57 protein-coding genes (1 of these 57 cut by a window edge) are annotated in these 57,091 nt (G+C 67.1%); 44 read left to right on the top strand and 13 right to left on the bottom strand.

Translation table 11 applies throughout. From position 1 onward, the window contains the following. From M1248_RS02820 to M1248_RS02790, 7 genes are all read left to right on the top strand, one after another. Positions 1-2,108: the 3' portion of a BTAD domain-containing putative transcriptional regulator gene (locus M1248_RS02820; protein WP_317147494.1), read on the top strand. 769 nt of this gene lie to the left of the window's left edge; only the last 2,108 of its 2,877 coding nucleotides appear in the window; the start codon falls outside the window, past its left edge; the stop codon is at positions 2,106-2,108. Positions 2,109-2,228: 120 nt separating this feature from the next. Next, positions 2,229-2,498: a hypothetical protein gene (locus M1248_RS02815; protein ID WP_163726310.1), complete on the top strand. Its 270-nt coding sequence runs from the start codon at positions 2,229-2,231 to the stop codon at positions 2,496-2,498. Between the two features lie 95 nt (positions 2,499-2,593). Then, a complete protein-coding gene (locus M1248_RS02810) occupies positions 2,594-3,430 on the top strand; it encodes a class I SAM-dependent methyltransferase (RefSeq protein ID WP_317147493.1) in 837 nt (278 codons plus the stop codon). A gap of 92 nt (positions 3,431-3,522) precedes the next feature. Continuing rightward, on the top strand, positions 3,523-4,203 hold the full coding sequence (locus tag M1248_RS02805; protein WP_410506612.1) for an energy-coupling factor ABC transporter permease: 681 nt from the start codon (positions 3,523-3,525) through the stop codon (positions 4,201-4,203). After that, positions 4,200-4,577, top strand: coding sequence for a PDGLE domain-containing protein (locus M1248_RS02800; protein ID WP_317147491.1), 378 nt, complete (start codon positions 4,200-4,202; stop codon positions 4,575-4,577). The genes M1248_RS02805 and M1248_RS02800 overlap by 4 nt, the downstream gene beginning before the upstream one ends. A gap of 3 nt (positions 4,578-4,580) precedes the next feature. After that, on the top strand, positions 4,581-5,354 hold the full coding sequence (gene cbiQ, locus M1248_RS02795; RefSeq protein WP_163726324.1) for a cobalt ECF transporter T component CbiQ: 774 nt from the start codon (positions 4,581-4,583) through the stop codon (positions 5,352-5,354). Continuing rightward, on the top strand, positions 5,339-6,085 hold the full coding sequence (locus M1248_RS02790) for an ABC transporter ATP-binding protein (RefSeq protein WP_317147490.1): 747 nt from the start codon (positions 5,339-5,341) through the stop codon (positions 6,083-6,085). The genes cbiQ and M1248_RS02790 overlap by 16 nt, the downstream gene beginning before the upstream one ends. A 33-nt stretch (positions 6,086-6,118) precedes the next feature. Here the strand turns inward: M1248_RS02790 and M1248_RS02785 are convergent, their stop codons facing one another. The 3 genes from M1248_RS02785 to M1248_RS02775 are packed head-to-tail and all read right to left on the bottom strand — an operon-like array spanning position 6,119 to position 9,390. After that, positions 6,119-6,967 (bottom strand): siderophore-interacting protein, encoded by an 849-nt coding sequence (locus M1248_RS02785; protein WP_317147489.1) that lies wholly within the window; start codon positions 6,965-6,967, stop codon positions 6,119-6,121. Further along, the gene (gene mtr, locus M1248_RS02780) at positions 6,964-8,379 is read right to left on the bottom strand and encodes a mycothione reductase (protein ID WP_317147488.1); all 1,416 of its coding nucleotides are present in this window, start codon (positions 8,377-8,379) and stop codon (positions 6,964-6,966) included. Before mtr ends, M1248_RS02785 begins: the two co-directional genes overlap by 4 nt. A gap of 15 nt (positions 8,380-8,394) precedes the next feature. Next, positions 8,395-9,390 (bottom strand): alpha/beta hydrolase, encoded by a 996-nt coding sequence (locus M1248_RS02775; protein WP_317147487.1) that lies wholly within the window; start codon positions 9,388-9,390, stop codon positions 8,395-8,397. A gap of 180 nt (positions 9,391-9,570) precedes the next feature. On the opposite strand from M1248_RS02775, the gene M1248_RS02770 reads away from it, so the two are divergent. The 7 genes from M1248_RS02770 to M1248_RS02740 all read left to right on the top strand — a co-directional run bounded on the left by M1248_RS02770 (position 9,571) and on the right by M1248_RS02740 (position 18,272). Next, entirely contained in the window at positions 9,571-10,017 is a 447-nt protein-coding gene (locus tag M1248_RS02770; RefSeq protein ID WP_163726336.1) for a GNAT family N-acetyltransferase, read from the top strand. Continuing rightward, positions 10,014-11,837 (top strand): magnesium chelatase subunit D family protein, encoded by a 1,824-nt coding sequence (locus M1248_RS02765; protein ID WP_317147486.1) that lies wholly within the window; start codon positions 10,014-10,016, stop codon positions 11,835-11,837. The genes M1248_RS02770 and M1248_RS02765 overlap by 4 nt, the downstream gene beginning before the upstream one ends. 37 nt (positions 11,838-11,874) lie before the next feature. Then, positions 11,875-12,489 carry a cob(I)yrinic acid a,c-diamide adenosyltransferase gene (gene cobO, locus M1248_RS02760; protein ID WP_163726341.1) on the top strand — a complete coding sequence of 205 codons (615 nt, stop codon included), beginning with the start codon at positions 11,875-11,877 and terminating at the stop codon, positions 12,487-12,489. Continuing rightward, positions 12,486-13,865, top strand: coding sequence for a cobyrinate a,c-diamide synthase (locus tag M1248_RS02755; RefSeq protein ID WP_317147485.1), 1,380 nt, complete (start codon positions 12,486-12,488; stop codon positions 13,863-13,865). The genes cobO and M1248_RS02755 overlap by 4 nt, the downstream gene beginning before the upstream one ends. 9 nt (positions 13,866-13,874) lie before the next feature. After that, positions 13,875-15,071, top strand: coding sequence for a uroporphyrinogen-III C-methyltransferase (gene cobA / locus M1248_RS02750; protein ID WP_317147484.1), 1,197 nt, complete (start codon positions 13,875-13,877; stop codon positions 15,069-15,071). Between the two features lie 107 nt (positions 15,072-15,178). Beyond that, on the top strand, positions 15,179-16,684 hold the full coding sequence (locus M1248_RS02745) for an MFS transporter (RefSeq protein WP_317147671.1): 1,506 nt from the start codon (positions 15,179-15,181) through the stop codon (positions 16,682-16,684). 70 nt (positions 16,685-16,754) lie between these two features. Continuing rightward, on the top strand, positions 16,755-18,272 hold the full coding sequence (locus M1248_RS02740) for an MFS transporter (RefSeq protein WP_163726350.1): 1,518 nt from the start codon (positions 16,755-16,757) through the stop codon (positions 18,270-18,272). 26 nt (positions 18,273-18,298) lie between these two features. Here M1248_RS02740 and M1248_RS02735 read toward each other — a convergent pair whose 3' ends face one another. Then, positions 18,299-20,908: a LuxR C-terminal-related transcriptional regulator gene (locus M1248_RS02735; RefSeq protein WP_317147483.1), complete on the bottom strand. Its 2,610-nt coding sequence runs from the start codon at positions 20,906-20,908 to the stop codon at positions 18,299-18,301. A 138-nt stretch (positions 20,909-21,046) separates the two neighbouring features. On the opposite strand from M1248_RS02735, the gene M1248_RS02730 reads away from it, so the two are divergent. Further along, complete coding sequence (locus M1248_RS02730) at positions 21,047-22,744, top strand: hypothetical protein (RefSeq protein WP_317147482.1); 1,698 nt, start codon at positions 21,047-21,049, stop codon at positions 22,742-22,744. A 48-nt stretch (positions 22,745-22,792) separates the two neighbouring features. Next, the gene (locus M1248_RS02725; protein WP_163726363.1) at positions 22,793-24,535 is read left to right on the top strand and encodes a proline--tRNA ligase; all 1,743 of its coding nucleotides are present in this window, start codon (positions 22,793-22,795) and stop codon (positions 24,533-24,535) included. A gap of 25 nt (positions 24,536-24,560) precedes the next feature. Here M1248_RS02725 and M1248_RS02720 read toward each other — a convergent pair whose 3' ends face one another. Beyond that, complete coding sequence (locus M1248_RS02720) at positions 24,561-25,070, bottom strand: ferritin-like domain-containing protein (RefSeq protein WP_317147481.1); 510 nt, start codon at positions 25,068-25,070, stop codon at positions 24,561-24,563. Next, the gene (locus M1248_RS02715; RefSeq protein WP_174262008.1) at positions 25,067-25,576 is read right to left on the bottom strand and encodes a hypothetical protein; all 510 of its coding nucleotides are present in this window, start codon (positions 25,574-25,576) and stop codon (positions 25,067-25,069) included. The genes M1248_RS02720 and M1248_RS02715 overlap by 4 nt, the downstream gene beginning before the upstream one ends. 147 nt (positions 25,577-25,723) lie before the next feature. On the opposite strand from M1248_RS02715, the gene rimP reads away from it, so the two are divergent. The 8 genes from rimP to M1248_RS02675 all read left to right on the top strand — a co-directional run bounded on the left by rimP (position 25,724) and on the right by M1248_RS02675 (position 33,904). Further along, positions 25,724-26,263, top strand: coding sequence for a ribosome maturation factor RimP (gene rimP / locus M1248_RS02710; RefSeq protein WP_317147480.1), 540 nt, complete (start codon positions 25,724-25,726; stop codon positions 26,261-26,263). Then, entirely contained in the window at positions 26,260-27,261 is a 1,002-nt protein-coding gene (gene nusA, locus M1248_RS02705; protein ID WP_163726375.1) for a transcription termination factor NusA, read from the top strand. Before rimP ends, nusA begins: the two co-directional genes overlap by 4 nt. A gap of 75 nt (positions 27,262-27,336) precedes the next feature. Next, complete coding sequence (locus M1248_RS02700) at positions 27,337-27,717, top strand: YlxR family protein (protein ID WP_317147479.1); 381 nt, start codon at positions 27,337-27,339, stop codon at positions 27,715-27,717. A gap of 67 nt (positions 27,718-27,784) precedes the next feature. Beyond that, complete coding sequence (gene infB / locus M1248_RS02695) at positions 27,785-30,529, top strand: translation initiation factor IF-2 (protein WP_163726381.1); 2,745 nt, start codon at positions 27,785-27,787, stop codon at positions 30,527-30,529. 34 nt (positions 30,530-30,563) lie between these two features. Next, positions 30,564-31,070, top strand: coding sequence for a 30S ribosome-binding factor RbfA (rbfA, locus tag M1248_RS02690; protein ID WP_163726385.1), 507 nt, complete (start codon positions 30,564-30,566; stop codon positions 31,068-31,070). Further along, entirely contained in the window at positions 31,045-32,043 is a 999-nt protein-coding gene (locus tag M1248_RS02685; RefSeq protein WP_163726388.1) for a DHH family phosphoesterase, read from the top strand. The genes rbfA and M1248_RS02685 overlap by 26 nt, the downstream gene beginning before the upstream one ends. A 33-nt stretch (positions 32,044-32,076) precedes the next feature. After that, positions 32,077-33,441, top strand: coding sequence for an MATE family efflux transporter (locus tag M1248_RS02680; protein ID WP_232076069.1), 1,365 nt, complete (start codon positions 32,077-32,079; stop codon positions 33,439-33,441). Positions 33,442-33,451: 10 nt separating this feature from the next. After that, positions 33,452-33,904 (top strand): hypothetical protein, encoded by a 453-nt coding sequence (locus tag M1248_RS02675; RefSeq protein ID WP_317147478.1) that lies wholly within the window; start codon positions 33,452-33,454, stop codon positions 33,902-33,904. Here the strand turns inward: M1248_RS02675 and M1248_RS02670 are convergent. Further along, positions 33,901-34,467, bottom strand: coding sequence for a class I SAM-dependent methyltransferase (locus M1248_RS02670; RefSeq protein WP_163726395.1), 567 nt, complete (start codon positions 34,465-34,467; stop codon positions 33,901-33,903). The two genes, M1248_RS02675 and M1248_RS02670, sit on opposite strands and share 4 nt — an antisense overlap. Next, the gene (locus M1248_RS02665) at positions 34,464-35,231 is read right to left on the bottom strand and encodes an enoyl-CoA hydratase (protein ID WP_163726398.1); all 768 of its coding nucleotides are present in this window, start codon (positions 35,229-35,231) and stop codon (positions 34,464-34,466) included. Before M1248_RS02665 ends, M1248_RS02670 begins: the two co-directional genes overlap by 4 nt. A gap of 22 nt (positions 35,232-35,253) precedes the next feature. Here M1248_RS02665 and M1248_RS02660 point away from each other — a divergent pair, with 22 nt between their 5' ends. The 3 genes from M1248_RS02660 to M1248_RS02650 all read left to right on the top strand — a co-directional run bounded on the left by M1248_RS02660 (position 35,254) and on the right by M1248_RS02650 (position 36,468). Then, on the top strand, positions 35,254-35,535 hold the full coding sequence (locus M1248_RS02660; protein WP_163726401.1) for a DUF2277 family protein: 282 nt from the start codon (positions 35,254-35,256) through the stop codon (positions 35,533-35,535). Further along, positions 35,532-36,095: a DUF1802 family protein gene (locus M1248_RS02655; protein ID WP_163726404.1), complete on the top strand. Its 564-nt coding sequence runs from the start codon at positions 35,532-35,534 to the stop codon at positions 36,093-36,095. The genes M1248_RS02660 and M1248_RS02655 overlap by 4 nt, the downstream gene beginning before the upstream one ends. Before the next feature lie 139 nt (positions 36,096-36,234). Next, a complete protein-coding gene (locus M1248_RS02650) occupies positions 36,235-36,468 on the top strand; it encodes a hypothetical protein (protein ID WP_278221717.1) in 234 nt (77 codons plus the stop codon). 121 nt (positions 36,469-36,589) lie between these two features. On the opposite strand, the gene M1248_RS02645 is transcribed toward M1248_RS02650, so the two are convergent. Together M1248_RS02645 and M1248_RS02640 are read right to left on the bottom strand one after the other, a co-directional pair. After that, positions 36,590-38,281 (bottom strand): CocE/NonD family hydrolase, encoded by a 1,692-nt coding sequence (locus M1248_RS02645; RefSeq protein WP_317147477.1) that lies wholly within the window; start codon positions 38,279-38,281, stop codon positions 36,590-36,592. 10 nt (positions 38,282-38,291) lie between these two features. Then, positions 38,292-38,906: a TetR/AcrR family transcriptional regulator gene (locus M1248_RS02640; protein ID WP_163726410.1), complete on the bottom strand. Its 615-nt coding sequence runs from the start codon at positions 38,904-38,906 to the stop codon at positions 38,292-38,294. A 55-nt stretch (positions 38,907-38,961) separates the two neighbouring features. Between M1248_RS02640 and M1248_RS02635 the strand changes: the two genes are divergently transcribed. Together M1248_RS02635 and M1248_RS02630 are read left to right on the top strand one after the other, a co-directional pair. Beyond that, positions 38,962-40,095 carry a sulfotransferase gene (locus M1248_RS02635; protein WP_317147476.1) on the top strand — a complete coding sequence of 378 codons (1,134 nt, stop codon included), beginning with the start codon at positions 38,962-38,964 and terminating at the stop codon, positions 40,093-40,095. After that, positions 40,085-41,146 (top strand): hypothetical protein, encoded by a 1,062-nt coding sequence (locus M1248_RS02630; RefSeq protein ID WP_163726418.1) that lies wholly within the window; start codon positions 40,085-40,087, stop codon positions 41,144-41,146. Before M1248_RS02635 ends, M1248_RS02630 begins: the two co-directional genes overlap by 11 nt. On the opposite strand, the gene M1248_RS02625 is transcribed toward M1248_RS02630, so the two are convergent. Next, the gene (locus M1248_RS02625; RefSeq protein ID WP_163726420.1) at positions 41,136-41,723 is read right to left on the bottom strand and encodes a DUF3558 domain-containing protein; all 588 of its coding nucleotides are present in this window, start codon (positions 41,721-41,723) and stop codon (positions 41,136-41,138) included. The genes M1248_RS02630 and M1248_RS02625 overlap by 11 nt on opposite strands. Positions 41,724-41,879: 156 nt before the next feature. Between M1248_RS02625 and M1248_RS02620 the strand changes: the two genes are divergently transcribed. The 3 genes from M1248_RS02620 to truB are packed head-to-tail and all read left to right on the top strand — an operon-like array spanning position 41,880 to position 44,415. Beyond that, a complete protein-coding gene (locus tag M1248_RS02620; RefSeq protein WP_163726423.1) occupies positions 41,880-42,860 on the top strand; it encodes a metallophosphoesterase family protein in 981 nt (326 codons plus the stop codon). Continuing rightward, entirely contained in the window at positions 42,857-43,537 is a 681-nt protein-coding gene (locus tag M1248_RS02615) for a 4'-phosphopantetheinyl transferase (RefSeq protein WP_317147475.1), read from the top strand. Before M1248_RS02620 ends, M1248_RS02615 begins: the two co-directional genes overlap by 4 nt. Then, positions 43,534-44,415 (top strand): tRNA pseudouridine(55) synthase TruB, encoded by an 882-nt coding sequence (truB, locus tag M1248_RS02610; protein WP_317147474.1) that lies wholly within the window; start codon positions 43,534-43,536, stop codon positions 44,413-44,415. The genes M1248_RS02615 and truB overlap by 4 nt, the downstream gene beginning before the upstream one ends. A 35-nt stretch (positions 44,416-44,450) precedes the next feature. Here the strand turns inward: truB and mntR are convergent, their stop codons facing one another. Further along, positions 44,451-45,122, bottom strand: coding sequence for a manganese-binding transcriptional regulator MntR (gene mntR, locus M1248_RS02605; protein WP_163736941.1), 672 nt, complete (start codon positions 45,120-45,122; stop codon positions 44,451-44,453). A gap of 107 nt (positions 45,123-45,229) precedes the next feature. On the opposite strand from mntR, the gene M1248_RS02600 reads away from it, so the two are divergent. The 7 genes from M1248_RS02600 to M1248_RS02570 all read left to right on the top strand — a co-directional run bounded on the left by M1248_RS02600 (position 45,230) and on the right by M1248_RS02570 (position 52,610). After that, positions 45,230-46,222 carry a bifunctional riboflavin kinase/FAD synthetase gene (locus tag M1248_RS02600; protein ID WP_163726431.1) on the top strand — a complete coding sequence of 331 codons (993 nt, stop codon included), beginning with the start codon at positions 45,230-45,232 and terminating at the stop codon, positions 46,220-46,222. A 162-nt stretch (positions 46,223-46,384) separates the two neighbouring features. After that, on the top strand, positions 46,385-46,654 hold the full coding sequence (gene rpsO / locus M1248_RS02595; RefSeq protein WP_083127559.1) for a 30S ribosomal protein S15: 270 nt from the start codon (positions 46,385-46,387) through the stop codon (positions 46,652-46,654). 10 nt (positions 46,655-46,664) lie between these two features. Further along, a complete protein-coding gene (locus M1248_RS02590) occupies positions 46,665-47,156 on the top strand; it encodes a hypothetical protein (protein WP_163726434.1) in 492 nt (163 codons plus the stop codon). 307 nt (positions 47,157-47,463) lie between these two features. Next, positions 47,464-49,719, top strand: a complete 2,256-nt coding sequence (locus M1248_RS02585) for a polyribonucleotide nucleotidyltransferase (RefSeq protein WP_163726437.1) — start codon at positions 47,464-47,466, stop codon at positions 49,717-49,719. After that, positions 49,682-51,049 (top strand): M16 family metallopeptidase, encoded by a 1,368-nt coding sequence (locus M1248_RS02580; protein ID WP_410506610.1) that lies wholly within the window; start codon positions 49,682-49,684, stop codon positions 51,047-51,049. Before M1248_RS02585 ends, M1248_RS02580 begins: the two co-directional genes overlap by 38 nt. Before the next feature lie 49 nt (positions 51,050-51,098). Continuing rightward, the gene (gene bla, locus M1248_RS02575) at positions 51,099-51,986 is read left to right on the top strand and encodes a class A beta-lactamase (protein ID WP_317147669.1); all 888 of its coding nucleotides are present in this window, start codon (positions 51,099-51,101) and stop codon (positions 51,984-51,986) included. 198 nt (positions 51,987-52,184) lie between these two features. Beyond that, complete coding sequence (locus M1248_RS02570) at positions 52,185-52,610, top strand: YchJ family protein (protein ID WP_163726441.1); 426 nt, start codon at positions 52,185-52,187, stop codon at positions 52,608-52,610. Here the strand turns inward: M1248_RS02570 and ald are convergent, their stop codons facing one another. Beyond that, positions 52,611-53,726 (bottom strand): alanine dehydrogenase, encoded by a 1,116-nt coding sequence (ald, locus tag M1248_RS02565; RefSeq protein ID WP_163726444.1) that lies wholly within the window; start codon positions 53,724-53,726, stop codon positions 52,611-52,613. A gap of 92 nt (positions 53,727-53,818) precedes the next feature. Between ald and M1248_RS02560 the strand changes: the two genes are divergently transcribed. The 5 genes from M1248_RS02560 to M1248_RS02540 all read left to right on the top strand — a co-directional run bounded on the left by M1248_RS02560 (position 53,819) and on the right by M1248_RS02540 (position 56,831). Next, positions 53,819-54,334 carry an Lrp/AsnC family transcriptional regulator gene (locus M1248_RS02560; RefSeq protein WP_163726447.1) on the top strand — a complete coding sequence of 172 codons (516 nt, stop codon included), beginning with the start codon at positions 53,819-53,821 and terminating at the stop codon, positions 54,332-54,334. Between the two features lie 21 nt (positions 54,335-54,355). Then, complete coding sequence (gene dapB / locus M1248_RS02555) at positions 54,356-55,090, top strand: 4-hydroxy-tetrahydrodipicolinate reductase (RefSeq protein WP_163726450.1); 735 nt, start codon at positions 54,356-54,358, stop codon at positions 55,088-55,090. Further along, positions 55,090-55,554: a hypothetical protein gene (locus tag M1248_RS02550; protein WP_317147473.1), complete on the top strand. Its 465-nt coding sequence runs from the start codon at positions 55,090-55,092 to the stop codon at positions 55,552-55,554. The genes dapB and M1248_RS02550 overlap by 1 nt, the downstream gene beginning before the upstream one ends. A 62-nt stretch (positions 55,555-55,616) precedes the next feature. Further along, positions 55,617-56,018, top strand: a complete 402-nt coding sequence (locus tag M1248_RS02545) for an NAD(P)H-dependent oxidoreductase (RefSeq protein ID WP_317147668.1) — start codon at positions 55,617-55,619, stop codon at positions 56,016-56,018. A 39-nt stretch (positions 56,019-56,057) separates the two neighbouring features. Next, a complete protein-coding gene (locus M1248_RS02540; protein WP_317147472.1) occupies positions 56,058-56,831 on the top strand; it encodes an SDR family NAD(P)-dependent oxidoreductase in 774 nt (257 codons plus the stop codon). Positions 56,832-57,091: the final 260 nt, after the last annotated feature.

Here is a 57,091-nt window from a genome sequence, read left to right as displayed (position 1 = left end):
GTGTGGAAACCCGTGCGCTGGCCGGGCTTCCGCGGCGGGTGACGACCTTCGTCGGACGCGAGAACGATGTGGCCGAAGTCATCGCCGCCCTGCGCGACGGCCCCCTGGTGACGCTGACCGGGGTCGGCGGTGTTGGAAAGACCCGGCTCGCACTGGAGACCGCCGAGCGCGAACGGCATCGCTTCGGCGACGGTGCTGTCGTTTGTGAACTGGCGCCGATCGAGGACGGGCCGGCCGTGACCCACGCGGTCGCAGCGGCATTGCGACTCCAGCAACAGCAGGGCCTGGGTATCGAGGAGACCGTCATCGAGTACCTCCGCACCCGTGAACTGCTGTTGGTGGTCGACAACTGCGAACACGTGCTGGAGGACTCGGCGCGGCTGCTCGAGCGGATCGCCGGATACTGCCCCCGGGTGGCGGTGCTGGCCACCAGCAGGGAAGCGCTGGGAATCGCAGGGGAGCGGGTCCTGCCCGTCAATCCGTTGCCGATTGACGACGCCACACTGCTGTTCGCGGACCGCGCGAGGGCGAGCCGGTCGGACTTCGACGTCGACCACGAGCCGGTCGGAGCGGTGGCCGAAATCTGCCGTCGGCTCGACGGGCTGCCGCTTGCCATCGAGCTCGCGGCAGCGCGCGTGCGGGTGATGGGCAGTCTCGATATCGCCCGCCGACTCGATCGACTACGACTGCTGACGGGTGGGGCGCGCGGTGCGCATCCGCGCCAACAGAGCCTGTCGGCGACCATCGACTGGTCCTATCACCTGCTCTCGGAATCGGAACAAGCCCTGTTCGCCCGGTTGTCGGTCTTCGCGGGCGGTTTCGACATCGACGCCGTGCACGGCATCTGCGGCAACGCCGATGCCGACGAGGACGATACGCTCGAACTGCTGGCCGGGCTCATTGACAAGTCGATGGTCACCACTCGTGGTGGTACGCACACCTCGCGTTACGCGGTTCTGGAAACTCTGCGTGCCTACGGCCGGGACCGATTGCGGGACAACAATCTTGACGATGCCTACGCGATGCGCCATGCCGCGTACTTCACCACACTCGCCGAGCGCGCCGCGGCGGGTACTCAGGGGATCGACGAGCGGGCGTGGGTCGAACGGATGTTGCCAGACTATGACAATCTGCGTGCGTCGTTCGAGCATCTGATGACGGCATCCGACCTGGACACCGCGCTACGGCTGGTCACGTCACTGCCCGAATTCGTCCATCTGCGAATAGGTTACGAGTCGTCCGGCTGGGCAGAACGAGTCGTCGAGTTGGCCGACAGCGACCACCCCTTGTATGTCGCAGCCGTCGGTTTCGCCGCGCGGGGGGCGTGGAACCGCGGTGACTTCACCTCAGCGGTGTCGCTGGCCTCGCTCGCGGACGGACGAGTGCCGGGGCGAGGTACCGGACGCGTCGCGTATCCGGGTGACGTGCTGGCCGACGTCGCGCTCTATCAGGGCGATGCGGCCACGGCCCTGGCGCACTACGACAGTGAGGTGTCGCGCGCCCGCCACGATGACGACCCGATTCGATTGGTGTGGACTCTGTTCTACGTGTCGATCTGCCATGCCGCGATGCGCAACCCGCATCACGGCATCGACGCCGCGGAGGAATCGCTGCGAGTGGCCGAGGAAACGGCTAATCCGACGGCGCGGTCCATGGGGCGTTACGCCCTTGGCCTGGTGCTCAAGAAATCCGATCCGGACCGGGCGCTGGTGTTGTTCGACAGCGCCGCCGAACTCGCCGCGTCGGTGCAGAACTTCTGGTGGCACGGGATCGCGCTGATGGAGGCGGCGGCTACCCGCGCGGTGCATGGCGAGCCGTCGAGCGCGGCGCAGGCTCTCATCGAGGTGCTCGACCACTGGGACCGGGTGGGCGACTGGAGTCAGCAATGGCTCAACGTCCGCTACGTCACGCGCTTCCTGGCCCGAATGGGCGCGCACGACGATGCCGTCGCGCTGCATCACGCGCTCCTCGGCGCGAAAAGGCTCTCGCCACTCGAGGAGGGCCACACCAGGGCGATCGGCGAGCAACAGCAGGGCGCCCTGAGCCCATCCGAGGCCGTGGTGCTGGCCCGCGCGAGTCTGGTTCGCTACGCCTCGCATCCGGCCTAGCCGCTTTTGACCAGGACATTTCACGATCGTCCAACGTCTGCCGAAACTCCGCACGCGACGGTGATGTCGTCACGAGCTCACCGGAAACAGCCGTTGAGCGGAAAGCAAAGGAGACACAACATGGAGAACCGCAGAATGTTCAAACGAGCGATGGCGGCGGCGCTGCTGTCGGCGACCCTCGCGACGCCGGTGACCGCCCTACTCGCCACGGGCACGGCCAACGCCAGGCCGATCGAGAGCCCCAATTGCCGTGGCATCGCCAAGGCGATCGATAGCAGCATGTACATGGCAAACGTGGCACGAGACCAAGGCGACACAAAGGCTGCGCGCGAGTACATGAGGGATGCCGCCCGCGCCAGTGCGAACTACCAAAGGCACTGCACGTCGTAAGCCGCTGAGCCAGGCGGGTCGCGATCTTCCCGCCTGGCTCAGCACACCCGTCGTACCCGACGGTTCGCGCACAAATAATCGAAGGAGAAGGAATTATGACCAGTATCGTGAAATCAGAAATCGACCGCCAGCTCAAGGCCAAGCACCGGGCGCTGTGGGCGTCGGGAGATTACGCGGCCGTCGCCGCGGAACTCATTCCCGCGCTTGGTCTCGAACTCGTCCGCGCGAGCGGCGTGAAGCAGGGTGACCATGTCCTGGACGTGGCCGCGGGCTCGGGTAACGCCGCCATACCCGCCGCCGAGGCAGGCGCGATCGTCACGGCAAGCGATCTGACGCCGGAGCTGTTCGACGCCGGCCGTAACATCGCCGCGCGCCGGGGTGTCGAGGTGGAATGGGTGGAAGCGGATGCGGAGGCTCTTCCGTTCGCCGACAACAGCTTTGACGCCGTTATCTCGTGTGTCGGTGTGATGTTCGCGCCGCACCACCAGGCGGCCGCCGACGAGTTGGTGCGGGTCACCCGTCGCGGCGGCACGATCGCCTTGCTCAGCTGGACGCCCGAAGGGTTCATCGGCAACCTGTTCAAGACGATGAAACCGTATGCCCCGCCGCCTCCGCCGGGAGCCAGCCCCGCCCCGTTGTGGGGTTCGGAGGGCCACGTCCGCGAGTTGTTCGGAGATCGCGTCAGCGATCTGACGATGTGGCGGCAGACCGTGGTGCTCGACCACTGCACCGAGCCCACGCAATTTCGGGAGTACTGGAAAAGCAACTACGGGCCGACGATCGCCGCGTACAAATTCAACGCGGACGCCCCCGACCGGATCGAGGCCCTCGACCGCGACTTCCTCGAGTTCCTCACCAGCTGGAACCGGGGCGACGACCAGCGCGCGGTTTGGGAGGCCGAATATCTGTTGGTCACCGCCACCAAGCGTTAGGACGGCTGGAACCCACACATGAACATCTGTTCAGCTAGACAGGTGTTCGGTGTGGGTTCTAGGCTCGCCTGGTGGTTGTGAATACGGTCGCCATGCATATGAGCGACGGCATCGTCAATGCGCCGACATCGGTGATCTTCGGGGTCATCGCGGTGGCCGCCATCGGGTTGTGCGCGGTGAAAGCACGCACCGAACTCGATGAACGCACGGTGCCGCTGGCCGGTCTCGTCGCGGCGTTCGTCTTCGCCGTGCAGATGGTCAATTTCCCGATCCTGCCCGGCGTCAGCGGGCACCTGCTGGGCGGTGCGCTGGCCGCGATCCTGGTCGGCCCCTTCACCGGTGCGCTGTGCATCGCGATCGTGTTGATCGTGCAGTCGCTGCTGTTCGCCGACGGCGGAATCACCGCATTGGGCACCAACATCACCAACATGGCCGTCGTCGGCGTCGCCGTGGGGTACGGGACAGCCGTCGCGCTGTATGCGATCGCGCGGCGGGGCAAAGCCGATCTGCCGGTGCCTGCGCTCGGCGTCATCGCGTTCATCGCCGCGGTGATCGGAACGGTATGCGCGGCAATGGCGTTTGTCGTCGAATACGCCATCGGGGGCGCCGGCGCCACGTCGCTCGGCACAGTGGCCGCCTACATGTTCGGCACGCACGTGCTGATCGGCGTCGGGGAAGGATTGATCACTGCCGTCACGGTGATGGCCGTGGCACGTTCGCGCCCCGACCTCGTCTATCTGATGCGCCGCGCCCGGACGGCGGTGCCGGCGTGAAGCGATGGTCGTTCTGGCTTGCGTTTGCGGCCGCCACCCTGCTGATCGCCGGGGTCGTCTCGTACTTCGCGAGTTCCAGCCCCGACGGGTTGGACTCAGCGACGCTGCGTGGCTGCCAGGTCGTCGAAACCGCGGCCGGCGACGAGCTCACCGGTGATTGCATCGCACAACACGCCGACGAGCACGCGCTGGCCACCTCGCCCCTGGCCGACTACTCGATCGGCGGACAGGACGGCACTGGCGGGATCGCGGGCATCATCGGCGTCATGGTCACAGTCGTCGTGGCGGGGTCGGCGTTCTGGCTCATTGCACGGACCCGGCGGGCTGTCGAAACCGGCCCGAGCCGACGGTCTGCCGGCGACGAGCAGTCCTAACGCATGGGTGCAGGCGCGCATCCGCTGTATCGCCACGACGAGTCGGCCGTACACCGGACACCGGCCGAGGTGAAGATCGTCTGCCTGCTGGTGTTCGTGCTCGCCGTCGTCGCCACGCCCCGGGAAATGTTCTGGCCGTTTGCGATCTATGCCGCGATCATCGTCGCGACGTGGCGTCTCGCGCGGATACCGCTGCGGTGGGTGTTGCCGCGCATGCTGATCGAGGCACCGTTTCTGGTGCTCGCCGTCCTTTTGCCGTTCGCCGAGGGTGGGCAGCGCATCGATGTTGCGGGACTGCAGCTTTCGGTAGCCGGACTGTGGGCGGCGTGGGGCATCGTCGTCAAGGGCACACTCGGTGTCGCGGCCGCGTTGACCCTCGCTGCCACCACATCCGCAACCGAGCTACCCGCCGCGCTGAGCCGGCTGGCTGTTCCCGCGGTGGTGACATCGGTGCTGGTGCTGATGATCCGTTACATCGACCTGCTCGCGGCCGAGGTGAGCCGTATGCGGATGGCCAGGATCGCGCGCGGTGACTCGCCGCGGGCACTGCACCAGGCGCGTGCGATCGCGACTGGCATCGGAGCGTTGTTCCTGCGCTCCTACGAACGCGGCGAGCGGGTGTACGCCGCGATGCTGTCACGTGGATTCGATGGTAGGGCACCGGATCTCGCGGTGATCGGTGCCCCGCCGAGGGCTATGGCGTCCCAGTGGATGGTGGCGATGCTGCCGGCTGCCGCCGCGGTCGTCGTATCGGTAGCGGCGTGGGTGACGCAGTGAGCGCGATCCGCGTCGAGGCGCTGCGCCATGTCTATCCGGACGGACATTTGGCCCTCGACGGCGTCGACCTCGAGGTGGCCGATGGCGAGCGGGTCGCGGTGCTCGGCCCCAACGGGGCGGGCAAGACGACGTTGATGTTGCATCTCAACGGTGTCCTGACCGCGACCACCGGGTCGGTGCAGATCAGCGGAATCCCGCTGAACCGCAAGAGCCTTCACGACATCCGCAGGCGCGTTGGCCTGGTCTTCCAGGATCCCGACGACCAGTTGTTCATGCCGACGGTCGCGCAGGACGTCGCATTCGGTCCGGCGAATTTCGGGCTGCGCGGTGAGGAGCTCGCCGCGCGGGTGGCGAGCGCGCTGGAGGTCGTGTCGATGACCGAAGACGCTGGCCGCAGTCCTGCCCATCTGTCGGCGGGGCAGCGGCGCAGGGCCGCATTGGCCACCGTGCTGGCCTGCCAGCCGGACATTCTCGTGCTCGACGAGCCCTCGGCGAACCTGGATCCGGTCGCGCGGCGCGAACTGGCCGAGACGCTCTCGGGGCTGAACGCCACCATGTTGATCGTCACCCATGACCTGCCCTATGCGGCTCAGCTGTGCGACCGGGCCGTGGTGATGGACGGCGGCTCCATCGTCGCGGACGGCGCGATCACCGACATTCTGTCCGATTCGGAATTGCTTGCCGCGCATCGCCTCGAGCTGCCGTGGGGCTTCTCGGTCAAAGGTCGTTGAGACCACCGAGCATGGACTCACGCAGGACGCGGCTCAAAGCCCGAGCCGCTCCAACGCATCGTCGAACTCCTCGAGCGCGACCTTCTCGCTCTTGCCTTCGGCGATCGCCCGCTCGTAGATCGAGTACATCCGGGGGCCGTGGGCTGCGAAGCGCGCCGACCACGCCTGCGCATCACGTCGCCAGTAGCCGACGACGTCCAATTGATCAGCGGTCCAACCGTACTCGTGGCGCAGCAGTTTGCGGATTTTGCGCGCCTCGGACGCCTCACCTGCGAACCAGCAGTATCCTGGGCCGATCGCCGGGCAGTTGCGCGCAACCAGGCGCGCCAAAACGCTGTCCGCCACGCCATTTCCGGTGCCGACGGAGCTGACGAGCCGCACCGTGGCGTGCTTGGGCAGGTAGTCGAGGTCGTCCTCGTCGGGCACCTCCACGATCGCGACCGTGTTGCTGTGCGCGGGCTGTTCGATCAGCCGCGCGAGCGCGGGCAACCCCGCAAGGTCGGCGACGAGGACGTGGCGATCGGCATCACGTGGGGGCCGGAACCGCGATTTGGCGTGGGCGAGTTCGACACGGTCTCCGGGCGCGGCGCCGGTCGCCCACCGCATTCCCGCCGCCGCACCACCGCGGGCGGTGCGATCACCGACGTGCAGGACGACGTCAACGGTGACGCGGCAGGCCGACGGGTCGTGCTCCCGGACGGAGTAGGTCCGGGCCGCCTGACCGTCATCATCGTTGGTGCCGAAGTAGATTCCGAGCGCGGTGTCCCCGAACCGCGGCAGCTGCAGGAGGCTCAGCTCGGGGGCATGAATGACCACTCGCTGCATATTCCGGCCCAACGGTGCCGACTGCACCACCGAGCCCGCCACCACGGGGGCGGTCAATGGCGCTTGGACGGGGGCCAGGGCGGTTCGCCGCAGAGCGCCAGCAGCGCATTCTCGATCACTTCGGGCAGCGCGGGATGGATCCAGTATTGGCCGCGCGCCATGTCCTGTGCCGCCAGGTCGAAGTTCATCGCCTGGATCAACGGCTGAATCAGCGACGACGCCTGGTGTCCCATGATGTGCGCGCCGAGTATCAGGCCGCTGTCGTCATCGACGATGATCTTGGCGATCCCCGTCGTATCCTCCATGGCCCAGCCGTACGCGACGTCGGCGTAGTCCTGGATCTTGACCCTGATATTCAAACCTTTTGCCCGCGCTTGGTTTTCAGTCAGCCCTACGCTCGCGATCTGCGGGTCGGTGAAGACAGCCGAGGGCACATTGCGATGGTCGGACGGCATGAGCGCATCGGTGTCGTCCCAGTCCTGCAGGAGATTGTGCTTCACGCGGCGCGCCTCATGATTGGCCACATGCTTGAGCTGATAGTCCGACGACACGTCGCCGAGTGCGAACACATTGCGCGCAGTGGTGCGCTGGAACTCGTCGACGACGACCTGTCCATTGGCATTGACCTTGACACCGGCCAGTTCGGCGTCGAGCCGATCACCGTTGGGAACGCGGCCAGTGGCGACGAGCAGCGCGTCGCCCCGCACCTTCGAGCCGTCTGTGCAGGTGACCTCGACACCGCCGCCGATGTTGTGCGCGTCGGCCAGCTCGTGGTGATTGCGGATCTCCCATTTCCTCGACGCGATGTCGGTGAATCGCATGGCGATGTCGTCGTCGTGGCCGCGCAGTAGGGTGCTGCCGCGGATCATCAGCGTCACGTGGCTGCCGAGCGCCGAGAAGATATGGGCGAACTCGCAGGCGATGAAACCACCGCCGATGATGATCAAGTGCTCGGGCACGTCCGCGATCCGCATGATGGTGTCGCTGGTGTGATAGCTCACCCCGCATGCCGTGACGGCGTCGGGCGCGATGGCTCTGGAGCCCGCCGCGATCACCACCTGGTCGGCGGTGAATTCGTCGCCGTCGTCGGTGCGCAAGGCGTAGCGGCCGTCGGGCTTCGTTTTCGCGAAACGCGCGTGGCTACCGAAGACCTCGACGTTCGGTGAGGACCGCCGATAGTTCTCGCCGCCGTCTGCGATCGGATCGATGCGGCCGAACACTCGGGACACGATGTCTGGCCAGCGCACCCCGTCGAGATGGGCGTCGATGCCGTAACGTGATGAATCGCTTACCTCTTGGGCGACCCCGGCGGCGTAGACGAACATCTTGGTCGGGATGCAGCCAACGTTGAGGCACGTCCCGCCGAACACACCCTGTTCGCAGATCGCCACCCGCCTGTCGTGGTACCGCTCATCGAGGATCGAGTTGCCCGAACCGGTTCCGATGATTGCGATGTCGAAGTGAGTCATCGGGTCACCCCTCGGTCAGGGTTGCGTCGTCGAACCCGCAACGTGAGCGTCGAGCCAGCGGTCCAATTCGTCGTAGGCGGCCTGGCGCGCCTCGGGAACGGACAGGAACACGTCGTGCTTGGCGTCGGTGATCGGCACGACGGTGCTCCGGTTGCCGATGCAGCCGGCCCAGCGGGCGATCTGATGGACGTCGAGCACGGCGTCACCGCGCTGGATGACGTCCGGGTCGGACACCTCGCGCACGCTGCGATCGGAGCGCAGGATCAGGTTGGGCACACCGACGTCGAGCCCGCGGTGCAGTTTGGCGTGGCCGCGCCGGATCGCGTGAATCCAGCCGAACGTCACCGGAAATCCGCCGATGGGCTTCCATCTGAGGTCGTAGTCGAATTCGCCCGAGTAGTCGCGGTGCAGCGTCGAGCCGTACCCGCCCTCGGGGACCGGCGCGCGCACCACGGTCTTCTTTCGAACTCGGGACAGCGCCGCGATTGCCGCGCCGGTGGGAGCGGCGCGCAGGAATGCCGGACCCTGCAGATCCAGCCAGGGGCTGTTCAGCACCAACCCGGCGACGCGGTTGCGCTGCGTCATTCCGTTACTGCGCAGGCGGTCCAGGAACAACGACACGATGAGCCCGCCCGCGGAGTGCCCGTAAACGAGCACATCGGCCGACGTCTCGGCGTTGATCACGCCCAACGCGCGGATCAGTTCCTTGTCGTAGCGGGCCAGGTCGGTGGTGAAGTGAGGTGTCTGGCCCTCCCGCCACGATCGCCCGCATTTGTGCAGATCCAGCGCGTAGAACGCAAACCCGCGATCGGCCAGGTGATCCGCCAGTTCGGTGTGGAAGAAATAGTCGGTGAAACCGTGTACCACCAGCACGGCATGGGTGGCCGACGGGTTGACGTCGCCGCGGCGCACCAGCGTGGCGGCCAGCAGCCCTTCTCCGTCGGGGTCGGGCCCCAACTCGAACGTCTGTTGCCGGTAGCCAGCCAGCACATCCGCCGTCCACTCGGTCACCCAGATGAGCTTAGTCGCGGCTCGCGGCCCACCTGGGGCGACGGCCAGAGATGGCCGCGGCTAACCTGAAATCCGCCAAGCAGGACCAAACCGAGCACGGAGGATGATCGATCGGGTGGCTGACCCGCAGGTAGCCGTGGACTCGGTGGTCGAGGACCATGTCGGGGCGGTGAGCGCCCGATGACGGTCGCGCTACGCCGAAGCTGGGCCAAGGATCTGGACGCCGCGACGCTCTACGAACTGTTGAAGTTGCGCGTCGAGGTCTTCGTCGTCGAACAGGCCACCCCGTACCCGGAACTGGACGGGCGCGACCTGCTCACCGAGACCCGCCACTTCTGGCTCGAAGGGGCCGACGGAGAGGTCATCTGCACACTGCGGCTGATGGAAGAACATCCCGGCGGCCAGAAGGGCTTTCGCATCGGCCGCGTCTGCACCAAGCGAGAGGCGCGCGGCCAGGGGCACACCACCCGGCTGCTGCAGGCGGCCCTCGCCGAGGTCGGCGATTACCCGTGCCGCATCAACGCGCAGACCTACCTCGAAGAGATGTACGCCCACCACGGATTCGTCCGCGACGGGGCCGAATTCCTCGACGACGGCATCCCGCACGTCCCCATGGTCAAGTCATGACGGTCTACCCGTTCAGCGCGGTCGTCGGCCACGACCGCCTGCGCCTGGCGCTGCTGCTGTGTGCGGTGCGCCCGGAGATCGGTGGCGTGCTGATCCGCGGCGAGAAAGGCACGGCGAAGTCGACTGCCGTGCGCGGCTTGGCGGCGGTGCTGGCCGCGGTCGACGGGGCCGCGCTGGTCGAATTGCCCATCGGGGCGACCGAGGACCGTGTCGTCGGCTCGATTGACCTGCAGAAGGTGCTGCGCGACGGTGAGCATGCGTTCTCGCCCGGACTGCTGGCCCGTGCGCACGGCGGAGTTCTCTACGTCGACGAGGTCAATCTGCTGCACGACCACCTCGTCGACGTGCTTCTCGACGCCGCCGCGATGGGGCGGGTGCACGTCGAGCGCGACGGCGTCTCGCACAGCCACGACGCGCGGTTCGTCCTTGTCGGGACCATGAATCCCGAAGAGGGCGAACTACGTCCCCAGTTACTCGACCGGTTCGGCCTGACCGTCGACGTGCACGCCTCCCGTGATGTCGATGTACGGGTCGAAGTCGTCCGGCAACGGATGGCTTTCGAGGCGGACCCGGCCGGGTTCGCCGAACGCTACGCCGAGGCCGACGCCGAACTAGTCGGCCGCATTGCCGCGGCGCGCGCCAGGTTGAGCTCGGTGAGCTTGCCGGACAGCGAGTTACGACGTATCGCGGCCCTCTGCGCGGCGTTCGACGTCGACGGTATGCGCGCCGATCTGGTGGTGGCCAGGACGGCGGTTGCGCACGCCGCGTGGCGCGGTGCCGACACGGTTGCCGAGGAGGACATCCGGGTAGCGGCTGAACTCGCCTTGCCGCACCGGCGGCGTCGCGACCCGTTCGACGATCCCGGTCTGGATCCCGGACAGCTCGATGAAGCGATGCAACAGGCGGGGGAGTCTGCCGACCCTGAGCCGGAGCCCGACCCGCCCGGTGGCGGCGAAACCTCGCCCAATGAGTCATCAGATCAGGCTGCGCCACAGGGAAATTCGAGCTCATCCACGCGACCCAGCGCACCGCCGTCCGCGGTGTTCCGCACGCGGACGCTCGTCGTTCCCGGCGTGGGGGACGGGGCGCCTGGACGCAGATCCCGGGCACGCAACCGGGCCGGAACCGTCATCTCGTCGACCACCCGCGCAAACGAGGGACACGGACTGCACGTGTTCGGGACGCTGCTCGCCGCGGCCGAACACCAGCGGGTGCCCGGGCGTGCGCGGCCGACGGTGGACGATGTGCGGCACGCCGTTCGGGAAGGGCGAGAAGGCAATCTGGTGATCTTCGTCGTGGACGCGTCGGGATCGATGGCCGCCCGCGACCGGATGTCGGCGGTCAGCGGCGCCGCTCTGTCGCTGTTGCGCGACGCGTATCAGCGGCGCGACAAGGTCGCCGTCATCACGTTCCGCCAGACCGATGCCCGGCTGCTGCTGCCGCCGACGTCGTCGGTGCACATCGCGAGCCGCCGGCTGGCCCGTTTCGACACCGGCGGCAAAACTCCATTGGCGCAAGGCCTACTGGCCGCGCGTGACGTGGTGGTCCGGGAGAAGGCACGCGACCGGGCACGCCGCAGTTTGGTGGTGGTGCTGACCGACGGCCGAGCCACCGGCGGTCCTGATCCGCTTGGGCGCGCACGGGAGGCGGCCGCTCGGCTGGTGGCCGAAGGTGCGACCGCCGTGGTGGTCGACTGCGAGACTTCCTATGTGCGCTTGGGTCTGGCCGAGCAACTGGCCGGTTACCTGGGTGCTCCCGCGGTGCGGCTGGCGCACCTGCGCGCGGACAACCTCACCGACCTTGTTCGCACCGCCGCCTAGTTACGGGCCCACAACGAAGTCAGGGGAGGGAGTACCCATGCCTCAGGGTCAACCGGCCACCGTTCCCGAGGACGGGCTGACCACCCGCGCCCGGCGCAACGCTCCACTGCTCGCGGTGCACACCGGTACCGGCAAGGGCAAGTCGACCGCCGCGTTCGGGATGGCATTGCGGGCATGGAATCAGGGCTTTTCCGTGGCGGTGTTCCAGTTCGTCAAGAGCGCCAAATGGAAGGTCGGCGAAGAGGCGGCCTTCGGCCAGCTGGGCCGGCTGCACGACGAGCACGGGGTCGGCGGCGCCGTCGAATGGCACAAGATGGGTGCGGGCTGGTCGTGGTCGCGTAAGCACGGCAACGAGGACGATCACGCGGCCGCCGCGGCCGACGGCTGGGCAGAGATCACCCGCCGCCTCGCCGGGGAACGCCACGACTTCTACGTCCTCGACGAGTTCACCTATCCGCTGAAATGGGGCTGGATCGACGTCGACGAGGTGATCGAGGTGCTGACGCGAAGACCCGGCACCCAGCATGTGGTCATCACCGGCCGCGACGCTCCGCAGAAACTGCTCGACGCCGCCGACCTCGTCACCGAGATGACCAAGGTCAAACATCCGATGGACGCCGGCCGCAAGGGCCAAAAGGGCATCGAATGGTGAGTACCCCCGCCGTGGTGATCGCCGCCCCGGCATCCGGCGGTGGAAAGACTACTGTGGCAACGGGTTTGATGGGCGCCCTCCGGAAAGCGGGCCACTCCGTCGCCCCGTTCAAGGTCGGGCCGGACTTCATCGACCCCGGATACCACGCACTGGCAGCACAGCGCCCTGGCCGCAACCTCGACCCGGTGCTGGTCGGCGAACATCGCATCGGCCCGCTGTATCGGCATGGCAGCGCCGCGGCCGACATCGCGGTCGTCGAGGGCGTGATGGGCCTGTTCGACGGGCGGATCGCCGACGGCTTCACGGGTATCGCCGAAGGGTCCACCGCGCACGTGGCGGCCCTGCTCGGTGCGCCGGTGATCCTGGTGGTCGACGCGCGTGGCCAGAGCCACAGCGCCGCGGCACTGCTGCACGGCTTCTCGACGTTCGACTCGACGATCCGGGTCGCCGGCGTCATCCTCAACCGTGTCGGGTCAACGCGCCACGAGGAGGTGCTGCGGCAGGCGTGCGAGCACGCCGGACTGACGGTCTTGGGCGCCATCCCCAGGGTCGACGAGTTATCCGTTCCGTCAAGACATCTCGGCCTCGTGACCGCCGTCGAGCACGGCATCCGGGCCCGTACCGCGGTGGAGGCGATGATCGGCCGTGTCGAACGTCACGTCGACCTGACGGCGATCACCGAGATCGCGGCCAGCCGAGTCGCCGACGAGCCCTGGGATCCCGCGGCAGGCGGTCCCGTCACGGAAGACGTGACGGTGGCGCTCGCCGCGGGCAAGGCGTTCAGCTTCGGTTACGCCGAGCACCGCGAACTGCTGCTGGGAACCGGCGCCGACGTCGTGGAATTCGACCCGCTGACCGAATCGCTGCCGCCGCGGACCGCCGCACTCGTCCTACCCGGCGGCTTCCCGGAACAATTCGGTACCGAACTGTCGGGCAATGAGGTTGTGCGGCAACAGATCAGGAGCCTCGCCGCATCCGGTGCACCGGTGCACGCCGAATGTGCCGGGCTGGCTTATCTGGTCAACGATCTCGACGGTCAGCCGATGTGCGGTGTGCTGTCCGGCTCGGCACGCTTCACCGACCGCCTGACGCTGGGTTACCGCAACGCCGTCGCGGTGGCCGAATCGCCGCTGTACGAAATCGGGGACCGTACTGTCGGTCACGAATTCCACCGCACTGCAGTGGAATTCACCAAAGACTATGCACCAGCCTGGGTGTTCGGCGACCGCCCCGCCACACGGACCGAGGACGGTGCGGTAGACGGCGGTGTGCACGCAAGCTACCTACATACCCATCCGGCCGCACACCCGCAAGCGGTATCGCGCTTCGTCGCCGCGGCGGAGTCGAGTTTCTACTCCAGCCACCGCAACCTCTAAACTCGGCGGGTGACCGAGAACGCCTACCTCGTCGGCCTGCGCCTTGGCGGCAGGAAGGTCGTCGTCGTCGGGGGCGGCACCGTGGCGCAACGGCGACTCCCGCTGCTGGTGGCCAACGGCGCCGACGTGCACGTCATCTCCCGCAGCGCCACCCCGGCGGTCGAGGCGATGGATGGAATCACGTTGGAACTCAGAGAGTTTCGTGACGGCGATCTGGACGGCGCTTGGTACGCGATCGCGGCGACCGACGATCCGGCCGTCAATGCCGCCGTCGTCGCCGAGGCCGAACGGAACCGGATCTTCTGTGTGCGGGCCGACGTCGCGCGCGAGGGCACCGCGGTGACCCCCGCCTCGTTCGAGTACGAGGGCCTGGCCGTCGGGGTGCTCGCAGGTGGAGACCACCGCCGGTCCGCCGCGATCCGGTCGGCTGTCCACGAGGCCTTGCAGCAGGGGCTCATCGCCGGCGAGACGCCGGGTGTGCTGCCCGGTGGGGTGGCGTTGGTCGGCGGCGGGCCCGGCGATCCCGAACTGATCACCGTGCGCGGCAGGCGCATGCTGGCCCAGGCCGACGTCGTCGTCGCCGATCGCCTGGCGCCGCCGGAACTGCTCGCCGAGCTCTCGCCGCACGTCGAGGTCATCGACGCCGCCAAGATCCCGTATGGGCGCGCCATGGCTCAGGACGCCATCAATGAGGTGCTCGTCGACCGGGCCAGGGCCGGCAAGTTCGTGGTGCGACTCAAGGGCGGCGATCCGTTCGTGTTCGCGCGGGGCTACGAAGAGGTGATCGCGTGCGCCGACGCCGGGATTCCCGTAACAGTTGTGCCGGGTGTGACAAGTGCCATAGCAGTGCCCGCGCTGGCGGGCGTTCCCGTCACACATCGAGGCGTCACACACGAGTTCGTCGTGGTCAGCGGGCATGTTGCGCCTGACCACCCCGAATCGTTAGTGAATTGGAATGCGCTGGCCCAGATGTCGGGCACGATCGTGTTGCTGATGGCGGTCGAGCGCATCGAGCAGTTCGCCAAGGTACTGCTGGACGGTGGGCGACCTGCAGAAACGCCGGTCCTGGTCGTACAACACGGCACCACGGCGGCGCAGCGGACCATGCGAGCAACCCTCGGCGACGCCGCCGAACGCATCCGCGAAGACGGCGTGCGCCCCCCGGCGATCATCGTGATCGGCCCCGTCGCGGCCTTCGGCGGTTAAAGGATTCTTAAGATTACTGTAAGGTAACCCGCATGACGGCTCTCAATGACGCCGAGCGGGCAGCCATGTTTCGCGACGCCGAAGGCGGGGCAAACCGGTCGTTACCTATGAATGTGGGCTACCCCGGCCAGGAGCGAACCGGCAGGTACCCGGCTTGGCTGCCCTCGCGGCGGTTCATCGCCGCGGTCATCGCGATCGGTGGCATGCAGCTGCTTGCCACCATGGACAGCACCGTCGCGATCGTCGCGCTTCCTAAGATCCAAGACGAGCTGAGCCTCTCCGATGCCGGGCGCAGCTGGGTCATCACCGCATACGTCCTGACGTTCGGCGGGCTGATGCTGCTCGGTGGCCGCCTCGGCGACGTCATCGGGCGCAAACGCACCTTTATCGTCGGCGTCACGCTGTTCACCATCGCCTCGGTGCTGTGCGGTCTCGCCTGGAACGAGGCGACCCTGGTCACCGCCCGGTTGCTGCAGGGTGTGGGCGCGGCGATCGCATCGCCGACCGCCCTTGCGCTGATCGCGACCACCTTCCCGAAGGGACCCGCGCGCAACGCCGCGACTGCGATCTTCGCCGCCATGACGGGCATCGGATCCGTCATGGGCCTCATCGTCGGCGGCGCGCTGACCGAGGTGTCCTGGCGCTGGGCATTCCTGATCAACATCCCCATCGGGCTGCTGATGATCCACCTGGCCCGCAAGACGCTGCGCGAAACCCACCGTGAGCGGCTGAAGCTCGACGCCACCGGCGCGATCCTGGCCACACTCGGCTGCACCGCCTCGGTGTTCGCGTTCTCGATGGGGCCCGAGCAGGGCTGGGTGTCGCCGATGACCATCGGCTCCGGTCTGGCCGCCTGCGCGTTCCTGCTGGCGTTCGTCTACGTCGAGCGCACCGCCGAGAACCCGGTGATGCCGCTGGAACTGTTCAAGGACCGCAACCGCGTTGCGACGTTCGCCGCGGTGTTCCTCGCCGGCGGTGTGATGTTCACGCTGACCGTGCTGATCGGCCTGTACGTCCAGGACGTCATGGGCTACAGCCCGCTGCGGGCAGGCGTCGGGTTCATTCCGTTCGTGGTCGCGCTCGGGATCGGCCTCGGCGTGTCGTCGCAGCTGGTGCAGAAGTTCCCGCCGCGGTGGCTGGTGATCGCCGGTGGCGTGCTGGTGCTCGGTGCGATGATCTACGGCTCCACGCTGGATGCCAACATCCCGTACTTCCCGAACCTGGTCATCCCGATCACGATCGGCGGCCTGGGCATCGGGATGATCGTGGTCCCGCTGATGCTGTCGGCGATCGCCGGCGTCGGCTTCGACCAGATCGGCCCGGTGTCGGCGATCGCGCTGATGCTGCAGAACCTCGGCGGTCCGGTCGTGCTGGCCATCATCCAGGCCGTCATCACGTCGCGCACGCTCTACCTGGGCGGTACCAACGGCCCGGTCAAGGACATGGACGCCGCGCAGTTGCACGCCCTGGATCAGGGTTATACCTACGGCCTGCTGTGGGTCGCCGCGGTCGCGATCATCGTCGGCGCCGTCGCCCTGTTCATCGGCTACACCGCGGCGCAGGTGGCGCACGCGCAGGAAGTCAAGGACGCGATCGACCAGGGAGAGCTGTGACTTCGGTGTAGTTGGTCGCGCACACCGCAACTGACTACACCCGATTCTCCGGTGGGTAGGCTGGCAAGCCATGTCTGCGGTGGGCGGTTCCTCGGCGTTCAACGAGGGCATGTCGGACCGGGCCACCACACCGCTGTCGTCATCGGTGTTGGGCCCGGCGATCATCGCGATCACCGGCATGCAGCTCATGTCGACCCTCGACGGCACCATCGTCATCGTCGCGCTGCCGCGGATGCAGGCCGATCTCGGCCTCTCCGACCCTGGCAAGAGCTGGGTCATCACCGCTTACGTCCTCGCCTTCGGTGGACTGCTGCTGCTCGGCGGGCGCATCGGCGACGCCATCGGCCACAAACGCGCGTTCCTGTCCGGTGTCGGCGTGTTCACGATCGCGTCGTTGGTGTGCGGGCTGTCCACCGACGGCGTCACGCTGATCGTCGCGCGTGCAGTGCAGGGCACCGGTGCGGCGATCGCCGCACCGACGGGCCTGGCCCTGATTGCGACGACGTACGCGGTCGGGCAGGCCCGTAATCGCGCGATGGCGGTGTCTGCCGCGATGCAGGGCATCGGTTCTGTCCTCGGGCTGGTGCTCGGCGGCGGCTTGACCGTCATCTCGTGGCGCTTGGCGTTCCTGATCAACATCCCCATCGGGATCGTGATCATCATCGTCGCCGTCCTGAAGATCAACGAGACCCATCACGAACGCCTGAAGCTCGATGTCACCGGCGCCATCCTGGCCACCCTGGGTTGCACCTCGGCGGTGCTGGTGTTCACGCAGGGCCCACCGCGCGGCTGGGTCGACCCGTGGGTCATCGGCGCAGGCGTCGCCTCGGCGATCTTTTTCCTCGCGTTCCTGATCGTCGAACGCACCGCCGACCACCCGATCGTGCCGTTCTCGGTGTTCGACAACCGCAACCGCGTGATGACGTTCATCTCGCTGTTCCTCGCGGGCGGCGTCATGTTGACGCTCAGCGTGATGGTCGGCCTGCTCGTGCAGGATGTGCTCGGCTATTCACCGCTGCGCGCGGGCGTGAGTTTCATCCCGTTTGCGGTCGCGTTCGGCATCGGCAGCATCGTCGCGGCCAAGCTCGCACCACATGTCGCGCCGCGCTGGCTGATTCTCGGCGGCGGGTTGTTCGTGCTCGCCGCCATGCTCTACGGCTCGACGCTGGACCGCGACGTCCCGTACTTTCCGGACCTGTTCGGACTCGTCATCGTCGGTGGCTTCGGCATCGGTGCGATCGCGGTGATCCTCCCGTTGTGTGCGATCGCCGGGGTGGGACCGAAGGAGATCGGCCCGGTGTCGTCGATCACGCTGATGGTGCAGAACCTCGGTGGTCCGGTGGTGCTGGTCGTGATCCAGGCGGTGCAGACCTCCCGCACGCTCTATCTCGGCGGCACGACCGGACCGGTCAAGGACATGACCCCCGCGCAGCTTGATGCGCTGGGCTACGGCTACACCTACTCGTTGCTCTGGGTGGCGGGCGTTGCGGTGATCGTCGGCGTCACGGCGTTCTGGATCGGATTCTCGGCACGCCAGATCGCGGCCGCCCAGCACACCCGCGAGGCGGTGGAGGCGGGCGAGCTCTAAGCGCGCGCCGGTCGTGGCAGCTTTCTTCAGCGCCCGTGCAGAATGGCGATCAGCTGTTCACGGCTGTTGGCCCCGACACGTTGCGAGGCGCGGAACAGGTGACCTTCGACAGACCGTCGCGACATCGTGAGGCGATCAGCGATTTCCTTATTCGAAAGCCCTTGTGCGGCAAGCGATATGATCTCGTGCTGTCGGTCGGTGAATAGTTTAGGCGTGGCTGCGGCGCGCAGAGCCGGGGTTCGGATGCCTTGGCACTGTGCGGCGAGGCGCTCGACGGTGGCGGACGCGTTCATTGCCGAACCGCGTAATCCGCTCCGCTGATAGATGACGACGGCTTGGGCCGCGGCGTCGACCGCAGCGAGTCGGTCACCGAATTCTTCATAGCGGCGGGACGCGCCGAGCAAGCCGTCACCATCCTCGGCGGCCAGAGCGGCAGCGTGGGTTGCAGCGGCGGCCGCACGAGGTCCGGCGACGTCGTTGGCCAGTTCGGCCAGCCGTGCGGCCGTGGTGCGGTCGCCGAATTGGGTCGCTGTCTGCAACAGCATCACCTCCCAGGCGGGTCGGCGCAGGCTGCGCTCGCGCTCGGCGGCGTCCCGGATGATCGAAATCGCCGTCGTGGTGGTGCCTTCGGCGGCACATACCCAGGCCTCGGCAATCGATTTCGCCGAGTCCCACTTGCGTGCGTCAGTGTCCCGATCCCACCACTCAAGCGCGGTGAACTCACGTCGCGCGTCGATTGCGTTGCCGGCCATACCCGTCACGGTGGCTAGCCATGATCGGGCGAAGGCCTTCAACATCTGGCCAAGGCCACCGCTTTCCAGGTGCGCGACCGTCTCTTGCAGCGAGAGTTGGGCCACCGGGAGATCGCCGTGACCAATCGCCGACATGGCGGTGAAAAAACTGCGCCAGGACTGCTGGAACGGAACGTCGATCGTGTCGCCTCGGATTTCCTCGATCATGTTGTCGGATTTGGTAAGTGCGCCTGCGAGCCAGTACGCGGTGACTTGGAATGTCGCTAGCGGAAGGCGCAGATGCGAGGCCTCCGCGGACGTCTCTGCCAGCCGGTATCCCGAATCCGCCGTTGGTTCGAACTCGTCGATGCGGCCGAGATCGCCCAGTCCGGAAACCACCGTCCAGATCAGAAACATCCGAGCCATACCGCTGGCGGGTGGATCGGCGAGTATTTCAGCGGCTCGCTCGGCAGCGGCGGCGGAGTGCCCGCGCACGAGGTCGATGAACGCCCGTACTGCGCTGGAAAGGGCTTGCGCCCCTTCATCGTCACCGGGCACCGCCTCAGCGAGTTCTCGTTCGGCGCTCGCGACGTCACCGAGGCTGGCGGCGAAGTTCATCGCGCGCAGAATGGCGATCTGCGCTCGGATCGGGGCCTCCGTTTCGCCGGCGAGTTCGGCCAGGATGGCCTCCGAGTCAGTCCCACGCTCCTGCCACGTGATTGCCATCGCTTCGATGAGCTTGGCTTCCAGTCCGCCGCCGACTGACACGGCCCGCTCGGCCAAGGTCTCTGCGAGCCGCAGGTCGCCGAGTTGCATGGCGGCCGACGCCGCGGCGAGAAGAACTGCGATGTCGGGCGCGAGGTTCGAGTCGATCATCAGCGCTGCGCGCCGCACCAAGTGTCTGGGGTCGACGGAGTCTTTTCGGGCGAGCTCGGTGGCGATCCGTCCGCGGAGTCGCCGCATCTGCACGGTGCCGGTGTGCGTGACGTCGCACAGCATGGGGTGAGCAAGCCGCACAGAGGTGGGACGCACGCTGGTGTCGACGCTTATCAGCCCGAGCGATTCGGCTTGGGCCAGCGCATCGGAGTCGGCGATGGTCTCCAGGATGTCGCTCTCCAAGGGCTCGGCCACGGCGAGTGCGCCGAGTACATCGCGGACCGCAACCGGCGCCTGCGCGATCCGGGCTTCGAGCAACTCGGCCAGCGTGGAGGACAGCCGAGGATGCCCGTCCCACAGCCACACCCCCGAGCGCAGCGTCATCCGGTTGGCACGCACCTCGTTGTCAAGCAGATGCCGAAGGTATAGCGCATTGCCTTGGGTGTATTGCCAAAGGCGTTGTGCGCTGAAGGAATCGACCGGACCGCCGAGCACCTGGCCCACCAGGCTGCCGATCTCTGACGGCGATAAAGGTTGTAGTTCAAGGCGTTCGAGATGATGGTCTTTCCAGATGGCGGTGATGGCATCGGGAGTCTGTTCTTTCGAGCGGATCGTCAAGATGACCGTGGCAAGACGGCGTGTGATGAGTTGGTGGACGGTGAACGCCGAAAGGTCGTCCAACAGATGCGCGTCGTCGACGCCGATGACCACGTCGCTGTGCTGGGCGTCGCCGACGACGCCGTCGATCACTTCGCGGACCCGCCGCAGCGGGTCGGGGCCGAAGTCGCTGGCGATGTCGGCAAATGCGCCAAGCGGAACGCTGCGTGCCGATGTGGTGCCGACGATCCAGTGCGAGCGCGTACCACGGCGACTGCACCTGTCCACGGCTTCGCGCGCGACCCGCGTCTTGCCGACACCCGCCGGGCCGGAGAGCACGATTCCGCGGGAGCGATCTGCCGCCGGTTCGGTGGCCTCGGCGATCACCGCGAGTTCCTCGGCGCGCCCGACCATGGGCCACTGGCGGATCACCGGCGAATTTTAACTGGGACCGCCGTCCAGCTGCGGCGGCGGCACGACGCGTACCTCATTGCGGAGACGGTGACGTGGCAAAGGTGAGGTAACCGACTACTCCAGCCGGCCCGGCGCAGCGAATTTACGCTCCCTGGCATGTCGAAGCGTGCACGGAAGTCGTCACCGACCCAGTTCCGGATGCTCACCGCGGCGTTGGCTACCGGCAGCGTGGTTGCCGCCGGCGCCGCACTGGCCGGAACCCAGCCCGAGCCAGTCGCGCCTGCCAAGCCGGCCGCGCTGGCGCGCACGGCCCCGGCCCTGGTCGGGTTGCAGATCCCGACGCCGAACACCCTGCTGACCGCCGTCACTGGAACATGGACCACCGGAGCGTCAGGTGGCGGGGTGAACTCGTCGGGGGCAGGTCTGTTCGGCGCGCTGACCGGGTTCGTGCCCTCGGCGAGCGGGCTCACGTCGGCCGCTTCGTCCACCGCGCGTACGTCATCGAATGCGTCGGTGCCCCTCGCCCTCGCCGGCGCGACGCCCACCGGCGAGCGCTTACCCAGCGCTGTGTCCGACGCGAGGGACCGCATCCCTCCGGCGTTCGCGCGGACCCAACAGCTCGCGCTCATCGGCAATACCGACCTCGTGCTCGCGCGCATCCTCGGCCTGCCGGCGCAGATTCAGGCCAACCCGCTGAACATGATCGGACCGGGAGGCTGGCTCATCGGCGACGCCGTGACGGCTGGCGCCGCCGGTGGCTTCCTCATCGGCAACGGCGCCGATGGCGTGGCGCCGGGCCAGAACGGCGGACACGGCGGCATCCTTGTCGGCAACGGCGGCAACGGCGCGAACGGTGGGCCCGGCCAGGACGGTGGCGACGGCGGATCGGCAGGCCTGCTGCGGGGTAACGGGGGCTACGGCGGTATCGGTGGCGACGCCACAGGGATCACCGGTGGGACGGCCGGCGATGGCGGCAACGGTGGTTCCGCACCAAACGGGGTGGGCGGCGACGGCGGCCACGGCGGCAACGCCGGCACGATCAGAATCATCAACGGCGAACGGGTCGAGAATACCCTTCGCGGGCCCGCGACCGGCGGCAATGGCGGCAACGGCGGCGACGGCGGGCTCGACGGCGGCGAAGGTGGCAACGGCGGCAGCGCCGCAACCACCGACGGTGACGCCACCGCCGGCAGCGGCGGCAATGGCGGCGATAGCACTTCTGGCTGGGGCGGCGACGGCGGCAACGCCGGCCTGATCGCAGCCACCACCGGCCTGGGCGCCACTGCCACCGGCGGCAGCGGTGGTGACGGTGGCGACGGCGGCATCCGCGACGGCATGGGTACCCGCGGTGGAAACGGCGGGAACGGTAGCAACAGCGTCGTCAGCTCGAGGGGCGACGCGGTCGGTGGTGACGGTGGCGACGGCGGCGACGCGGTGCGCGGCAGCGGCGGCGATGGTGGAAACGCCTCCTCGCACGGTGATTTCGCAGAAGGAGTCTTCGCGGACGGCAACGCCTCCGGCGGTGATGGCGGAGACGGCGGCACCGGCAACGGCGGCTTCGTTTCGTCGGGCGATGGTGGCGACGGCGGCCGGGCCGGGGCCGGTGGCTTCGGCGGCGGCAGTGGCGTCACCAATCCAGTAGCCACCGGCGGGGACGGCGGCCGCGGCGGCGATGGTGGTCCTGGGGTCGGGGGCGGGGACGGCGGCAACGGCGGTGACGCCACCAATCCCATCGGCCACGCGTTCGGCGGCGACGGTGGCGACGGCGGCACACCGAGTGGCGACGGCGGAACCGGCGGCACCGCCACCGGCACCGCGGGCAGCTCTGACGGCAACGACGGCGCCGACGGGTAACGCGGCCGCGGCAACCTCACCCGACAGCGCTCACTAAGGTTGTCGGCTGTGATCACCCGCATGTCGCAGCTGTTCCTGCGCACCCTGCGTGACGACCCCGCCGACGCCGAGGTTGCCAGCCACAAGTTGTTGATCAGGGCCGGCTACGTCCGCCCGATCGGCCCGGGGCTGTACAGCTGGCTGCCGCTGGGTCTGCGGGTGCTGCGCAAGATCGAGGCGGTCGTCCGCGCCGAGATGAACCGTATCGGCGGGCAGGAGATTCTGTTCCCCGCGCTGCTGCCCAAGGCGCCCTACGAGGTCACCAACCGCTGGACCGAATACGGCGACGGCGTCTTCCGGCTGCAAGACCGCAGACGCAACGACTACATGCTGGGGCCGACGCACGAAGAGTTCTTCACCACGACGGTCAAGGGGGAGTACAGCAGCTACAAGGATTTCCCGCTGCTGCTGTTCCAAATCCAGACGAAGTACCGCGACGAGGCGCGCCCGCGAGCAGGCATCCTGCGGGGCCGTGAGTTCGTCATGAAGGATTCGTATTCGTTCGACGTCGACGACGACGGACTGCGGACGCAGTATCAGGCGCATCGCGCTGCGTACCAACGCATCTTCGACACGCTGGGCGTGGAGTACGTGATCGTCTCGGCGGTGTCCGGCGCCATGGGCGGCAGTGCGTCCGAGGAGTTCCTGGCCGAAAGCGACATCGGTGAGGACACGTTCGTGCGCTGCGATGAATCCGGCTACGCCGCCAACGTGGAGGCCGTCACGACGGCGGTCCCGGATGCGCTGCCGATCGAGGGTCAGCCCGACGCCACGGTGTACGACACCCCGGACACGCCGACGATCGCGACGCTCGTCGCTTGGGCCAACTCGGTGCTGGACCGCGAGGTCACCGCCGCGGACACGCTCAAGAACGTGATGCTGAAGACCCGGGTGCCCGGTGGTGACTGGGAGCTGTTGGCCGTCGGCGTGCCCGGCGATCGCGAGGTCGACGACAAGCGATTGGGCGCCGCGCTGGAACCGGCCGAGTACGCGCTGCTCGACGACGCCGACTTCGCCAAGCACCCGTTCCTGGCCAAAGGCTATATCGGCCCGAAAGCGTTGCTGGCCAACAAAGTTCGGTTCCTGGTCGACCCCAGGGTGGTCGACGGCACGTCGTGGATCACCGGCGCCGACGAACCGGGTAAGCACGTGGTGGGCCTGGTCGCCGGACGGGACTTCGTCGCCGACGGCACGATCGAGGCGGCCGAGGTACGCGACGGTGATCCGTCACCCGACGGCGCAGGACCCCTGGTGTCGGCCCGCGGCATCGAGATCGGCCACATATTCCAGTTGGGCCGCAAGTACACCGACGCGTTCGAGGCCGACGTGCTCGGCGAGAACGGTAAGCCGGTGCGCCTGACCATGGGGTCCTACGGCATCGGGGTGTCGCGGCTGGTCGCGGTGATCGCCGAACAGCACCACGACGAGCTGGGCCTGCGCTGGCCGTCGTCGGTGTCCCCGTTCGATCTCCACGTCGTCATCGCCAACAAGGACGACGCCGCCCGCGCCGGCGCCGAGGAACTGGCCACCGCGTTGGACGCCCAAGGTCTTGAGCTGCTGCTCGATGACCGGAAAGCCTCGCCAGGAATCAAATTCAAGGACGCCGAGCTACTCGGTGTGCCGTGGATCGTGGTGGTCGGCCGCGGCTGGGCCGACGGCGTCGTGGAGTTACGCAACCGGTTCACCGGCGAAAACCGGGAAATCTCAATCGAAAACGCGGCCAACGACATTGCGACGGCACTGAGAACCTGAGCGCCGCCCTCGCGCCAGGCGGGGTTTATTCAGAGCCGCCGGGGAAGGCGACCGTGATCGGTGTCGTGCCCAGAGCGCGGGTCCATCGTGCCGCCCTGACCGCGCAATCCGTCAGCGCGCCCACCGCGAACGCGCGCTCCTTCTCGTCGGTGGCCTGTTCGACGACGGCCCGCCACGCAACCGCGGAGTCTTCTTCCATTCGCACCGCGAGATTGGCCGCGTCGGTGGGGTTGTTCACCTCCATCGGCAACTCGTACCCTGCCGCGGGCAGCGGGGCGTCCACGGAACGTGCCTGCAGCATCGCCAATGCCTCCTCGCGCTCTTTGCGGTGCGCGGCCATCGACGACGAGACGAGGTAGTTCAGGTCGGGGGCGGAATGAGCCGACACGATCCCATAGCCGTAGATCGACGCCTGCGCCGTCGCGATCGCGTCGAACAACGCGGCGTCGGCGGAGTTCTGCGGCCGCGATGGGCTGGTCGGTTCGGCGACCCGCGACGACGTCGTCGTCGAGGGTGTCGGTTCCGGGGACGTCATTGCGCGCGCCCCGGCGGAACCAATGCCACGGTGTAGGCCGCGGTGCATGCCGCGGCGATCGAGCCCAGCAGGCCGGCTCGGTAACCCGACATCTTGGTCGCCAGTTCGGTCGCGCTGGCCGCGGACTGCCTCAGCGCCGAGATCACGTCCTTCACAGTCGGGGCCGCGGCCGGCGCTGCCGTCGTGCTGGTCGGGGTGGCGGTGGGCGCATCCGTCCCGCGCATCCTGACCAGTTCGTCGGTCAGCGCCTGGGCGTGCGCCGCTCGCTCGGACGCCACGGCGTTCAAGGCTTCGACGATGTCGCCGCGCGCGGCGGCCGCCGCCTCGGTTGCCAATTGGCTGTCGGTGCGGGCCCGTTCGAGTTGGGCGGCCAGCTCGTCGACCTCGGGGGGCGGTTCCGACGAACCGCATGCGGCCACCGACGCGCCGAGCAATGCCAAGGCCGCCGTGCCGATCAGCACTCGTCGCCTGCTGACGGTCGGGTTCGGGCTCGGCACGTGCAACATCTTGCCATTGCAGCGACCGCCGACGCCCACCGCGCTTTTTGCCGGTTGCCGCGGCGGCGCTGGCGTATCGTTGGAAGACGGTTTCAGTGTCCACGTGCCAGGACACGCCGAACCTGTGTCCGAACAATTCAAGATGAGGAGCTCGCCGTGACGGAGCGGTCTGCGGGATTACCTTCGCAGCAGCAGGTCATCGAGCTGCTTGGTGGTGAATTCGCGCGCGCAGGCTACGACATCGAAGACGTCACTATTGACGCCGCCGCACGTCCGCCCCGCATCACGGTGGTGGCCGATAGCGACGACGGTCTGAATCTGGATTCGGCCGCCGCACTCTCACGATCCGCATCCGAACTGTTGGATCGCCTCGACGGCGATGCGACGCCATACGTCCTCGAGGTCACCTCGCCGGGAGTGGACCGCCCGCTGACCACCGAGAAGCACTTCCGCCGCGCGCGCGGGCGCAAGGTCGAGCTGACGCTGTCAGATGGTGCCGAATTGACTGGCAGATTGGGTGAAACCAGCGATGGCACCGTGCGATTGGTGGTACGTAAAGGGCGTGGTGCCGATCTGTCGGTCCGTGAGCTACCGATGGAAGACATCGCCAAAGCGGTTGTACAGGTTGAGTTTTCACCTCCGAACAAGCGTGAGTTGGAGCTGGCCGGTCAAGCTGGGAAGGGGGGCCCGCGGTGAACATCGACATGGCGGCGTTGCACGCCATTGAGGCTGACAAAGGAATTTCGGTCGACGTCGTCGTCGAGACCATCAAGTCAGCGTTGCTGACGGCGTACCGCCACACCGAGGGGCACGAGGCGGACGCGCGCATCGAGATCGACCGCAAGACGGGCGTCGTCCAGGTGATGGCGCGGGAGACCGACGAAGACGGCAACGTCATCTCCGAATGGGACGACACGCCAGAGGGTTTCGGCCGCATCGCCGCGACCACTGCGCGTCAGGTGATCCTGCAGCGGTTGCGCGATGCCGAGAACGAGAAGAACTACGGCGAGTTCTCTGCCCGCGAGGGTGACATCGTCGCCGGTGTCATCCAGCGCGATGCCCGAGCCAATGCGCGGGGCCTCGTCGTCGTCCGCATGGGCAGCGAGACCAAGGGTTCCGAAGGCGTCATCCCGTCGGCCGAGCAGGTGCCGGGGGAGCGTTACGAACACGGCGACCGCCTGCGCTGCTACGTCGTCGGCGTCAGCCGCGGCGCCCGCGAACCGTTGATCACGCTGTCGCGCACCCACCCCAACCTGGTGCGCAAGCTGTTCTCGCTGGAGGTCCCCGAGATCGCCGAAGGTTCGGTGGAGATCGTGGCAGTCGCCCGCGAGGCCGGCCACCGGTCGAAGATCGCGGTGACGTCGCGGGTCTCGGGGCTCAACGCCAAGGGGGCGTGCATCGGCCCGATGGGCCAGCGGGTGCGCAACGTGATGAGCGAGCTGTCCGGCGAGAAGATCGACATCATCGACTTCGACCCCGACCCGGCGAAGTTCGTAGCCAACGCGCTGTCGCCGGCCAAGGTGGTGTCGGTGAGCGTCATCGACGAGGCCGCCCGCGCCGCCCGCGTCGTCGTGCCGGATTTCCAGCTGTCGCTCGCGATCGGCAAGGAAGGGCAGAACGCCCGGCTCGCGGCCCGGCTGACGGGCTGGCGCATCGACATCCGCAGCGATGCCGAGGCTGTACCGGCTGGATGACGCGCAGTCGGTGCCGCGACTGATCGGCACGGACGGCCATTTAGGTGCATCGACCAGGTATGGCTAGACTGAACCGTGATCCAGCGCGAGACTCCAGCTTCGCCGCACAGACGACCAGAGGGACCGGTTCGTACGTGCGTCGGCTGCCGGAAGCGAGAGCTGGCCGTCGAACTGCTTCGTGTAGTGGCTGCGGACGGCGGGAATGGCGACTGTGCCGTGACCGTTGACACCGCGAGAAAGCTGCCGGGGCGGGGTGCTTGGTTGCACCTCGATCCGCAGTGTCTAGACGCAGCAATCCGGCGGCGAGCATTCGTCCGAGCGTTACGGATCACCGGTTCACCGGACACCACCGCGGTGCAAGAGCATTTGAGCGCAGTTCGAGGCGCTGAAGTGGCCGCGCACCAAGGCGACAGGACAGGTAGCGAAGAACATGAGCACACCGTGAAGTCTCGATGACCATGCGTCATAGCTAACCCGAGGCGCGGCGCCGACCACCGCTGCCGCCTCCTAGACAGGAGTTGTAGTGGCAGGTAAGGCCCGTGTACACGAGTTGGCAAAAGAGCTCGGTGTCACCAGTAAGGAAGTTCTCGCCCGACTGAGCGATCAGGGCGAATTCGTCAAATCCGCGTCCTCCACTGTGGAGGCCCCCGTTGCGCGCCGGTTGCGCGAATCCTTCGGCGGCGGCAAACCCGCCGCGGACAAGGCCCCGGCAAGCGGCAATGGTTCGCCGGCCAGCGCGCCGGCCAAGGCTGCCGCGACGGCCGCAAAGCCCGGCGCTCCCAAGCCGGCGGCGCCCGCGCCTCCGCCCGCACCCGCAGCACCCCCTGAGCCCGCGGCACCCCCGGCAGCCGCAGCGACGCCGCAACCCGCGGCACCGCCGGCCGCACCCCCGGCTCAGCCTGCGCCGACCCCGGGTGCGACGCCCGGTCCCCGGCCCGGCCCGGCGCCCAAGCCCGCCGCGCGGGCACCGCGCGTCGGCAACAATCCTTTCTCGTCCCAGACGCCGGTCGAGCGGCCGGCTCCGCGTCCGCAGGCACCCCGTCCGGGTGCCCCGCGACCGGGAGCCCCTCGCCCGGGCATGTCGCCGGGCAATATGCCTCCACGTCCGGCCGGACCCCGGCCGGGTGTCGGCGCCGGCGGCGGTCGCCCCGGCGGCCCGCGTCCCGGTCCAGGTGGCCGTGGTCCCGGCGGCGGCAGCGGAGGTGGTCGTCCAGGCGGTCCCGGCGGCGGTGGCGGCGGCGGTAACTACCGCGGCGGCGGCGCCGGCGGTGGTGGCGGCGCAGGCGGAGCGGCTGCTGGAGGCTTCCGAGGTCGTCCCGGTGGTGGCGGTCGTCCCGGCCAGCGCGGTGGCGCGGCGGGTGCGTTCGGCCGTCCCGGCGGTGCGCCCAAGCGTGGACGTAAGTCAAAGCGGGCGAAACGCGCCGAATACGAGAACATGCAGGCACCCGTCGTCGGTGGCGTGCGGTTGCCGCACGGCAATGGTGAGGTCATCCGGCTCGCCCGCGGCGCATCGCTGGTGGACTTCGCCGAGAAGATCGATGCCAACCCGGCAGCCCTGGTGCAGGCACTGTTCAATCTCGGCGAGATGGTGACCGCGACGCAGTCCGTGGGCGACGAGACGCTCGAACTGCTCGGCGGCGAGATGAACTACGTCGTGCAGGTGGTGTCCCCGGAGGACGAGGACCGCGAACTGCTGGAGTCGTTCGATCTCACCTACGGCGAAGACGAGGGCGGCGAGGACGATCTCGAGGTCCGCCCGCCGGTCGTCACCGTCATGGGTCACGTCGACCACGGCAAGACCCGACTGCTCGACACCATCCGTAACGCCAGCGTGCGTGAGGGCGAGGCCGGCGGCATCACCCAGCACATCGGCGCCTACCAGGTTGCCGTCGAACACGACGGCAGCGAACGGCCGATCACCTTCATCGACACCCCGGGCCACGAGGCGTTCACCGCCATGCGTGCGCGCGGTGCGAAGGCCACCGACATCGCGATCCTGGTGGTCGCGGCCGATGACGGCGTCATGCCGCAGACGGTGGAGGCCATCAACCACGCACAGGCGGCCGACGTGCCGATCGTGGTGGCGGTCAACAAGATCGACAAAGAGGGCGCCGACCCGTCGAAGATCCGGGCCCAGCTCACCGAGTACAACCTGGTGGCTGAGGACTTCGGTGGCGACACGATGTTCGTCGACATCTCGGCGAAGCAGGGCACCAACATCCAGGCGCTGCTCGAGGCGGTGCTGCTGACCGCAGATGCCGCACTCGACCTGCGGGCGAACCCGGATATGGAAGCCCAGGGTGTGGCCATCGAGGCGCACCTGGACCGCGGTCGCGGACCGGTTGCCACGGTGCTCATCCAGCGCGGCACCCTGCGCGTCGGTGACTCGATCGTGGCCGGCGACGCGTACGGTCGCGTCCGGCGCATGGTCGACGAACACGGCGAGGATGTCGAAGAGGCGCTGCCGTCACGCCCGGTGCAGGTTGTCGGGTTCACGTCGGTGCCCGGTGCCGGTGACAACCTGCTCGTCGTCGACGAGGACCGCATCGCCCGGCAGATCGCAGACCGGCGCAGCGCGCGCAAGCGCAACGCACTGGCCGCGCGCACGCGTAAGCGGATCAGCCTGGACGATCTCGATGCAGCGTTGAAGGAGACGTCGCAGCTGAACTTGATCCTCAAGGGTGACAACTCCGGCACCGTCGAGGCGCTGGAAGAGGCCCTGCTGGGTATCGAGATCGACGACGAGGTCGAGTTGCGTGTCATCGACCGCGGCGTCGGTGGTGTCACCGAGACCAACGTCAACCTGGCGTCGGCTTCGGATGCGATCATCATCGGCTTCAATGTCCGTGCCGAGGGCAAGGCCACCGAGCTGGCCAACCGCGAGGGCGTCGACATCCGGTACTACTCAGTGATCTACCAGGCCATCGACGAGATCCAGAGCGCGCTCAAGGGCATGCTCAAACCGGTCTACGAGGAGAAGGAACTCGGCCGCGCCGAGATCCGCGCGATCTTCCGTTCGTCGAAGGTCGGCAACATCGCCGGTTGCCTCGTCACCTCCGGTCTCATCCGCCGCAACGCCAAGGCGCGACTGCTTCGCGACAACGTCGTGGTGGCCGAGACCGTCACGATCTCCTCGTTGCGACGGGAGAAGGACGACGTCACCGAGGTGCGCGACGGATACGAGTGTGGTCTCACGCTGACGTACTCCGACATCAAGGAAGGCGACGTCATCGAGGCGTACGAGCTCGTCGAGAAGGAACGCACGTGATGAGCCGCTCAGGCGAAGAACAGAGGGCCTGAGCATGCCCGATCCGGCACGGGCACGCCGGCTGGCCAAGCGCATATCCGAGATCGTCGCCACGGCGATCGAGTACGAGATCAAGGATCCGCGACTGGCCGGCGTGACGATCACCGACGCCAAGGTGACGAACGACCTGCACGACGCCACGCTGTATTACACCGTCCTGGGCAGTTCGCTCGACGAGGAGCCGGATTACGCCGGCGCGGAGGCCGGGCTGTCGAAGGCGACGGGTGTGCTGCGCTCCAGGGTGGGAGCGGCGCTCGGCGTGCGCTTCACCCCCACCTTGGCGTTCGCGCGGGACACCGTGCCCGATGCGGCGAACCGGATGGAGGAGCTGCTGGCTCGCGCGCGCGCCGCGGATGAGGATTTGGCGAGAGTTCGTGAAGGTGCCCAGCACGCCGGGGAGGCTGACCCGTACCGTGTAGAAGGGGCGCTGGGAAGCGGTGGGGACCGAGACGACGAGTTCGACGCTGAGGACACCGGTGACCGCGATCGACAAAGCGACTGACGCACCCGCCACAGGCGACCGGGTAGACGCCCGCGGCGCGGCCGACCTGCTGGCCGCGGCACACAGTGTCAGTGTGGTGTGCCACGTGTATCCCGACGCGGACACGCTGGGCGCCGGCCTGGCTTTGGCGCTGGTACTCGACAATTCGGGCAAGACCGTTCAGGTCAGCTTCGCGGCACCGGCCGATCTGCCCGAATCGCTTCAGACACTGCCCGGCGCACACCTTCTCGTCGAGCCCGACGCGATGCTCCGGGACGCCGATCTGGTGGTGACCGTCGACATCCCCAGCGTCAATCGCCTCGGTGCACTGAGTGAGCTGGCCGACTCCGACCGCGAGGTCTTGGTCATCGACCACCACGCCTCCAACCTGATGTTCGGCACCGCCAACTTCGTCGACCCCTCCGCGGACTCCACCACCATGCTGGTGGCCGAACTCCTCGACGCCTGGGGCAAGCCGATCGATCTCGGCGTCGCGCACTGTCTGTACGCCGGGCTGACCACCGACACCGGTTCATTCCGCTGGGCCAGCGCCCGCGCGCACCGACTGGCCGCCCGGCTCGTCGAGTTGGGTGTCGACAACGCCTCGATCAGCCGTACCCTGCTCGACACGCACCCGTTCGCGTGGCTGCCGATGCTGTCGCGTGTGCTGGCCTCGGCGCAACTGCTGCCTGACGCCGCCGACGGTCGCGGCCTGGTGTATACCGTTGTGGGACACCAGGAATGGGAGAAGGCGCGGCCGGAGGAGGTCGAGAGCATCGTCGACATCGTGCGCACGACCCAACAGGCCGAGGTGGCCGCGGTCTTCAAGGAGATCGAGCCCGGGCACTGGTCGGTGTCGATGCGCTCGAAGTCCTACGACCTGGCGGCGCTCGCCAGCACCTTCGGCGGCGGTGGGCATCGACAGGCGGCCGGCTATTCGGCGAACGGGTCCGCCGACGACGTCGTCCGGGCGCTCCGCGAGGCCCTCCGCTGACCATGTCTGCGCGCGCGTCCATCAGCCGGCGCATTGACTGAACCGGCCGACGGCGCGGCGGTCCCGACTGGGCCCACGCGTCAGCCGGGGACGACCGGCCGCCGCATCGCCGCCCTGGCGCTACCGGCTCTCGGGGTGCTGGCCGCAGAGCCGATTTATCTGCTGTTCGACATCGCCATCGTCGGCCGCCTTGGCGCCCTGCCGCTGGCCGGCCTGGCCATCGGCGGACTGATCCTGGCGACTCTCAGCTCCCAGATGACGTTCCTGTCCTACGGCACCACCGCGCGCTCGGCGCGGTTCTTCGGTGCGGGCGACCGTCGGGCCGCGGTCGGCGAAGGCCTGCAGGCTACCTGGCTGGCACTGGGTCTGGGCATGGTGATCGTCATCGTGGTGCAGGCCGGCGCCGTACCGCTGGTGTCCGCATTGGCTGGGGCTTCGGAGGGCGGCGAGATCGCGGACGAGGCCCTGCCGTGGGTACGCATCGCGATTTTCGGCGTTCCGGCGATCCTCATCTCGGCGGCGGGCAACGGGTGGATGCGCGGCGTGCAGGACACCGTGCGCCCGCTGCGCTACGTCGTGACGGGGTTCGTGTTGTCGGCCCTGCTGTGCCCACTGCTGGTGTACGGCTGGCTGGGGATGCCCAGGCTCGAACTGGAGGGCTCGGCGTTGGCCAACGTCGTCGGGCAGTGGCTCGCTGCGCTCCTCTTCCTGCGCGCTCTATACGTGGAGCGGGTGTCCCTGCGGATCGACCCGGCGATCCTGCGGGCACAGGTCGTGCTGGGGCGTGATCTGCTGTTGCGCACCTTGGCCTTTCAGGCGTGCTTCGTCTCTGCGGGCGCTGTCGCCGCCAGGTTCGGCGCCGCGGCGGTCGCGGCGCACCAGGTGGTGCTTCAGCTGTGGAATTTTCTTGCCCTGGTGCTGGACTCGCTGGCGATCGCCGCACAGTCGCTGGTGGGTGCCGCGCTGGGCGCGGGTCAGCTGGCGCACGCACGATCGGTGGCGTGGCGGGTCACGATCTTCTCCACCCTCGCCTCCGCGCTGCTGGCAGGTGTGTTTGCCGTCGGCGCCTCGGTCATCCCGAGCATCTTCACCGACGACCGTTCGGTGCTCGACGCTATTCGCGTCCCGTGGTGGTTCATGGTCGCTCAATTGCCGGTCGCCGGAATCGTTTTCGCGCTCGACGGGGTGCTGCTGGGTGCCGGTGACGCCAAGTTCATGCGCAACGCCACACTGATCAGCGCACTGGTCGGGTTCCTGCCGCTGATCTGGCTGTCGCTGGGTTACGGATGGGGCCTGCTCGGTATCTGGGCCGGGCTGTCGACGTTCATGGTGCTGCGGCTCGTGTTCGTCGGCTGGCGGGCGTTCTCCGGACGCTGGCTGGTGGCGGGCACTGGTTAGGCTGACGGCCATGAAACGGTTCGCGATCGCGCTTGCCGCCGGCGCAGCGGCAAGTTTGGTCGCGGCGCCGTCGGCGGCGGCGGAGCCGACGGTCGGCACCGCGGTCTACGTGCAGATCCGCCAGTCGTTCGCACCGGTGGACGGCGACGACCAATGCGTCGGCACGTCAGCGCTCGGGGCCGTTCGCCGAGGATCTTCGGTGGTCCTCTCCGAGGGCGGCGTTGCGACCGATGGCCCCAAAGTGGCCGTCGGTCAATTCTTCCGCTCTCGCCTCAGGGACGGCGTCTGCGAGGCGCTGTACATCACGAGCGCGCCGACGAGGCCGGCCTTCAACGTCCAGTTCGCCGGCCCCGGCGGTGAGTTGAGTCCGGTGTTCGGCCCAACCGCGTCCGAGCCCGTCACGTATCAGCCGGGAATCGAGCAGGTGGTCAAGGTCGACATCGACCTGCCGCCCACCCCCTAACTAGCGACGTGTGCGATCGCCGACCAGCCGTACGGATTGGTTCGCACCTCGATGCGTTCGAAACCCGCTGCCTCCAAACGTGATTGCAGTGTCACGGGGTCGACGGGGTTGTACGTGTCGCCTTCGTGATGCGCCTCGAGCTCGGCGCTGGCCAGGCTGTCGCTGGCGACCAGCGCGGCACCGGGCCGAAGGACACGGGCGACTTCGGCGAACAGCCGGTCCTGCAACTCGATGGTAGGAACGTGATGCAGCATCGTGAAACACGCTGCACCGGTGAACCGGTCGTCCTCGTACGTCAGTGCCGTCGCATCGCCGCGCACGATCCTCACGCCGGGCTTGTCGGCGAATCGGTCGGTCAGCATCGCTGCAAGCTGCTCGTCGATCTCCACCGACGTCAGCTTCGGCACCGACTCGCTGAGCACGTCGGTGGTCGCGCCATAGCCGGGACCGACCTCCAAAACGTCGTCACCCAAATCGGTTTCGCCCAACGCCCACGGCAGGATGACCTCGCGAATCATCTGACGCCACTCGTCGCTGCCGCAGCGCTCGTGGGCCTCGTTCACCGAACCTGTGCCCTTCCGCGTTCGAACACCGCGGCGCGGTTGGCGGCGATGTCGTCTCCGCTGGCCGAGCGCATCCACGCGACCGCCGAGTCAGCCTCCAGGGCCAGACCCTCGGCGGTGCCGGCCTCGTCGATGCGATGATAGGACGCCAGCAGCGCCCGCACCGCCTTCTGGTTGTTGCCGACGATCGCCGCCGCCACCCTGCGCGCAGTGGGCATCAGCTCGTCGTGCGGCACGACCTCGGTGACCAGACCGGCCCGCAGTGCCTCGGTGGCCGAGAGGTAGTCACCGGTCATGCTCATCCGGCGCGCCATTCCGACACCGACCTTCTGCGGTAGCCGCACGGACAAACCCCAGGTCGGCAGCAGCCCGACCCGGGCGTGGGTGTCGGCGAACCGGGCGTTCTCGGAGGCGATGAGGATGTCGCAGTAGAGCGCGAGCTCCAGGCCACCCGTCACCGCCGCGCCGTTGATCGCGCCGATCACCGGCTTGGTCATCGCGGGCCACTTCGGCGAGATGTCGGGCAGCTCGGTGGTGTCGCCGAGTTCCTTGAGGTCCAGTCCCGCGCAGAACACCGGGTCGGTGCCGGTGAAGATGACGACGTCGACGTCATCGGCGCTCTCCGCATCCCGCAGCGCCTGGAAGAACTGGGTGCGAAGCGCCGAGGACAGGGCGTTGCGGGCCCGCGGGCGGTTCAGCGTCAGCGTCCGCACCCGATCCTGGGTGTCGATCAGCAGGATGTCGGTGTTGTTGGGGTCTGTCATGGCTCGAACCTATCGTGGAGCCATGTGCCGAAACATCACCGAGCTACGCGGACTCGAACCGGCAGCCACCGCGGAGGAAATCGAAGCGGCCTCACGTCAGTACGTCCGTAAGGTCAGCGGAATCACGCGGCCGTCCGGAGCGAACGCCGAAGCGTTCGAGGAGGCCGTCGCCGAGGTCACCGCGATCACCACCCGGCTGTTGGCCGGGCTGGCGCCACGACGCCAACCACCCAAGACGGTTCCACCGCTGAGGCGCCCCGAGGTGCAGGCGCGCATCGAGGCCAGAGCCGCCGGCACCGGGTGACCGCGCGGACGCCGACCCAGCCCGCGCTCAAGGAGTGGGGCGCGGCGGTGCACGGCCTGCTCGACGGCAGGCAGACGGTGCTACTGCGCAAGGGCGGCATCCACGAGAAGCGGTTCGCGCTCAGCGCATCGCGCTTCTTGTTCTTTCCCACGGTCGCCCACAGCCATACCGAGCGGGTACGGCCTGAACACCACGATCTGCTCGACGCCGCGGCCGCCGACAGTAGCGAGGCCGAGGTCGTCCTGCGGGCCGGCGCCAAGGTTGTCGCCGCCATCGAGGTCGGCCGGCCAGACAGTCTCGATGAGATCGAGGCGCTGCACATCTGGACCGCCGCATCGGTACGGGCTGATCGGCTGGACTTCCGGCCCAAGCACCGTCTCACCGTGTTGGTGGTGCAGGCCAGCCCGTTGCGGGAGCCCGTGCGTCTACCCCGCACGCCCGAGTACGCCGGCTGTAAGAGCTGGGTGCCGCTGCCCGTCGATCCGGACTGGGGACCGCCGGTCCACTCGGCTGAGGAACTCGAGAATCTGGCCGCCCAGGTCCGCCGCGCCGTCGGCTGAGAAAAGTTTGCCGCGAAAGCGGGGCGGGCCCTACTTTTTGAATTGGATATGAGGCACGCGACATGCGTGCGATCTCTCCCTAAATTGAATGTTGTGCGGAAAATGCACGGCAACAGAAAATGGATGAGGGAGAAAGATAATGAACATCAAGCCGCGTAATTTCGCAATGCTGTTGGGCGCCGGGGCCGTCGCCGCCGCCATCGCGTCGGCACCGGGCGCCGCTGCCGCAAGCGTGACGAGCACGCACGATTCGGGTGGCAGCACCACAACTCAGCGACCCGGCCACGTGTCGATCCATACGACGCCGCCGTTGGTCTCGCCGCCAAAGGTGTGGGGCTCCCACTCGTCGCCGCTTTTTGTTTTGGGTGACTGACCGTATACGAGATGGCAGGCGAAAGGGCATATAGCCATTCGCCTGCCATCTTTTGTCGTTAGGATATGCGTTTCCTATGAATCACTTGCATTTCATGAATTCTGCAATCAACGGTCGGCAATTATGTTTGCTCAGCCGCCGAAGGCGCATCAGGGCCCGCGGGCAGCACGAGCCGCGACACGCCACCCTCGCCGAGGTGCACGGTGTGTGTCGACACCATGAGCTCTCGCGCGCTGACCAGGGGCTCGTTGGTACCGAGATTGCGGACGAACCGCGGATGCGAGCCGCCGGCGACCAGCACCCGGATCCGCGAACCGGCGCGGAATCGGTGGGCGGTCGCGTCCATTTCGATGCGAACGGTGCCGGGATCACCTGAAGCCGTCGCGCTGCGGCGGTATCCGTCGCTCACATTGCGGGAGACGCCCTTGGCGTCGACTTCGCTGATCCGGACGAACACGTCGTGGTACGGGTTGTCGCAGGAATGCGCCAACTCGACCACCGGTGTCCCCACGACATACAGATCGGCAGGCAGCCGGTCGCCGGTGAAGCACAGCACGTCGGGCCGCTCGGCGAGTTTCGCGTCCTTGCGGTAGCCACCCTCGGGTGCGAGCATCCGGCCGCCGATCGTGGGGGTCGGATCCACCGGGTTGTACGTGAATCGGGTCGGGGATGCGGTGTCGGGCGGCACTGCGTCGCCGAGACGGCCGGTGGGTTGCAGGTAGAGCACTCGCTCGGGCATCGCTGGCGGCCACTCCGGCAGGTCGGTCCAGCCTTTGCCGTTCACTTCGATGCGGACCGGACTGCGCGTCGTTCCTTTGCCGCCGAGGTGTGCGTCGAACCAGTCCAGCGATTCGCGCGTCACCGTCCCCGCCGCCTTGTACATGACCTGTGTGTGCGTCCACGATCCGATGGTCGCGGCGACGTCGACCCCGCGTCGCTTCAGCGTGTCGTATTGCGTGAGTGTCTGCTCGAGAAACAGGTCTTGCCAGCCGCCGATCAGCAACACCGGAACATCGGTGCGCTGCAACGCGTCCCACGCGCTCCTGTCAGCCCAGAACGGATCGTCGGCCTCGGGATGGCAGAGCCAATCCTCCCACCACGTCGCGCCCTTGCCCAGTAGCGCTCGGCCGGCGTCTCCTGCCGGGAGCCCGCTCGTCGCCCGACTCAACGCACGCCGGGCGCGCAACTGCCGGATCGTGGAACGCAGTTTCGGATCCTCCTGGCGCGCAACCAGGTCGCTCCAGCCGAGGAAGTCGTTCAGCCCGAACGAGCCGGTGCCCCACCGCGGGCCGCTGGGATCGTGCAGGCCCACCGTGATGACGGCGGCCTTCATCTCTGGTGGTGGGTCGGCGAGCAGTGCCCACTGGGTGAAGCCGAGATACGACAGGCCTATGGTGGCGAACGAACCGGTGAACCATGGCTGGCGCCTCAGCCACTCGACGGTGTCCGCGCCGTCGGCCTTCTCGTGGACCATCGGGACGAAGTCCCCACCGGAGCCGAATGTGCCACGCACACTTTGGAACACCACGTGGTACCCACGCGCGGCGTACACGCCGGCGTACATCGAGGAGAACGGGAAGCCTCGGCCGTATGGGCAGCGCACCAGCAGCGTGCCCGCCGGATGGGCAGTCGCCGGTTCGTAGTGGTCGGCGAGCAATTCGACACCGTCGCGCATCGGCACCCGCACGGTGTGCACCGAATATTCGGTCGTCGGCGGGGGCAGGCGAAGCAGTCGGGTCAGGGTCCGGTCGCGGAATGTCCCTAATCTGCCTCGGGATGGTGTGGAGGTGGCGTTGTCGGAGACCGCGGTCATCTCACGCACGCTACGCGGGTGGCGCATCGTCGTCCTCGATAGCACCGATCACCTTGGCCATGACCCACCCGATCGCGCGCGTCGCATCGGGCCCGTCGATGCCCCATACCCCCACCAACCGCTCATAACTCGGCACGTTCCACAGCACGTCGAGCAGGGCCGCAGCCATCTGCTGCTGGGCGGCCGACCACGCGGGGGCGGCCGCCGACACCGCACGTACGAGCGCTTCGCGCCGACGGGCGTCGACGCCGACGAATGTCGGATCCTGCGGCGTGTCAACGGATTTCCGTACCGAGAAGCGTTGTAGGGACGCGAACACTCTGGCCGTCACCTCGTCGATGTTGGCCAGGTCGACATCCTCGTAGGAGATGCCCGCCTCGGACTCCAGTCGTTGCATGACCGCGTCGTGCAGATGTCGTTCGGTGGGGAAGTGCCGGTAGACGGTGCGCTCGCCGACGCCCGCCCGTTCGGCCACCGCCTTGAACGTCAGATCTCGCCAGTTCCAGGAGTCGAACGCGTGCACCAATTCGCTGCCGGCCGCGACGATGCGCTCCCGCGTCTGGGCCGCTTTCTGCTGACGCGCCCGGTTGTCGTAGGTGCGCCGCGCTATTGACGACTCGCTCATAATAGTGACAGTGTACTGTCACCAAATTGACTCTGCGCCGAAGGGGAGGTGCACCGTGCCATCGCTGGACGACCTGACCGGGGCCGCAGTGCAACGCACCGGACTCGACGACTTCGGCGACGACTCCTTCCGCGAGGGCCTCGGGATCCTCGTGCGCGCCCTGGATGAGGAAGCGCGACTGAACGCCCGAGGCGAAGCGTTCGTCTACGACCGGATCGGACTACACCTGTGCCAGCGGCTACAGGTCGAGGACTGGTATCGCCGTCATCCCGAGATCGACGACGAGCAGATCGAGGCACCGCTGTTCGGACTCGGTCTGCCCCGCACCGGGTCGACGGCGCTGTCGTTCCTGCTGGCCCGCGATCCACACATCCGCTACCTACGCAGTTGGGAGTCCACCCGGCCATGCCCGCCCCCTTCGACGGTGCAGGGTGACGATCCGAGAATCCCGCTCGAGGCGCGCCCCGTCGTCGTCGGCAGCAGGCACCACGTGCCCAACGACGTTGCGGGACCGATGGAATGCCTCGATCTGATGGCGCTCGACTTCAAATCCCAGATGTTCCAGGCGTTCGCGCAGATACCGTCGTACTCCGACTGGCTGCTGGACGGGGCCGACTTCACGTCCACCTACCACTACGAGCTTCGCGTGCTCAAGCTGCTGCAGTGGGGTGAGCCCACACGACCGTGGCGGTTGAAGTCACCCGCTCACGTGATCTCCCTCGGCTTCCTCGACCGGGTGTTCCCGGATGCCCGATTCGTGATGACCCACCGCGACCCGACCGACGTGATGCTCTCGGTCGCCGATGTATACGCCGACATCGTCTCCGGCTTCAGCGATGACGTCGACCGCCGGTATCTGGGTGAGCTCAACGTCAAACAGTGGTCGACGGGCATCGACCGCGTGCTGAAGTTCCGCTCCGGCGGCGCCGATGATCGCTTCTTCGACATCGACTTCCGAGCTATGCAGGACGACCCGATCGGCCAGGTGCGCCGACTGTACGCCTGGCTCGGAGCACCCGTTACCACTGAGTTCGAGGACGGCATGCGCGCGTGGTGGGCCGAGAACGCCGAGAACCGCGAACCACACCCGAAAACCGACGCGCAGGCATTCGGTATGGATCCCAACGCGATTCGGCCGCTGTTCGCCACCTACGTCGACGCCCACCTGGGAGGCTCGCATGGCAATTGACCTGACCGGCGGCATCGACGCGGAGCGCGAATACATGTTCGCGCAGCGACCGGACAACCCGGAGATGCGGGATTCGGTGAGTTTCTGGGTCGTCGACGACCGCGGCAGTGTGGGGTTGCCACGCATCGGTGTCGAAGCGGTCGCCGCGAACTGGGAGGCGCACGGCGTCCAGGTGAACGTCGCGTTCGCCGACGGGCGCGTGTACCGACTGCGTGACGAGGGCAAGAGCCTGTCGCCCATCGGCGCCGACGGTAAGCCGTCGGTCCTGGGCGCCGGCCCGCTCGCGTTCACGTGCGTCAGACCGTTCGACGTGTGGACCATGGCGTTCGACGGAAAGGCCAACGCGACGTCGTCGGCAGACCTGATCGAGGGTCGCAAGGACGGGCCGTCGGTCGACCTGCGATTTGAGGTCGAGGCGATCATGGCGGTGCCGCCGTGGGTGCAAGGCGCACTGCAGGCCGATGCGGAGGCGCAGCTGAAGACGTCGATCGTCGGCGATCTCATGGGAGGACCCCGCTACGAGCAGCTGTTTCGGGCGACGGGCTCAGTGCACGTGGCAGGCGAACAGCACGCGTTCGCGGGGAGCGGCCTCCGGATCCGTCGCCAGGGCGTACGCCGTCTCGAGGGGTTCTGGGGCCACTGCTGGCAGTCGGCGCTCTTTCCGGGCGGACGGGCGTTCGGCTACATCGCCTACCCGCAGCGGCCCGACGGTGAGCCCGCGTTCAACGAGGGCTATCTGTTTGACGGTGACGGTGAGCTGATCCCGGCGCGTGCCGTGCAGGCGCCGTGGCTGACCCGGCTGGAGCCAAAGGGGGAGGACGTCTCCGTCGTGCTTCAAACCGCGCGCGGCAACGTGCACATCGAGGGTGAGACCGTGGTGTCGACGCACGACATCACCGATCCCAGCGAGGTGCCCGCCGAAATGCTCGAGAAGATGGCGAATTGGACCTTTCCGGCGCTACAGCAGGCCGGTGTGCGCTACCGCTGGGACGGTGAAGAAACCATCGGAATGCTCGAACGCTCGAGCCCGATGGACAAGATCACTCGTTAGAAGGGCCCTGGAAGATGTAGTGCGGCACCAGCTCGTGGGCGCGCTGCAGGTTGGTCTGCATGCAGTCCGGTTGCGGGTTGGAGTAGATCGTCGAGAAGAAGATCGTCTGTTGGATCAGGCCGTAGTCGGTGTCGAATCCGATGGCGCAGGTGATCCACCAGCGGTTGTTCCAGTCGGTCGGCTTCATGACCCACCACTGCGCGGCACGGTGGCCGTCGATGTCGAGTTGGATGGCATCCGCCGGTAGCGCCTCTTCGAACGTCTTCCACACGAAGGCCTCGACGGTCATCTGATAGTTGCCCGCGTCGTACTTGCACCGCATCCCTTCCTCGGGGATCGGCGGTGTGAAGGTCAGGCCGAGGGACCCCATCACGTCGAGTGGGAGGTCACGGCACGGGTTGAACGGGTCCGGATCGGTGATGTCGATGACCGGATACTTGATGGTGGTTGTGACGTTGGTCATCGGAATATCCGACGCGCGCACCTGCATGGGTCCGCCGGGGTGGGACTGGCCGACCGCGATCACCGCTGCGACGAGCGCACACAGCGCTGCGAGAATGCGCAGCTTGGCGATCATTACACCCCCTGCTGTCGTGGCGGCGGGGCCGCCGGCCTCTGGACCGATCCTGCCCGGGGAGTGTAGCGGCCCGCAGTCAGGGTCCGAAGCGGAAAAGAGAACATGTTCTAGTTGGGTTGCGGGCGCGATCATCGCCCGCACGTAGGCTGGAGGGCTGTGACACGCGACGATCAGGCAGCCCCACGGGAGCCGGCTGGCCGCCGACGTCCGACACTGTGGGCGATCAGCGACCTTCACACCGGTCACACGGGCAACAAGCCCGTCACGGAGTCGCTGCACCCGTCCACCCCCGACGACTGGCTGATCGTGGCCGGCGATGTCGGTGAACGCACCGACGAGATCTACTGGGCTCTGGACTTGCTGCGAAAGCGCTTCGCCAAGGTGATCTGGGTCCCGGGCAATCACGAGCTGTGGACCACCAACCGCGACCCGATGCAGATCTTCGGCAAGGCCCGCTACGACTACCTGGTCGACATCTGCGACCAGATGGGCGTCATCACCCCCGAGCACCCGTTTCCGGTGTGGACGGAAGAGGGCGGCCCGGCGACGATCGTGCCGATGTTCCTGCTCTACGACTACACGTTTCTGCCGGAGGGGGCAGCGACCAAGGCCGAGGGGCTGGCCATTGCCCGCGAGCGCAACATCGTGGGCACCGACGAGTACCTGTTGTCGGCCGAGCCGTACGCCACCCGCGACGCATGGTGTCGCGACCGGGTCGCCTCGACCCGAAAGCGGCTCGAGGACCTCGACTGGATGACTCCCAACATCCTGGTGAACCACTTCCCGTTGGTCCGCGAACCGTGCGATGCGATGTTCTATCCGGAGTTCGCGCTGTGGTGCGGCACCACGGCGACCGCCGACTGGCACACCCGCTACAACGCGCTGTGCTCGGTGTACGGCCACCTGCACATCCCTCGCACCACGTGGTACGACGGGGTTCGCCACGAGGAAGTGTCGGTCGGATATCCGCGGGAGTGGCGGCGCCGCAAGCCATATCGCTGGCTGCGGCAGATACTTCCCGATCCTAAGTACTCGCCCGGTTATCTCAACGAATTCGGCGGGCACTTCGAGATCACGCAGGAGATGCGCGAGCACGCCCAGAAGATGCAGCAACGCATCCAGGCCAGGTACTCATGACGGGCATGGCGACCCTGCTCTCCGGCGTGCTGCCCGAGCACGGCCAGGCGCTGGCTGCGGCGGAGATGTATACCGACCCACCGGAACTCGCACCGCTGCCCGAAGAAGAGCCGCTTATCGCGAAGTCAGTCGCCAAGCGCCGCAACGAGTTCATCACCGTGCGTCACTGCGCGCGGGAGGCGCTCGGCGAGCTCGGTATTGAACCCGTACCGATCCTCAAGGGGGAGAAGGGCGAACCGTGCTGGCCCGACGGCGTCGTCGGCAGCCTCACCCACTGTGAGGGCTTCCGCGGCGCGGCTGTGGCCCGGCAGGACGCGATCCGCTCCGTCGGTATCGACGCCGAGCCGCACGACGTGCTCCCCAACGGCGTGCTCGACGCCATCAGCCTGCCAGGGGAGCGCACTGAGCTACAGGCGCTTCCAGGCGGGCTGCATTGGGACCGAATCCTGTTCTGCGCCAAGGAAGCCACCTACAAAGCGTGGTTTCCTGTCACGAACCGCTGGCTGGGATTCGAGGACGCGCACATCACGTTCGACATCGACGGCACCGGCATGGCGGGCGGATTCGAATCACGCATCCTCGTCGACCCGTCTGCACCGTCGGGGCCACCGCTGCAGACGCTGGCGGGCCGGTGGTCGGTGCGCGACGGTCTTGCGCTCACGGCGATAGTGCTGTGACCGAAGCTGGTCTTGTCGTCGTGGACAAGCCGGCGGGGATGACCAGCCACGACGTGGTGGGTCGCTGCAGGCGGATCTTCGGCACCCGAAAGGTTGGTCACGCGGGCACTCTCGACCCGATGGCTACGGGCGTGCTGGTGGTCGGTATCGAACGGGCCACTAAGATCCTCGGCATGCTGACGGCGACCGACAAGTCGTACGCCGCGACGATCCGGTTGGGTCAGACCACGTCGACCGAGGACGCCGAAGGCGAAGTGCTGCAGACGGTTTCGGCCTCCGGTGTTGGTGCGGCGCAGATCGAGACCGCGGTGGCTGCGTTGCGCGGTGAGATCGATCAGATTCCGTCGGCAGTGAGCGCCATCAAGGTCGACGGGCAGCGGGCCTACAAGCTGGCCCGCGAGGGACAAACCGTCGAGCTCGCGCCGCGCAGGGTGCGCATCGAGCGGTTCGACGTGCTATCCGTCCGGCATGAGGGCGATCTCGTCGACGTCGACGTCGACGTCGACTGCTCCAGCGGAACCTACATCCGCGCGCTGGCTCGCGACGTGGGCGCCGCGCTCGGCGTCGGTGGACATCTCACCGCACTGCGCCGGACGAGGGTCGGCACGTTCGAGCTGGATCAGGCCGCCCGTCTGGAGGACCTCGCCGAACGGCCGCGCCTTTCGTACACGCTCGACGAGGCGTGCCTGCTGGCGTTCCCGCGTCGCGACCTGACTGCTGAGGAAACCGAGGACACCCGTCATGGGCGGCCGCTGAAAGTCGCTGGCATCGAAGGTGTTTACGCGGCAACCGCAGTCGACGGGCGGGTCATCGCGCTGCTGAGAGACGACGCGATCCGCACCAAGTCGGTGGTCGTGCTGCGGCCGGCCACCCTCTAGCGGTCGCGGGCAGGCCGACTGACGGTCCGCGACCCTCAGCCGACCACCCAAATAGCTTCTGCCGCAGGGTTTCCCAACTCCACGGTGGTGCCCTTCTCGTGTTCGCCCGCATCGGCGGACTTGACCGCCACCGAGATCATGCCCGCGAAATCGCGCCGGGCCAGCACCAGCAGCCGCGAATCCAGGCTGATGCCGACACTGTCGAAATACCGCAGCATCTCCGGGTCGGAGTCCGAGATCCGGGCGACGGTTCCGGTGTCACCGTCGCGGCAGACCGACAGCTGGCGGGCGTCCGGGGTGGGGACCCGGCCGTCGGAGGCGGGAATCGGGTCGCCGTGCGGGTCGCGCGTCGGATGGCCGAGCTTGGCGTCGATGCGCTCGAGCATCCGCTCGGACACCGCGTGCTCGAGCACCTCGGCCTCGTCGTGCACCTCGTCCCAGCTGTATCCGAGTTCGCGGACGAGGAAGGTCTCCATGAGCCGGTGCCTGCGGACCATCGCGAGAGCGGCCGCGCGGCCGGCATCGGTCAGTGTCACGGCGCCGTACTTCTCGTGATCGACCAGGCCCTGGTCGGCCAGCTTGCGCACCGACTCCGAGGCCGTGCTGGCGGACACGCCGAGTCGCTCGGCCAACATCTTGGTGCTGACCTTCTCGTGCGACCACTCCTGGGCAGTCCAGATCACCTTCAGGTAATCCTGGGCGACCATCGTCAAGTCGCGCGGATCACCGTTCACGCTTACGAAGTTTAGGCAGTTGTCAGCTGATCTGGCGATCTAGCGCGGCCGTGGCGACGCGTGCGCCGTAGGCTTGCGCTGTGCAGCGCTGGCGGGGACAGGACGAGATCCCGACGGACTGGGGCCGATGTGTCGTCACCATCGGCGTGTTCGACGGTGTTCATCGAGGCCATCAGGAGCTGATCAACCACGCGGTGAAGGCGGGCCGGTCCCGCGGCGTGCCGACGGTGTTGATGACCTTCGACCCACATCCCATGGAGGTCGTCTTCCCCGGCAGCCATCCCGCCCAGCTCACGACGCTGACCAGGCGCGCCGAGTTGGTCGAGGACATGGGCATCGACGTGTTCCTGGTCATGCCGTTCACCTCGGATTTCATGAAGCTCACACCCGAGCGCTACGTCCACGAACTGCTGGTCGAACGGCTGCACGTCGTCGAGGTCGTGGTCGGGGAGAACTTCACGTTCGGCAAGAAGGCGGCCGGCAACGTCGACCTGCTGCGCAAAGCGGGTGACCGGTTCGGCTTCGCGGTCGAGGGCATGTCCCTGGTATCTGAGGCCTTTGGGGCTAATGCCACCAACAGCGAGGAAACCGTCACGTTCTCGTCGACCTACATCCGGTCCTGCGTCGACGCCGGTGACATGGTTGCCGCTACCGAGGCTCTGGGACGTCCGCACCGCGTCGAGGGTGTCGTGGTCCGCGGCGACGGGCGCGGCAAGGTCCTGGGCTTTCCGACGGCCAACGTGGCGCCGCCGATGTACTCGGCCATTCCCGCCGACGGCGTCTATGCGGCATGGTTCACGGTGCTCGGCCACGGGCCCATCGTGGGCGCCGTCGTCCCAGGTGAGCGCTACCAGGCAGCCGTCTCGGTCGGCACCAACCCCACGTTCTCCGGGCGTACTCGCACAGTGGAGGCGTTCGTCCTGGATACGTCAGCCGATCTCTACGGCCAGCACGTGGCGGTCGATTTCGTCGCGCGCATCCGCGGGCAAGAGAAATTCGCCAAAGTCGAGGAACTGGTCACCGCGATGGGCGCCGACACGGAACGGGCGCGCACCATCCTGGCGGCACAGTAGACCGGCGATTTCGCGGCTCGCCGCGGTGCTGGATTTCGCGGCTCGCCGCGGTGCGCTGTAGACTCCGGGCCGACCGAGCGTGTGCTGCAGTTCGCGGCGGCTGCGCTTATTTGGGGGCCTAGGGGCCTCATGTTCGCGGACTGAAATAGATGGAGTTGTTTCGTGGCGCTCACTGTCGAACAGAAGAAGACCATTCTGGGCGAGTACGGCCTGCACGACACCGATACCGGCTCACCGGAGGCTCAGGTCGCGCTGCTGACCAAGCGCATCGCCGACCTGACCGAGCATCTGAAGATGCACAAGCACGACCACCACTCGCGACGTGGTCTGCTGCTGCTGGTCGGCCGTCGGCGCCGCCTGCTCAAGTACGTCGCGCAGGTCGACGTGGCGCGCTACCGCTCGTTGATCGAGCGCCTCGGGCTGCGTCGCTGACGCGACGCGGGTGCGGAACCTGCCCGCGATCGTCGTAGCGGCGATCGTCGTTTTGGGGGGGTTGACGGGGTGTTCGTCCTCGTCCGCGACGGATCTCGCGGTAGGGGACTGCCTTAAGACGGGTGGCACCCCGGAGCGGCCGGAAGTGACCAGGGTCGAGTGCGGCAGCCCGGAGTCCAATTTCAAGGTGGCGGCCACGGCCGAGAACAGCGACCAATGCCCGGCTGACGTCGACTCTTACTACTCGATGAAGAGCACGTTCTCCGATACCAGCACCACGATCTGCATGGATATCGACTGGGTCGTCGGCGACTGCATGAGCATCGATCCGAACAACGACAAGGATCCGCTACGGGTCGACTGCGACGATTCCTCGGTGCCCAATCGGCAACGCGCCACCGAGGTGCTGGAGAACGTCGCCAACGTCGACCAGTGCGCAAGCGGCGTCGGCTATCCCTACGACGAGCGCAACTTCACCGTATGCGTGGAGGATGTGGCCTGAGGGTCCGGCGGATTTCGGGCCGTACCAGCTGCAATGTAGGATGGCTGAGTTCGACAGCCGGTTTCGGCTCGAATGTCTGGGTGCGGTGATCGCAGTTCCGCGAGCGCCGTTCCCGCGTGTCACATCGGATGTGCTGGATCAACGACATGCCCGATCGCACGGTCTTCGGTAGTGGCTGCCGGGTCCGATACCCGACAGCTTCGATCGATGGCCGTGGCCCAGTCGAGGCCGGTGATTCACCCTCTGTGGCAACGCGAAAACAGTTGAACAGTGAAGACTGTGAACCAGAGAGGCCATACGGACACCCATGTCTGTAGTTGAACTTGAAGACGGCGTGTACGAATCCACCGCCGTGATCGACAACGGGAGCTTCGGCTCCCGCACCATCCGTTTCGAGACCGGCCGGCTTGCCAAGCAGGCCGCCGGCTCTGTCGTCGCCTACCTCGACGACGAGACCATGTTGCTGTCGGCCACCACGGCCAGCAAGCAGCCCAAAGACCATTTCGACTTCTTCCCCTTGACCATCGACGTCGAGGAGCGGATGTATGCCGCGGGTCGCATCCCGGGTTCGTTCTTCCGCCGTGAGGGCCGGCCGTCGACGGACGCGATCCTGACCTGCCGACTCATCGACCGGCCGCTGCGCCCGACCTTCGTTTCGGGTCTGCGCAACGAGATCCAGGTCGTTGTCACCGTGATGAGCCTGGATCCAAAGGATCTGTATGACGTGCTGGCGATCAACGCCGCATCGGCGTCGACCCAGATCTCCGGCCTGCCCTTCGCCGGCCCGGTCGGTGGCGTGCGCGTCGCGCTGATCGACGGCCAGTGGGTCGCGTTCCCGACCATCGAGCAGCTCGAGGGAGCCGTGTTCGACATGGTCGTCGCCGGCCGCAAGACCGCCGATGACGTCGCGATCATGATGGTCGAGGCCGAGGCGACCGACAAGGTCATCGAGCTCGTCGCCGGTGGCGCGGGTGCCCCGACCGAGGCGGTCGTGGCCGAGGGTCTCGAGGCCGCCAAGCCGTTCATCGCGGCGCTGTGCACCGCGCAGGAGGCGCTCGCCGAGAAAGCCGCCAAGCCGACGGCCGACTACCCGGTGTTCCCCGACTACCAGGACGACGTGTTCGAAAGCGTCTCGGCGGTGGCCACCGACGAGCTGTCGAAGGCGCTGACCATCGCGGGTAAGGAAGAGCGCGACGATCGCACCAACGAGATCAAGGTCGAGGTGCTCGACCGGTTGGCCGAGCAGTACGCCGGCCGCGAGAAGGAGATCGGTGCAGCGTTCCGATCGCTCACGAAAAAGCTTGTGCGCCAGCGTATTTTGACAGACCACTTCCGCATCGACGGCCGCGGCATCACCGATATCCGTGCTCTGAGCGCCGAGGTGGCCGTCGTGCCGCGCGCGCATGGCAGCGCGCTGTTCGAGCGCGGCGAAACCCAGATCATGGGTGTCACCACGCTGGACATGGTCAAGATGGCCCAGCAGATCGACTCGCTGGGCCCCGAGACCAGTAAGCGGTACATGCATCACTACAACTTCCCGCCGTATTCGACCGGTGAGACCGGTCGCGTCGGATCGCCCAAGCGTCGCGAGATCGGCCACGGCGCCCTCGCCGAGCGGGCCCTGATGCCCGTGCTGCCGAGCGTCGAGGAGTTCCCGTACGCGATCCGCCAGGTGTCGGAGGCATTGGGCTCCAACGGCTCGACGTCGATGGGTTCGGTGTGTGCGTCGACCCTGTCGCTGCTGAATGCCGGTGTGCCGCTGAAGGCCCCGGTCGCCGGTATCGCGATGGGGCTCGTGTCCGACGACGTCGAGGTTGATGGTGGCGGCACCGAGCGACGCTTCGTCACCCTCACCGACATTCTCGGCGCCGAGGATGCGTTCGGCGACATGGACTTCAAGTGCGCAGGCACCAAGGAGTTCGTCACCGCGCTGCAGCTGGACACCAAGCTGGACGGCATCCCGTCACAGGTGCTGGCCGGCGCACTGTCGCAGGCCAAGGATGCGCGCCTGACGATTCTCGAGGTGATGGCCGAGGCCATCGACGAGCCCGACGAGATGAGCCCGTATGCACCGCGGATCACCACGATCAAGGTGCCGGTCGACAAGATCGGCGAGGTCATCGGGCCCAAGGGCAAGATGATCAACTCGATCACGGAGGAGACCGGTGCGTCGATCTCGATCGAGGACGACGGCACCGTGTTCGTCGGGGCCTCCAATGGCGAAGCGGCACAGGCTGCGATCGACAAGATCAACGCGATCGCCAACCCGCAGCTGCCCAAGATCGGTGAGCGGTTCCTCGGAACGGTGGTGAAGACAACCGATTTCGGTGCGTTCGTGTCGCTGCTTCCAGGTCGGGACGGCTTGGTGCACATCTCCAAGCTCGGCCGCGGCAAGCGGATCGCCAAGGTCGAGGACGTGGTGAAGGTGGGCGACAAGCTGCGCGTCGAGATCGCCGACATCGACAACCGTGGAAAGATCTCGCTGGTCCTCGTCGCCGAAGACGAAGCAGCTGAAGCATCCCCTGATGCAGCGCCAGCAGATGCCGCAGCAGCCACGAGCTAGGGCGTTGCGTCGCGGCGCAGACAACAAGGAATCATCGACTCGAGACCTCTCCAAGGTGCGGCGCACCGTACTACCCGGTGGCCTGCGCGTGGTCACCGAGTACGTCCCGTCGGTGCATTCGGCATCGGTCGGGGTGTGGGTCGACGTCGGGTCCCGTGACGAGGGATCCAGCGTGGCCGGTGCGGCGCACTTCCTGGAACACCTGCTGTTCAAGTCGACGCCGACGCGATCCGCGGTCGAGATCGCACAGGCGGTGGACGCCGTCGGTGGCGAGCTGAACGCGTTCACCGCCCGTGAGCACACGTGCTACTACGCGCATGTGCTCGACACCGACCTCGAACTGGCGGTCGACCTGGTGGCCGACGTGGTGCTGCGGGGGCGTTGTGCCGCAGACGATGTCGAGATCGAGCGGGCCGTCGTGCTCGAGGAGATCGCGATGCGCGACGACGATCCCGAGGACACCCTCGGCGACGTCTTCCTGTCGGCGATGTTCGGTACGCATCCTGTCGGGCGACCGGTGATCGGCAGCGCGGAGTCGATCGCCTCCATGACCAGGACGCAACTGCATTCGTTCCACATGCGGCGCTATACACCGGAGCGGATGGTGGTGGCGGTCGCGGGAAATGTGGACCACAACGAGGTCGTGTCGCTGGTGCGCGAGCACTTCGGTCCTCGCCTGGTGCGCGGCCGCAAGCCGGTGGCCCCGCGTAAGGGCACCGGTCGCGTCACGGGCCGGCCGACCCTTGAGATCGTCAACAAGGACGCCGAGCAGACCCATCTGTCGCTGGGCGTCCGGACACCGGGCAGGCACTGGGAGCATCGGTGGGCATTGTCGGTGCTCAACACCGCTCTCGGCGGTGGGCTGAGTTCCCGGCTGTTTCAACAGATTCGGGAAACCCGCGGGCTGGCGTACTCGGTGTACTCGACCGTGGACACCTTCTCCGACAGCGGTGCGCTCTCCATCTACGCGGCGTGCCTACCCGAACGCTTCGCAGAGGTCGTCCGGGTGACCGTCGATGTGCTCGAGGACGTGGCCCGTGACGGCATCACCGAAACCGAATACCGCATCGCGAAGGGCTCACTGCGCGGCGGACTGGTGCTCGGACTGGAGGATTCGGGTTCCCGGATGAACCGGATCGGCCGAAGCGAGCTGAACTATGGCGCGCATCGCACGATCGCCGACACCCTGTCCAGGATCGAAGCGGTAACGCTGGACGAAGTGAACAGCGTCGCGCGCAAACTGCTGACCCGGCAATACGGTGGCGCAGTTCTCGGTCCGCAAACTTCGAAAAGGATGCTGCCGCAGCCGCTTCGGGCCATCACGCGCTGATCGCCTAGGCTGGGAGTCGATGACTCGACTGAGGCGCTCCAGCGCCGACATCCAGCGACTGTCCAGACGAAATGTTCTGCTCGGTGGGTTGACGCTCGCCGCGGTGGCCGCGTCCGCGCCACGTACCGCGACGGCACAGCCGCCGTCGTCCATCGAGGCGTCCCTGCAGGGGCTCGAGCAACGCCACAACGCCGTTATCGGGCTGTTCGCTTCAAACCTGGTGTCAGACAAGACTGTTGCGCACCGCGCACAGGACCCTCTTGCCCTGTGTTCGGTGTTCAAGGGGTATGCCTCGGCGCGCGTCCTGCAGATGGCTCAGCACGGCGAACTCTCGCTCGACGAGGGGATGTTCGTAGACCCGGCTCAGATCCTGCCGAACTCACCCGTCACCGGACCGCGCGCTGGCTCCGAGATGACGCTGGCCGAGCTGTGCCAGGCCACGCTGCAGCAGAGTGACAACGCCGCGGCGAACCTACTGCTCAGCAGGATCGGCGGGCCGCAGGCGATCACCGCGTTCGCGCGCAGCATCGGGGACGGACAAACGCGTCTGGACCGCTGGGAGACCGAGCTGAACTCGGCGATCCCGGGTGATCCGCGGGACACCAGCACACCCGAGGCGCTGGGTGGGGGTTATCGCGCGCTGCTGGACGGAGATGTCCTCGCGCCACCGCAGCGGGGGCTGCTCGAGGACTGGATGCGCGCCAACCAGACGTCGAGCATGCGGGCGGGGCTGCCGCCGGCCTGGACCAGCGCCGACAAGACGGGCAGTGGGAGCTACGGCACGACCAACGATGTCGGAATCGCGTATGGGCCGGAGGGCCAACGCGTGCTGCTCGCGATCATGACGCGGTCGCAAGCCAATGATCCGCAAGCGGCGAACATGCGCCCGCTCATCGGGGAGATCACGGCGCTGGTGCTGCCGACGCTGCTCGCGTAGACGCCGTTGACCAGGACACCCGGTCCCCCCCGGGTAGTCCGGGTGTGCCTGGTCAGACGACTGCTACGGGGTGTGTGGAGCACCTGCAGCTGGACCAACGGTATCGGAGCAGCCCGCGGAAGGAATCGGGTGAAACCCTACGATGCGGACCTCAAAGACCCCTATAGCGCAGCAAGGTCGGCTTGGCACACTGTGAGCATGGATCCGGCCGCATTGTGTCCCTGTGGTTCGGAACTGCCGTTCGGGCGCTGTTGCCTACCGCTGCACCTGGGCGAACGTCAGGCCGAAACGGCCGAACAATTGATGCGGTCGCGCTACAGCGCCTACGCCGTAAACGATCTCAACTACGTCTGGCAGACGTGGCATCCGACGACACGGCCCCCGGAGCTGACGCCGGCGACCGGCTTGACGTGGACCGGACTGGAGATCGTCGACACCGTTGACGGGTTGAGCGGCGATGATTCGGGCGAGGTCGAATTCCGTGCGCACTACCGGCAAAGCCAACAAAACCGACGCTCAGGCCGATCTGCTCCTGGCGTCGCGGGGGGAACGCTGCATGAGCGGTCCCGCTTCGCCGTTCGAGCCCGTCGGTGGTTCTACATCGACGGGGAGTTGTTCGGGTGATCAGGCCAGCACGGTGCCCGGATCGGTGAAGGGCAGATCCAGATCGGTGGCGACCTGCTCGGAGAGCAGCGAGCCCTGGTGCGTCGACAGACCCTTGGCCAGCGCCGGATCGGCCTCGCACGCGGCCTGCCAGCCCTTGTCGGCCAGTTTCAGCACGTAGGGCATAGTGGCATTGGTCAGCGCGTAGGTCGACGTGCGCGGAACCGCGCCCGGCATGTTCGCCACGCAGTAGAACACGGTGTCGTGGACCGCGAAGGTCGGATCGTCGTGCGTGGTGGGCCGCGAATCCTCGAAGCAGCCACCCTGATCGATGGCGATGTCGACGAGTACCGCACCGGATTTCATGTGTGCCACAGTCGAATTCGTCACCAGCTTGGGCGCCTTGGCACCGGGGACGAGCACGGCGCCGATGACCAGATCAGCCTCCTTGACCGCGTCCTCCAGATCAAGTGTGGACGAGTAACGGGTCTCGATGGCGCCGCCGTACTCGGCGTCGATCTTGCGCAGGATGTTGATGTTGAGGTCGAACACGGTGACGTGCGCGCCCATGCCCCAGGCGACGGCGGCGGCGTTGTCGCCGGCCATGCCACCGCCGATCACCACGACCTTGGCCGGCGCGACGCCGGGGACGCCGCCCATCAGCACGCCACGACCACCGCGGGTTCGCATCAGGTGGTACGCACCGACCTGTGCGGCCAGTCGTCCCGCGACCTCGCTCATGGGGGCCAGCAGCGGCAGGGATCCGTCGGCCAGCTGGACGGTTTCATAGGCGATGGACGTGGTGCCCGAGGCGAGCAGCGCGTCGGTGCACGGCTTGGAGGCGGCGAGGTGCAGGTAGGTGAACAGGGTCTGGCCCTCGCGCAGGCGCGAGTACTCGGCCTCGATCGGCTCCTTGACCTTGAGCAGCAGCTCGGCCTCGGCCCATACCTCGTCGACGCTGGGGATCATCTGCGCGCCGGCCCGCTTGAAGTCTGCATCGGAGATCGCGGAGCCCTCGCCGGCACCGGCCTGGATCAGGACCTCGTGGCCACGGTGGACCAGCTCGGCGACACCGGCCGGGGTGATGGCCACACGGAATTCGTTGTTCTTGATCTCGGTCGGGATGCCGACACGCATGATCGCTCCTATAGTCGAATTTGCTCCCTAAAGTGTGAGGAATATTCGATCGATTGGCAATAACTTTGTCTATTCTTCGTTAAAGTGCCGATATGTCCGAAGAAACATCGATCAGATCGGCGGGTCCACCGCGTTCGCCGAAGGATGTTCAGGCCGTCGATCTCGACGCCGTCGACCGGCGGATGCTGCTCACGCTTCATGGGGATGCGCGGATCTCCAACAGCGCCCTGGCCGACGCCGTCGGGATCGCCCCGTCAACCTGTCACGCGAGGCTGAAGCGACTGCAGGACCTCGGGGTGATTCGGGGTTTCTACACCGACATCGATCCGGCGGCCATCGGTCTGACGCTGCAGGCGATGATCTCGGTGAGCCTGCAATCCAACGCTCGCGGCAAGATCCACAGCTTCATCGACCAGATCAGACGCAAACCTCAGGTGATGGACGTCTACTTCCTGGCAGGTGCCGAGGACTTCATCCTGCACGTCGCCGCGCGCGACACCGACGACCTGCGGTCGTTCGTGGTGGAAAACCTCAACGCCGACACCGACGTGGCGGGGACGCAGACGTCGTTGATCTTCGAGCACCTGCGTGGCGCCTCCCCGCTCTAAGCGACCAACTAGGGTTGGCCCATGCGAGTGGCGGTGCTGGGGGCCAAGGGCAAAGTCGGCGCGACGATGGTGCAGGCAGTCGAAGAGGCTGCGGACCTGACGTTCACTGCGGGGGTCGACGCTGGTGATCCGCTGAGTGAACTGGTCGACTCGCGCACCGATGTCGTCATCGACTTCACGCATCCCGACGTCGTGATGGACAACCTGAAATTCGTGATCGACAACGGAATCCACGCGGTTGTCGGTACGACCGGCTTCACCGACGAGCGCATCAGCCAGGTCCAGCAGTGGCTGTCCGGCAAGCCGGATGTCGCAGTGCTCATCGCGCCGAACTTCGCGATCGGCGCGGTGCTGTCAATGCACTTCGCGCAGCAGGCCGCCAAGTTTTTCGAGTCCGTCGAAGTCATCGAACTGCACCATCCGCACAAGGCGGACGCGCCGTCGGGCACGGCCGTACGCACCGCCCGGCTGATCGCCGAGGCACGCAAAGACCTGCCGCCCAACCCCGACGCGACGAGCACGGGCCTCGAGGGTGCCCGCGGCGCCGACGTCGACGGTATTCCCGTGCACTCGGTGCGGTTGGCTGGCCTCGTCGCGCACCAGGAAGTGCTGTTCGGCACGCAGGGTGAGACTTTGACAATCCGACACGACAGCATCGACCGCACGTCTTTCGTACCCGGCGTGCTCCTCGCGGTGCGCAAGGTCGCCGAACGTCCCGGCCTCACCGTGGGTATTGAGCCGCTGCTCGACCTCTGATGAGTGAGAAATCGCGAGCGCTGCGTATCCAGCTGCTGATCGGCTTCATGTGCGTAGCGCTCGTCGTCTATTTCTTTCTGCTCGGCCGGATCGCGTTGGCGTTCCTCAGTTCCGGTGAACCCGCCGCAGTCGGGCTCGGTGCCGCGCTGATGATCATGCCGCTGATCGGCATCTGGGTTCTGGTCAGCACGCTGCGGGCCGGGCTTGCACACCAGCGGCTGGGCCGGATCGTGAAGGACGAGGGCATGGAACTCGACGTGAGCGCACTGCCGCGAATGGCCTCAGGACGGATCGAGCGCGAGGCCGCCGACGAGCTCTTCGCCGCCGTGCGCGACGAGTTGGAGCAGGACCCGAACAACTGGCGGCGATGGTATCGGCTGGCCCGTGCCTACGACTACGCCGGCGATCGCGGCCGCGCGCGCGAAGCCATGAAGAAGGCTGTCGAGATGGAGGAGCAGGATTGAGCAGTCCATCGAACAAGACATTGCTGATCGTCCATCACACACCGTCGCCTCACTGCCAGGAGATGTTCGACGCCGTCGTATCCGGCGCCAACGACCCTGAGATCGAGGGCGTGGAGGTCGTGCGACGGCCGGCCCTGACCGTCTCGGCGACCGATGTACTCGAAGCGGACGGCTATCTGCTCGGCAGCCCCGCAAACCTCGGTTACATGAGCGGCGCTCTCAAGCACGCGTTCGACGTCATCTACTACCCGTGCCTAGACGCGACGCGTGGCCGACCCTTCGGTCTGTACCTGCACGGCAACGAGGGCACCGAGGGCGCCCAAAACGGGGTGACCGCGATCACGACCGGCCTGGGGTGGACGAAGGCCGCCGAATACGTTGTCGTCTCGGGCAAGCCGAGCAAGACCGATCTCGAATCGTGTTGGAATCTTGGCGCAACCGTCGCCGCTGGGCTGATGGGATAGCGTGGCTAACCCGTCACTGCGGCGAATGGGAGAAGAGCTGTGACCCAAGGACCTGGACGTCTGCTCGGCAAGTCGGCGGTGATCACCGGCGCGGCGATGGGGATCGGGCGGGCGACCGCCGAGGTCTTTGCCCGCGAGGGCGCACGTCTGATCGTGACTGACATTCAACGCGAACCGCTGCTTGGGCTAGCCGACGAATTGCGGCGTAGCGGTGTCGAAGTCGAGACGGTCGTCGGCGACGTCTCCGTCGAGGAGGACGCGCGGCGGATGATCGCGGCCGCAATCGATCGCTTCGGGAGGCTCGACGTGCTCGTTGCCAACGCCGGCATCATCCCGCTCGGCGACGCTACGGAGGTGACGGCCGCCGGCTGGGACGAAGTCATGGCGATCGACGGGCGCGGCATGTTCCTCACCTGCAAATTCGCGATCGAAGCGATGGTGTCGAACGGTGGAGGTGCCATCGTGTGCCTCTCCTCGATCTCGGGCCTGGCCGGCCAAAAACGTCAGGCGGCCTACGGACCGGCCAAGTTCGTCGCTACCGGCCTGACGAAGCACTTGGCGGTCGAGTGGGCCGACCGCGGCATCAGGGTGAACGCCGTTGCGCCGGGGACGATTCGAACAGAGCGGGTCAACCGACTTCCGGAGGAGCCGGGCGGCTCGGAATACCTCGCTGACATCGAGCGCATGCACCCGATGGGCCGACTCGGTGAACCGGCGGAGGTCGCTAGCGCCATCGCCTTTCTGGCCTCCGACGAAGCATCGTTCGTCACCGGTGCTGTGTTGCCCGTCGACGGGGGATTTCTGGCGCAATAGCGCCCACGTCATCGCGGCGGGCCTGGGCTGGACGAACGGCGCCGAATACCTTGTCGTATACGGCAACCCGAGCACAACCCTAGGTCAGCACGAACCGGAGGCAAATCCGTGGCGACGACTCCTGCGACATCGCGGTTCTTCAACGCCGTCAGCAACATTCTGCGCAGACCGTCCATGCGGCCCGTCACCCGAACAATCAGCGCGATGAACTACCCCAGGTTTTGTTCCGATCTTCATAGGAGGATTGGAAGCTATGCCCC

Source organism: Mycobacterium sp. 29Ha (genome assembly GCF_032883055.1).
In the GTDB taxonomy this organism is placed as follows: Bacteria; Actinomycetota; Actinomycetes; order Mycobacteriales; family Mycobacteriaceae; genus Mycobacterium; species Mycobacterium gallinarum.
The sequence above is the reverse complement of the archived record's forward strand: the minus strand, read 5'-3'. Positions and strand labels throughout refer to the sequence as shown.

What these genes read in the sequence shown, in the direction of transcription:
- M1248_RS02815 (WP_163726310.1), top strand. Translation starts at nt 2,229, where the DNA reads ATGGAGAACCGCAGAATGTTCAAACGAGCGATGGCGGCGGCGCTGCTG.
- M1248_RS02810 (WP_317147493.1), top strand. Translation starts at nt 2,594, where the DNA reads ATGACCAGTATCGTGAAATCAGAAATCGACCGCCAGCTCAAGGCCAAG.
- M1248_RS02805 (WP_410506612.1), top strand. Translation starts at nt 3,523, where the DNA reads ATGCATATGAGCGACGGCATCGTCAATGCGCCGACATCGGTGATCTTC.
- cbiQ (WP_163726324.1), top strand. Translation starts at nt 4,581, where the DNA reads ATGGGTGCAGGCGCGCATCCGCTGTATCGCCACGACGAGTCGGCCGTA.
- mtr (WP_317147488.1), bottom strand. Translation starts at nt 8,379, where the DNA reads ATGACTCACTTCGACATCGCAATCATCGGAACCGGTTCGGGCAACTCG.
- M1248_RS02770 (WP_163726336.1), top strand. Translation starts at nt 9,571, where the DNA reads ATGACGGTCGCGCTACGCCGAAGCTGGGCCAAGGATCTGGACGCCGCG.
- M1248_RS02765 (WP_317147486.1), top strand. Translation starts at nt 10,014, where the DNA reads ATGACGGTCTACCCGTTCAGCGCGGTCGTCGGCCACGACCGCCTGCGC.
- cobO (WP_163726341.1), top strand. Translation starts at nt 11,875, where the DNA reads ATGCCTCAGGGTCAACCGGCCACCGTTCCCGAGGACGGGCTGACCACC.
- M1248_RS02745 (WP_317147671.1), top strand. Translation starts at nt 15,179, where the DNA reads ATGAATGTGGGCTACCCCGGCCAGGAGCGAACCGGCAGGTACCCGGCT.
- M1248_RS02740 (WP_163726350.1), top strand. Translation starts at nt 16,755, where the DNA reads ATGTCTGCGGTGGGCGGTTCCTCGGCGTTCAACGAGGGCATGTCGGAC.
- M1248_RS02730 (WP_317147482.1), top strand. Translation starts at nt 21,047, where the DNA reads ATGTCGAAGCGTGCACGGAAGTCGTCACCGACCCAGTTCCGGATGCTC.
- M1248_RS02720 (WP_317147481.1), bottom strand. Translation starts at nt 25,070, where the DNA reads ATGACGTCCCCGGAACCGACACCCTCGACGACGACGTCGTCGCGGGTC.
- M1248_RS02715 (WP_174262008.1), bottom strand. Translation starts at nt 25,576, where the DNA reads ATGTTGCACGTGCCGAGCCCGAACCCGACCGTCAGCAGGCGACGAGTG.
- rbfA (WP_163726385.1), top strand. Translation starts at nt 30,564, where the DNA reads ATGCCCGATCCGGCACGGGCACGCCGGCTGGCCAAGCGCATATCCGAG.
- M1248_RS02675 (WP_317147478.1), top strand. Translation starts at nt 33,452, where the DNA reads ATGAAACGGTTCGCGATCGCGCTTGCCGCCGGCGCAGCGGCAAGTTTG.
- M1248_RS02665 (WP_163726398.1), bottom strand. Translation starts at nt 35,231, where the DNA reads ATGACAGACCCCAACAACACCGACATCCTGCTGATCGACACCCAGGAT.
- M1248_RS02660 (WP_163726401.1), top strand. Translation starts at nt 35,254, where the DNA reads ATGTGCCGAAACATCACCGAGCTACGCGGACTCGAACCGGCAGCCACC.
- M1248_RS02650 (WP_278221717.1), top strand. Translation starts at nt 36,235, where the DNA reads ATGAACATCAAGCCGCGTAATTTCGCAATGCTGTTGGGCGCCGGGGCC.
- M1248_RS02645 (WP_317147477.1), bottom strand. Translation starts at nt 38,281, where the DNA reads ATGACCGCGGTCTCCGACAACGCCACCTCCACACCATCCCGAGGCAGA.
- M1248_RS02640 (WP_163726410.1), bottom strand. Translation starts at nt 38,906, where the DNA reads ATGAGCGAGTCGTCAATAGCGCGGCGCACCTACGACAACCGGGCGCGT.
- M1248_RS02630 (WP_163726418.1), top strand. Translation starts at nt 40,085, where the DNA reads ATGGCAATTGACCTGACCGGCGGCATCGACGCGGAGCGCGAATACATG.
- M1248_RS02625 (WP_163726420.1), bottom strand. Translation starts at nt 41,723, where the DNA reads ATGATCGCCAAGCTGCGCATTCTCGCAGCGCTGTGTGCGCTCGTCGCA.
- M1248_RS02615 (WP_317147475.1), top strand. Translation starts at nt 42,857, where the DNA reads ATGACGGGCATGGCGACCCTGCTCTCCGGCGTGCTGCCCGAGCACGGC.
- mntR (WP_163736941.1), bottom strand. Translation starts at nt 45,122, where the DNA reads ATGGTCGCCCAGGATTACCTGAAGGTGATCTGGACTGCCCAGGAGTGG.
- M1248_RS02585 (WP_163726437.1), top strand. Translation starts at nt 47,464, where the DNA reads ATGTCTGTAGTTGAACTTGAAGACGGCGTGTACGAATCCACCGCCGTG.
- M1248_RS02580 (WP_410506610.1), top strand. Translation starts at nt 49,682, where the DNA reads ATGCAGCGCCAGCAGATGCCGCAGCAGCCACGAGCTAGGGCGTTGCGT.
- M1248_RS02570 (WP_163726441.1), top strand. Translation starts at nt 52,185, where the DNA reads ATGGATCCGGCCGCATTGTGTCCCTGTGGTTCGGAACTGCCGTTCGGG.
- ald (WP_163726444.1), bottom strand. Translation starts at nt 53,726, where the DNA reads ATGCGTGTCGGCATCCCGACCGAGATCAAGAACAACGAATTCCGTGTG.
- M1248_RS02560 (WP_163726447.1), top strand. Translation starts at nt 53,819, where the DNA reads ATGTCCGAAGAAACATCGATCAGATCGGCGGGTCCACCGCGTTCGCCG.
- dapB (WP_163726450.1), top strand. Translation starts at nt 54,356, where the DNA reads ATGCGAGTGGCGGTGCTGGGGGCCAAGGGCAAAGTCGGCGCGACGATG.
- M1248_RS02550 (WP_317147473.1), top strand. Translation starts at nt 55,090, where the DNA reads ATGAGTGAGAAATCGCGAGCGCTGCGTATCCAGCTGCTGATCGGCTTC.
- M1248_RS02545 (WP_317147668.1), top strand. Translation starts at nt 55,617, where the DNA reads ATGTTCGACGCCGTCGTATCCGGCGCCAACGACCCTGAGATCGAGGGC.